The following is a 57,014-nucleotide window of genomic DNA, read 5'->3' as shown; positions in this document are numbered from 1 at the left end:
GCCGCAAGACCGACTATGTCACCTGAGATGAGTGCATCACGATAGTCATCAAACCGCGTGCGAGGGGTGCGCAGGGTCTCTTGATAGGCCGCCAGGATCTTGCCGGTGTTGACGAGAATGGTCTCTGATGGCTCATCAGCTGGGTTGATCTTGGTCGTCTGCTCATAGCGCGCAGCCAGATCTTCCTGATCAGCCATTTGAGCCGCGATGTCAGCGGCCGTTGCCGCCATCTCCAGATCGTTGAGAATGGGGTGTATGCTTTGGCCCCAAAGTGTGTCGGACCGCCCATCCCATCCAAACCAGCGCAAACTTGTCAGATTGGCGATTGCCGGGGCATTCCGATCGACTTCGCCTATACCGGTACTTCTCTTCAGACCATCGGTGAAGCCTAGCTCGGGCACGTGACAGCTTGCGCAGGAGAGGTTTCCGTCGCGCGAAAGTCGAGGGTCCTCAAACAGCTCCTTGCCGAATGCAATCGCGGTTTGATTGCCGGAAAAGCGATTGGAAGGGTCGGGGGACGGCTTGAGTGGCCAGGGGCCATGCGCGCGTATCATCGATCGTTCCTCGGCGGTGAAACGATCATTGGCGTGGGCCGTTATCCCTTCGAAAAAGGGCAAGCTCGCAATGCAGATCAATAGGGCAATGGGTGCTGCCCGGCAGATCATGGCTTCAGGTCAACCGCCGCAGTCAGTCGCTCGCTTTGATCAGGGCTGCGGACATCGACGACAAACTCCCATTCCCCGGGCATATGCAAGAGCATCCCCTCAGCGAGATATCGTCCATCGTCCATATGAGAGAGTTCCGGCACATAGTTCATTCCATGTCCGTGGGCCGGCATGCGGGCGTCCAGCCTGATAACCTCCATGCCAGTGGGGGCATCGCAGATCTCAAGGGCCAGCGCAAAGGGTTCACCGACCTTGAGAGCGGCGGGGGGCGGGGTGAGGTGCAAGACAGCGGTGTCACCCTTGATCAAAAAACCCGACGCATCTCCGCAATCGGCCAGGGCCGGTGCGCTTGCAAGGCAAATCGTCGTCGCGACAAAGCAGATTGCGCTGGTGATATTTCCTGTCATTGGCTGTTCGACGCCGTCAGGAGTGCCTCCGCATTGCGGTGGCCGATGTTTGCCGCAAGCTCCGATGGCAGTGTCGCAAGCCATTCCCGGCTCCAGTCGGCGTGGGCAGCGATATAGGGCCAGCGTTCGGGCGTGTAGGTGTCTGTTCCAAGCATGAAGCGGTCCGGGAAATCTTCAAAGAGTTTTTGCCAGTCGTCGTCTACCGCACTGCCTGACGCGTGATCGGATCTGAATGCAAGGTCCGCCCAGAGGTTGTCATACTGCTCCAGAACAGCGCGGATCTCATCCGGGCTGTCAAACCCCGAGTGAGCCCAAAGAACGCGAGCTCCCGGAAAATGCTTGAAAATCAGGTGGACGGCTTCAGCGTCTGAATGGGCGTGAAGGAAGAGATCATACTGCCGTGCCAGAGCGATGATGCCTTGCATCACGTCGCCGTTGATGTCCTCGCCGTAGGCATGAAACTCACCGATGCCGGCGTATTCATTGACTTCCAGACGGCTGCGGACGTGATCGAGGACAGTAGGATCATGCAGCCAGCTGCGGGTCTCGCCGCGACGCCGATAGGGGCGCAGGACCGGCACAATCAGGTCAGGCGCTTCCTGGTATAGCATCTGAGTGCCATCGTCGCTGGAGCTTGAAACAAAAGCCTTTCGGATGTTGGCGTTCCTGAGAATTTCAACAGCCTTCTCAGGCGGGAAAATGTCCCAGGCGTCGTGACTGTAGTGAATGTGCGCATCCGCGATTGTCAATTCCTGCGCGTGTGTTCCGAGCGGCGAAAGCGATAGCAGACTGATTGCGAAAAAAGTCGATATTTGCCTAATCATGGCCAAAACCCCGATGATCCTGACATAAGGTTATAATGGCCTTGCGCCGAGAGACCAGAGGATCAGTCGCAATAAAATGTATCAACGCCTGGCATTTTTTAGATTGCCTGGGTCTGCGTCGAGTTTTTAGGCATCAACGCGGACGTAGCCTGTGAGACCTGTCTTCTGATGTTCGATCACGTGGCAATGGAATGCCCAGTTGCCTGGGTTGTCGGCCACAAGAGAGACTTCCATGGTTTCTTCGGCCAGGAGCAGAGCTGTATCGGTCACCAGCGGCGGCAAGGACCGCTTGTTCGATCGCAGCAGCTTGAAGGACAGACCGTGCAGGTGGATCGGGTGGGCGTTGGGCGTCTCGTTGCGGAACCGCAGGATATAGGACTTTCCAAGCCGCATGAGCGCAAGCGGCTCGATCGGATTTGGCGTATCACCCTCCCAGGCGACACGGTTGATCGACCAGAATGTGTATCCGAGGCTGCCACAAATGCCGGGTTGGGGTGCAGTACCTTCCGGTGACCAGCCGAAAACGAAGTCAAGCACTTCTGCATTCGCGAGATCTGCTTCTGGCACGGGGTTGGGCGCGAGGGGGCGGAGTTCTGAAAGGCTTCTGCCCGAGCTGGTTCCAATTGCGCGAAAATGGGCGATGACCTTCGGGCCCTTGGCTGAGCGCCGTGTCAAGGTGACGATCTCGCCCTCGGTCTCGGGAACACGCAGGGCGATGTCCGCCCTTTGACCTGGCGACAGCACGATGCCTTCCGGTGCAATCGGGTTCGAAAGCGGATTGGAATCAAGTGCGATGACGACCGCCTCAGCCTTGCTGAGATCATAAGTGCCAACCCGCGTGAGGTCAGTGACGGCGAGCCGCAGTCGTGTGAGGCTGCCGGCAGGCATGTCATAGATCGGTTCGCTCTGCCAGTTTACTGTCGACACGGTGCCGAGCGTACCGCCTCTTGCGGCATTGCGCGGCTTGAAGAAGCTCGTAAATTGTCCGTCACCCGCCAGGCGAAAGTCACGAATGTTCAGCGGCAGATCCTGGTCGAAGCCGGGATCTTCTGCCTCTTCGACAACCATGACGCCGGTCAGGCCCCTGGCCATTTGTTCCAGCGTGTTGCAATGGGGATGGTACCAGAAAGTACCCGCGTCCGGTGCTTTGAGCGTGTAGCGAAACTGCTCGCCTGGCTCAATCGGTTGTTGGGTCAGATAGGGGACACCATCCATGCGGTTGTCGATGCGCAGGCCGTGCCAATGCACGATGGACGCATCATCCAGCTCATTGACGACATCGATGGTGAAAGCTTCGCCTTGTTTGAGCCGAAGCACAGGTGGCGGCCCGTCTGTCCCGAAACCCATCATGTTGTCCGTGACGGTATCGGGCAGAAGGCTGTGGCTCAGCGTTTTGATCGGGAGCGTGAGATCCGCAGCGTTCGCCTGGTTCGCAATCAGACTGCCGCCGGCGAACGCCGACAGGGTTCCTGCGCTGCCAAGGAGAAACTCCCGGCGGGACATGCCAAGCATTTGAGGCCTCGTCGTTTGTTGATGAAAACTATCCTAGCAGGCTCAAGTTTTCCTGCAACGAGTTCAAAAGCGCCCAATCGCCGCATCTGCTGACATATGATTTGCTGGCACGCCGGCAGTTCTCAGTTGGCAGGGTCCTGACAAACATCGACCCAGGCACCTGACGTAATCTCCGCCATGCGGAGGGGGGAGACGCGGACAGCTGCATTGGTTGCACCTGCCGCCGGTATGACCTCGTCAAAGGCCCTGAGGCTCTCGTCCAGGTAGACTTTCAAAGAATTGGCGAGACCAAAGGGGCAGACACCGCCGACAGGGTGACCCGTTATCTCCTCGACCTCTTCACGGCCAAGCATTTTGACCTTACCGCCAAATGCGGCCTTGGCCTTCTTGTTGTCCAGTCGCGCATCGCCGCGCGTAACGACGAGAAAAACCTCGTCCTTCAACCGAAAGGACAGTGTCTTTGCGATCTGCGCCGGCTCAACACCATGGGCTGCAGCCGCGAGCTCAACCGTGGCGCTGCTGGCGTCTGTCTCGAGAACGCGAAGCTCCGGCGCAGCCTCGGCAAGGTGGTCGCGGACACTGTTGAGGCTCATCTGAAGCTTCCTTGATTGCACTTGAGCAGAAGAGAGTAATACCATGGTGGAAGTGAACAAGGACGAAGGGGGCAAAAGCGGTACGCCATTTTTAGGTGGTATTTGATTTTGAAAATTTACAAGAGATTAACCAACCTGTTTTACGCGCTGTTAAACTTGGCCTGGCTAGGGTGACGAAACAGATAACACCCGTACTTCGGAGTTTCCTGGCCATGGCACTCACGGCTGCACACATCGGCGAAACCAGACGGAAATCGCTACCCGCGCCTGCTTTCCTGGTCGTCAAGAATGTTCTGTTCTGGGGCTCAATGGCGTTGACCGGCTATCTTCTGTTTTTCATGGCAAGCTTGGTGATGGGCTGATACCAGCTTCAGTCACGAGTTTGTGCAAGGCGCCCATCGGGCGCCTTATCTATTTTGATCCAGCAATTCAGGAACGGCCTTCGTCAGGGCGAACGGTCTTGGCCGATGTCCGAAAAATGATGCTCAGGCAAGTAGCTCGGCGGGAGCGAAATCTCGGCTTCTTGTCCCATAAGATCTACGACGAGGCATTTTGCGATCAGATGGGCGATGCCGAACGAAATCTTGAAACCGCCCGTGGCTGCAAAGACCCGTGAACTGTTGGGCAATCGCCCGACCAAGGCGTCGCGCTTGTTGCAGCGAGGGCGAATGCCTGCCCAAACCGTTAAAAGCTTGCGCCCCTTGAGGGCTGGGCAGAACGCTGTGGCGCGTCGTATCAGCTCATCAGTGCGTGCAGGGTCAACGGCCGAAGTCGCAAAGTCCCGGTCCGATGTACTGCCGACCGCGATTGTTCCATCATCATGGGGCACCACATAGAGGCCGTCGCAATAGATGGCCGGGTTCTCTTCGAGACCCGCACCTTCCAGAAGGAGCGCTTGGCCCTTTTCACCACGCCCGATCATCTCGCCGGTGAAGGCTGCTATCTGCTCGAAACAGGCAGGGCCGCTCGCCAGAACCAACCTGTCGGCCGCAAGCTGTTGTCCCTTGGTTGTTGTGAGCAATGCGCCAGAGGTTTGATCGTAGCCCTCGAAAGCCGTGTCCTCGAGCAGCAGGCCATGGTCCCGAACATAAGAGGCAAGCACCCCCAGGTAAGCCCTTGGCGAGATCCGGGCCGCAAGGGTCTCATAGACAATTCCGAAAGGCGCAGCATCAGCGCACAGCCAATCAGATCGACTGCCTACATGTTCGACTTCATAGGTGAAGCCGGTGCTTTGGGGGTGCCAGCGGTCCAGCGCTTCCTCTGCGCGCTCAATGTGATGGTCAAGTCTATCCTGAGTGGTCAGGGGAAGGATCCGACCGCAGCGCTTGTAGCCAGTGCCAAGGCCTGTCTCATCCTCCAGCATGCGCGTGTGTGCTTCGAGGCTGGAGAGTGCCTGGAACTGAAATTCCTTTTTGGGGTTCCAGCGCGCCGGCATATGCGGCATGAGTGCTCCGAGAAGTCCGCCGCTCGCACCGGCTCCAACGTGATCTGCTTCCAGCACGACAACGCTCATGCCATAGCGAAGAGCTTCGTAGGCGATCGAGAGCCCGAATATACCTCCGCCGACCACGGCAAGGTCATGGCGTTTGGGCAGGGTCGTGGACATGGCAGGCCTTTCGCCCAGCAAGCTGGGGACGGTGGACAGACAGGCAACGGACTTTATCCGCTGGAGCTGCCCGCATAAAAGGACGGGCGGAAGAACTCAAGAGCTACCGGACGCTGCCTGATGAGTAGAACGACACCAAAGCCGCCTGACGCTGGATCGGCGTTGCATTCAGCACCTGACCTTGAATGGCTTGAGGGGGATGTGCCAAGGGCGTCAGCCTTTCAGGATACCTATTTCTCTCGCGCGGGAGGACTGGAAGAGACACGCCACGTTTTTCTTGGCGGGAATGGCCTTCCGGAGCGCTGGCATGGGCGTGAGACTTTTGCAATCGCAGAGTTCGGCTTTGGAACGGGGCTTAACTTTCTCACCACGCTTCAGGCGCTGCGTCGCGTTGGCACGGCTCCAAAGCTGACATTTCTGTCGTTCGAACTGCTTCCACTGTCCAAAGACCAGTTGGAACGCGCGCTTGGTGCATTTCCGGATCTGGAAGACGAAACACAAGAGCTCCTGCAGACATGGGCTCCGGAACCCGGTTGGTGTCGCTGCGCTTTTAAAGATGCCGAGTTGCTTTTGGCAGTCGGTGATGCGCGTGTGATGGTTGATGACCTTGTGAGCGAAAAGGTCGCCATGCCTGAAATCGATGCCTGGTTTTTCGACGGGTTCAGCCCATCGAAAAACCCGGAGCTTTGGGGCGAGGACTTGCTTAAAGCGGCTTTCAAACTCACTGCCGCTGACGGCACGCTCGCGACCTACACCTCCGCCGGTTGGGTTCGCCGCAATCTTCAGGCTGCCGGTTTCGCCATCGACAAATGCAAGGGTTTCGCCGGCAAGCGGGAGATGGTGGTCGGAAAGAAAGGCTGAGGCTCAGCCGCGTCCAATGAGCGGCATTTTCGTCGCCATGATGGTCATGAACTGCACATTGGCCGACAGAGGGAGATCCGCCATATGGAGCACCGCGTCGGCGATATGGGACACATCCATGACCGGTTCGGGCATGACGCTGCCATTCGCCTGTGGCAGGCCTTGCGAGAAGTTGGCGGTCATCTCAGACGCTGCATTGCCAATATCTATCTGGCCGCATGCAATGTCGAACGGCCGTCCGTCCAGGGATAGGCTCTTGGTCAGTCCGGTGATGGCATGTTTCGTTGCAGTGTAGGGAGCCGAGCCGGGTCGCGGTACATGCGCGGAGATCGAACCGTTGTTGATGATGCGTCCGCCCTGCGGGGACTGGTGACGCATGATCTCGAAGGCCCCGCGTGCGATGAGAAATGCGCCATGCAGATTAACGTCCAGCACGGTCCGCCATTCCGCCACCGTGATCTCGTCGATGGTCTTCGCTGCGACATTGTTTCCCGCGTTGTTGAAGCAGACGTCCAGTCGGCCGAATCGATCCTTGATCGCCTTGAAGAGGTCCCCGATTTGCTCGTCGTTCGCAACGTCGCAGGGCACGCAGAACGCATCGCCCCCGCATTCATCGGCAGCTGCCTGAAGACGCTCCAGGCGCCGCCCGGTGAGGATGACGCTCGCCCCAGCTTTCAGAAACGCCTTGGCTGTTTGCCGTCCGATTCCCGAGCTTGCACCGGTGACGAGAACGGTTTTTCCTGCAAGAGCCATCGCAATTTCCTCCAGATGGATGGTTGAGAGACAAGAGATACCTTGTCAAAAGCCGGAGGGACAAGGGCGGCAAAGGGACTGCAACTTTGTCCTTGAAATCAGCCAACAGCTTTTACGCGAAGTTTCGGTTGTGAGGTCCTGCCAATTTCTTTTCCCGCGCGGAGATTTTCGCCGTTTTCTACGAGTATCACTTGAAATGCCCCTTTGTTTTTCAGGCGAAATTTAATTTTGAACAGCGTGATGAAACACTGTTATTCTTTGATCTGAAAATTTGTTTAGGTCTCATTGCTTGGTGGCGCGACTGCAATAGTCTAAACTTCGATTTGGTTGGCAAGACGCTTGAACGACCACATGAGGGAGGAGAGCCTGCATGTCCGTTTCGCACGAGCCTTGGCTCGTAGCATTGTCCCTAGTGGTGGCTTTTCAAGGAAGTTTTGTTGGCTTGAGCCTTTCTGTTCAGGTGACAGATGCGGTTGATCCGCGCCGACGTTTGCTGCTTGCCGGCGCTGCGTTGACATTGGCCCTGGCGATTTGGTCGATGCATTTCGTCGGCATGCTCGCCGCCCAACTGCCCGTGGCCGTCGATTTTCTTGTGTTGCCGACACTGCTTTCCTTTCTGGTGTGTGTTCTTGTTGTTGGTTTAGCCGTGTTCGCAGCCAGTCATGGCTCTCTCACGGCTATTCGTCTCGGCCTGTCGGCTCTGGTGATGGGAGCGGGCATTTGCATCATGCATTATCTGGGCATGTATGCCCTGCATGCGTCTTCGAACATGAGCCACGATCCGGTCTATATCGTCGCGAGTTTTCTCGTTGCCTTTAACGCCGCCGGCCTGGCGCTCTGGCTCTCCTTCGGCGTTGGTCGGCAGCCACCGATGGTTGTTTCTGCTCTCGTGCTGGCTCTTGCGATTTCGGCGATGCATTATACGGCCATGGCGGGCATGACGCTCACCCCGCACGATGCGGCTGTTGGCTTCAAGTCACCATCGGTTTCGCCCGGCACGTTGGCGATTGTGGTGGCTTGTGTCGCCTTCTTGGTCTCCGGTCTCTTCCTTCTTGCCTTGGTGCCTGCACGTCAGGACGCTGTGTCCGCGTCGCACAACAGAGCCGAAGATTTTGAAGAAACGGCGCAGAACCTTGCTGCAAATGATGTTGATGCGGAGATGCCGGGTGCTACCTCCGACGAGGCGCGCGCGACGCCGGTAGACGTTGATGCAAAACGGCCGCCAGCCGGTTTGCAGGCCGTGTCCGGTCAACGAGGGAACTCCGGTTTCAAAAGGACGCTGCCGGTCGAACGTGATGGTGTGAAATGCCACGTTGGTATTCAGGACGTTGTCTCTGTGCAGGCCGATGCTCACTACACCCGGTTGTTCGATGGAACGCGAACGCTCTTCTGTCCGCTGGCGATCAGTGAAGTTGAGCGGCTTCTGGATCCAAAACTGTTCAGCCGGGTTCATCGCAGCCATATCGTCAACCTTACGCGCGTGGATGGTTACAAGCGCGCAGGCGACAGTGGCGTGCTGACCTTGCGGGGTGAAGAGCCGCACCAGGTTCCCGTCAGCCGTTCCCGTTGGAGCCGGGTAAAGGCCCGTCTCGCCGATCGCGGTGAGCGGGACGATGAGCTTCAGTCAACGGCGGCTGCGCAGTAGCAGATCAGCGTCAGGATTCGTGACTTCATTCCTATCAATGCGCGTATAAGGTGCATGTGCGCTGCATCAGAAATGCCCAAGTGCGGCATTTCGTGCAGGTGAGCTCAAAGCTGCCGGTGCCAGGGGCTCTATCGTTTCCAAATTTTGACGTGGCATTTTAAGTGCCTGAAATATATGTGATTAAAATCAGTGGTGCTTTTAGTTGAGGGCATGAAATGCGTCAATATAGCTGACGCATTTCGTGCGCAAACCGCGCAATCCATGCGTTTTTCACTCCGTCTGTGCAGGCATCGTTGTTTTTGCGGTGCACTGCTTTGCACCCTGTGGTCGGTTGTCGCATTTAGGTCAGTTCGTGCTGTAACGCCTCTGGTTCAATCCGCATACGCGAGCGGATCCGCAGGCCAGCGAACTGGGATCGCGGTGACCGCCTTGGAGAGGTTCAGCTGATCGTCATTGCCTGGCGGTTTGGCGTATGAGGGAGGGAAGCACGTGATCCCCGGAGAGTTTATCTATCACAGGCCGTCGTCTGTTGCGGAAGCCGTTGCGCTTCTCGCCAGCCACGGCGATGAAGCTCGGCCCCTGGCTGGCGGACACAGTCTGATCCCCATGATGAAGCTGCGGATGGCAGCGCCTGAACATCTCATTGATTTGAGCGGCGTTGCGGATCTAAAGGGTATTCAGGAAGTCGGCGACACGATCGTTATCGGCGCCATGACCACCCAGCACGAATTGGTCAACTCGGATCTGCTGATCGCCAAGCTGCCGATCATTCGCGAAACGTCCCTGATGATCGCAGACCCTCAAATCAGGTACATGGGCACAATTGGCGGCAATGTTGCCAACGGCGATCCGGGCAACGACATGCCCGGCCTCATGCAATGTCTGAACGCGGTCTACGTACTCGCTGGTCCGGATGGTGAGCGGGAAGTCGCAGCTCGTGACTTCTACGAGGCGGCCTACTTCACGGCACTTGCTCCTGAAGAGCTGGTGACGGCAGTCAAAATTCCGACCCCGCCAGCAGGGCATGGCTTTGCCTATGAAAAACTGAAACGCAAGGTTGGCGACTATGCCACCGCTGCAGCCGCCGTTTTGGTCACCATGTCCGGCGACACGGTTTCAAGCTGTTCGGTCGCGCTGACGAATGTGGCTGACACACCGCTTTATGCCGCTGAGGCGAGTGAGATCCTCAACGGGTCGGCACTCGATGCAGATACGGTCAAGCGCGCTGTCGCAGCAGCCGAAGCCATCACCATGCCGGCCGCCGATGGCCGTGGACCTGCCGAGTATCGCACGAAAATGGCTGGCGTCATGCTGGAGCGAGCTCTGGCTCGTGCCGCAGAACGCGCTAAAGGCTGAGGGAGAGAGACACCATGAGCGAGATTGAACAGATCCCGGTGACGATGACCGTCAACGGCAAGAAGGTGCAGCGCTTCGTTGAGCCACGTACGCTTCTGATCCATTTTTTGCGCGAGGACCTGAACCTGACCGGCCCGCACATCGGCTGCGAGACGTCCCATTGCGGCGCCTGCACCGTTGATATGAACGGCATGTCGGTCAAGTCCTGCACGCTCTTTGCCGCCCAGGCGAACAACGCGGAGCTGACCACGATCGAGGGTATGGCAAACGCGGACGGCACATTGTCTGCGCTCCAGGAAGGCTTTCGCCAGATGCATGGGCTGCAGTGCGGCTTTTGTACGCCTGGCATGATCACCCGTGCGCATACTTTGCTTCAGGAAAATCCGGATCCGACCGAAGAGGAAATTCGCTTTGGCATTGCGGGCAACCTGTGTCGTTGCACCGGTTATCAGAACATCGTGAAGGCCATCCAATACGCCGCAGCGAAGCTGAACGGCCGTGACTATCAGGAGGCTGCAGAATGAATGACATGACCCCGTCACGGGAACAGCGCGAAGCCGCCCTCGAAGGCATGGGCTGCAAGCGCAAGCGCGTTGAAGACATTCGTTTCACCCAGGGTAAGGGCAAGTATGTCGACGACATCAAGATGCCCGGCATGCTGCATGGCGATTTCGTCCGCTCTCCCTACGCCCACGCCAAGGTCACGAAGATCGATGCGACCGAGGCCCTGAAAATACCTGGCGTGATCGCGGTGCTGACTGCGGAAGACCTGAAGGGTGTGAACCTGGCCTGGATGCCGACATTGGCCGGTGACGTTCAGATGGTTCTGGCCGACGGCAAGGTGCTGTACCAGAACCAGGAAGTCGCCTTCGTCGTCGCCGAAGACCGCTATATCGCCGACGACGCGATCCAGCTGGTCGAGGTCGAGTACGAGGAACTGCCTGTCCTGATCGATCCGTTCAAGTCGATGGACCCCGATGCGCCGGTGCTGCGGCCGGATCTGGAAGGCAAGATGGAAGGTGCGCACGGACCGCGTAAGCATCACAACCACATCTTCAATTGGTCGGTTGGTGATGAAGACGCAACGGACAAGGCCTTTGCCGAGGCCGAGGTCACGGTCAAGGAGATGATCTCCTATCACCGGACACACCCATCTCCGCTGGAGACCTGCCAGTGCCTTGCGGCCATGGACAAGGTGAAAGGTGAGCTGACCCTTTACGGTACCTTCCAGGCGCCTCATGTCATTCGCACGGTCGCCTCTCTGCTTTCGACCATCCCCGAGCACAAGATCCATGTGATTGCGCCCGATGTCGGCGGCGGCTTCGGCAACAAGGTGGGTGCCTATCCGGGGTACATCTGCTCGATCGTCGCTTCTATTGTGACCGGCCAGCCTGTGAAGTGGGTTGAGGACCGCATGGAGAACCTCTCCACCACGTCCTTTGCACGTGACTATCACATGACCACCGAGATCGCGGCCAAGAAGGACGGCACTGTGACCGGCCTCAAGGTTCACGTTCTGGGTGACCATGGTGGCTTCGACGCCTGCGCCGATCCGAGCAAGTGGCCTGCAGGCTTCTTCAACATCGTTACGGGGTCTTATGACTTCCCGGTCGCGCATCTTTCCGTCGATGGTGTTTACACCAACAAGGCGCCGGGCGGTGTGGCCTATCGCTGCTCCTTCCGCGTGACCGAGGCAGCATACTGCATCGAGCGCGGTATGGATGTTCTGGCGCAAAAGCTTGGGATGGATCCTGCCGACCTTCGTCTGAAGAACTTTATCAAGCCGGAGCAGTTTCCCTACAACTCGGCCCTCGGCTGGGAGTATGACAGCGGCGATTATCATACCGCCATGCACAAGGCCATGGATGCCATCGACTACCGCGGGCTTCGCGAGGAACAAAAGGCCAAGCAGGAAGCATTCAAGCGCGGCGAAACCCGGGAAATCATGGGTATCGGCGTCTGCTTCTTCACCGAAATCGTCGGTGCTGGCCCTTCCAAGAACTGCGATATTCTTGGCGTGGCCATGTTCGACAGTGCGGAGATCCGCATTCATCCCACCGGGTCCGTGATTTCTCGCATGGGCAGCAAGTCCCAGGGCCAGGGTCACGAAACCACCTGGGCTCAGATCATTGCAACCGAGATCGGTATTCCGGCAGCGGACATCATGGTCGAGGAAGGTGATACGGACACTGCACCATATGGGCTTGGGACCTACGGCTCGCGTTCGACACCGGTTGCAGGCGCGGCCATAGCCCTTGCCGCCCGCAAGATCCGTGCGAAAGCGCAGATGATCGCAGCGCATATGCTTGAAGTCTCGGAGTTCGATCTCGAATGGGACATCGACGGGTTTCAGGTGAAAGGCAATCCGGAAGCACGCAAGTCGATGAAGGAGATCGCCTGGGCGGCCTATAACGCACCGCCCCCCGGCATGGAACCGGGCCTTGAGGCGGTGTCCTATTACGACCCGCCCAACATGACCTATCCCTTCGGCGCTTATTTCTGTGTCATGGATATTGATGTCGACACTGGCGTTGCCACAACCCGTCGCTTCTATGCTTTGGATGATTGCGGAACACGCATCAATCCGATGATCATTGAAGGGCAGGTCCACGGCGGCCTGACTGAAGCCTTCGCCATCGCGATGGGTCAGGAAATCAGCTACGACGAGATGGGCAATGTCATGGGAGCGTCCTTTATGGACTTCTTCCTGCCAACTGCGGTGGAAACCCCGCATTGGGAGACAGACCACACGGTGACACCAAGCCCGCATCACCCCATTGGTGCAAAGGGCGTTGGCGAAAGCCCCAATGTGGGAGGTGTCCCGGCCTTCTCCAACGCGGTCAACGATGCGTTTGGCTTCCTTGGCTCGATCCACATACAGATGCCGCATGATGCGTGGCGTGTCTGGCAGGTCGCCAAGAACCTGGGCGCACACGGCTGAGTTTGAAGTCACCGGTCGCGGGTTTGACCCGCGGCCGGTTGCTCCGCCCCGATGATCACTCTGTGACGATGAAGTCAGTCCCATGACAACAACCAAGCAGCAACTGGCGACGGCACTGGCCGAAACCGGCTACGTGGCAGATGAAGGTCTCGCGACAGCGCTGGTCCTGACTGAAATGCTGAAGCGGCCATTGCTTCTTGAGGGCGAGGCTGGCGTCGGCAAGACCGAAGTTGCCAAGGCCTTGGCTAAGCTCGAAAACACCGATCTGATCCGCTTGCAGTGCTATGAAGGCCTGGATCGTTCGGATGCGATCTACGAATGGAATTATCAACGCCAGCTCCTTGCGATCAAGGCCCATGAAGGCTCCGGCGAAACCGCCAATGCGATCGAGGAGGCGGTGTTTTCTGAAAAATACCTGCTGGAGCGGCCCTTGTTGGCGGCCATCCGGCAGGACAAGGCCCCGGTTCTGTTGATCGACGAGATTGACCGCGCTGATGAGGAGTTTGAAGCCTTCCTCCTCGAAATCCTGTCGGACTATCAGGTGTCTATCCCGGAGCTCGGGACGGTCGAGGCGAGGAGCATTCCCCGTGTCGTTCTAACCTCCAATGGCACGCGCGAGCTCTCCGATGCTTTGCGTCGCCGTTGTCTATATCACTATGTCGACTATCCGGCTCCTGATCGTGAGGCGCGGATCCTGCTCAGCCGTGTCGAGGGCCTCGATGCCAAGCTGGCGCTGCAAATCGCGGAACTGATGGGCAACCTGCGCAAGGAAGACCTTGCCAAGGTGCCCGGGGTTGCCGAGACCATAGATTGGGCATCGGCGCTGATTGGTCTTGGTGGTCGCAACAATTTGCACGATCAGCGTGAGCTCGTCTTTGAAACGCTGGCTTGCGTGCTGAAGACTAGAGAAGACCAGGCACGTGTCACCAAGGATGTGACCGACCGGCTCCTGGGCAAGGTGGCCTGACATGGCCGCCCTTGTCCTTGAAACCCGCGATGACATCGGCGCCGCATTGCGCATGCGGCTTGCAGGCTTCGTGCGTTCGCTGCGTGACAGCGGGTTCAAGGTCGGCTTGGCAGAAACAAATGATGCGCTTGCGTTGCTCAGATCTCACCTGTCTTCTCGGCCGCACGAGCTGAAGGGTGCCTTCCGGGCACTGTTCTGCGGGCGCCGTTCGGACTGGCAGGCCTTTGACGAGATCTTCGACGCCTACTGGTTTGCCAAGGGCCTCAAGGGGGCGATCAAGAGCGTCGGCGATAGTCCCAAGAAGGGCGTAAAGACGATCCGCGAGTTGACTGATGCGAGCGTTCAAACCACCGACGGTCCCGCTGGGGATGTCGAGCGGACGGCCGGCGAGGAGGAAGACGAAGACAGCGAGGCCGAGACCGATGCGAAGCGCGAGGGCGCAAGCATTGCGGACAATCTTGGTCAGACCGACTTCCGAAAGATCCACGACCCAGAGGCCATGGAACGGGCACATCAGCTCGCCGAACGTCTCGCACACTCCATGCGGGTTCGGCTGACCCGTCGTGATCGGCAAAAACGTAAGGGCCCACGCCTTGATTTGCGCCGGACCATTCGTCATTCGATCTCGCACGGCGGCACACCAATCGAATTGATCCGAAAGGGCCCACGGGAGCGTCAGTTGCGTCTGGTCGTGCTTCTTGATGCCTCCGGGTCGATGAACAATTACACCGGTGTCTTCACTCGGTTTGTTCACGGTATTCTAGACAATTTCCGCGAGGCAGAAGCGTTTCTGTTCCACACGCGTCTCGTGCATGTCTCGTCGGCGTTGAGCGAACGCGATGCGGCAAGAGCGCTCGATCGTATGGGGCTGATGGCGCAGGGCGTCGGCGGAGGCACCAAGATCGGCGAGGCCATCGCCGAGTTCAATCGCTGGCATGCGGCAAGGGTTATTCATTCTCGTACGTGCGTCATGATCCTGTCCGATGGCTATGACACCGGCGATCCGCAGCAGCTTGGTGCTGAAATGGCCGCACTGCGACGGAGGTGCAAGCGCATCGTCTGGCTCAATCCCTTGATCGGATGGCAGGGATACGAGCCGACGGCAGGGGGCATGTCCGCTGCTCTTCCCCACGTTGATCTGTTTGCACCGGCACACAATCTGGACAGCCTGGCCGCTCTCGAACCCTATCTCGCGAAGCTGTGAGGACAATCCGATGACACCTTCCCAAAGCCTCGATTTGCCTCAACGAGAGAACGAGGATCTGCATGATCTCATGAGCCGACTGCGGCGCGCCGGCGAGCCATTCAGCCTCGCGACAGTCGTTCGGACGATTTCCGTCACCGCCGCCAAGGCCGGTGCGAAAGCGGTGATCCGTGCCGATGGCTCGATCGCAGGCGGTTGGATCGGCGGCGGCTGTGCCCGTGGGGCTGTGCTCAAGGCATCACGCGAAGCTCTGGCAGACGGCGAAACGCGTCTGGTTTCCATTCAGCCGGAGGAGCTTCTCAAGGATCGCGGTGTTGCCGCCGGGGAGGAAAAGGACGGCATCCGTTTCGCCAGCAACATGTGTCCGAGCCAGGGAACCATGGATATTTTCGTCGAGCCGGTTCTGCCGCGTCCGTCTCTCGTGATCCTTGGAGCCAGCCCGGTCGCGATTGCCCTTGCCGATCTCGGACCGCGCGTCGGTTTCGATCTCACCGTTTGTGCACCGTCCGAGGATCAGGGCGCTTTTGCCGCCGCCAATGAACGCATTGAAGGCTATGCTCTTCCTGTTGAGACAACCGCGTGTCGCTATCTCGTCGTGGCGACACAGGGGCGCGGCGATCAGGCGGCGCTCAAGGCCGCTGTTTCTGTCGGGGCCGAGCACGTGGCTTTTGTCGGAAGTCACAGGAAGGCTGAAAGTTTAAGGGCCAAGTTGCTGGCCGAGGGCGTCGATCCGGCAGCGCTTGACCGGGTAAAGGCTCCCGCCGGGCTTGACCTTGGTGCGATTACACCTGAGGAGATCGCTCTCTCCATCCTCGCCGAAATTCTTCGCATCCGCCGCAAAGACCAGCGCGGCAATGTGAATGAAACCGCTTACGCCTGACGTTCAAGAAAACTGGAGAAATTTCTCATGAAAATGGAAGACAGCCAACGCATCGAGGCTCCGCGCGAGACCGTTTGGGCGGCACTCAACGATGCGGATGTCTTGAAGGCCTGCATCCCTGGCTGTGAGGAGCTGGTAAAGCACTCCGATACGGAAATGGAAGCCAAGGTTCTGCTGAAGGTCGGCCCGGTCAAGGCCAAGTTCGGCGGCAAGGTCACCCTGGAGGATCTTAATCCGCCAGAGAGCTATCGCATCGTCGGGGAAGGCTCCGGCGGTGTTGCCGGCTTTGCGAAGGGAGGAGCGGTTGTCCGTCTGGAAGAAGATGGTCCGGACGCGACCATTCTTCACTATGATGTCGATGCGCAAATCGGCGGCAAGCTTGCACAGCTCGGTTCCCGGCTTATCGACTCGACCGCAAAGCGTCTCGCCGGGGAGTTCTTCAAGACGTTTGGCGAAACCGTTGCGCCAAATAAGTCTGGAGACGGAGCTGACGAAAAACAGGCCGAGGACAAAAAAGGTTGGTTGTCGGGCATGTTCGGCAAGAAGGACAACACGGCGGAAGAAGACGCCTGACGATCATTTGATCAGGCGCCATGCGCCTGATCTCTTGTCACTGAGTGGAGGGGAATACAATGAGCGCATACGCACAGGCAGCGCTGTCACAGGAACTTGAGGCCGATAATATCCTGGAAGAAATCCGTCAGGATCCCTGGTTGCTTGGCGCACTTGCGACGGGCACGCTTCTTTCTGTCGGTTTTTTCACGCTGCACGCATGTTGCTTCGGCGCTGAGGCGGCCATGCTCAAGTCTCTGTCCGTCATCTGCACCACGGCAGGGTAGGTCTCAGCGGAACAGGACACGTTGGGTTTCTAGGTCGCCGTCGTGTCTGCACCTTCGCCGGCGTCGGCTTCCAGGCCGTTACCAGCATTGATGCTTTGACGCCGTGACGAGAGACTGTCCATATGAGCCTTGATGTCGGGCGCTTGGTCCATGAGCGTCCGGTAGTCCGCAGCCGAAAGCGTCAGCAGCTGGCAATAGCCAAGCGCCTTTACATCCGCGCTTCGCGGCCTGCCCGTAATCAGGGCGATTTCCCCGAACATCTCGCCGCGCCCAAGCCTGAAAGAGCTGTTCGCGGTCCGCACTTCGACAGCACCGGAAGAGATAAAGAAGGCCGTGTCGCCCTTGTCGCCCATCTGGATCAGCTTCTCTCCGGGAATGGCGAATCTGGGCCGCATCAATTTGGCGATAGCTCGCCTCCGGGCGTCGCTCAAGCTCGAGAACAGCACATGTTGCGCAAGAAGGTCTTCGGTCCTCATGCCAAGATCGAGCTTGGGTCGCTGATGGGTCTTCAATCGGGCGTTTGAAAGTTCCCCTGTCAAATCATTGTAAAGTTCGGCTCCGATCAGCGCTTGCGAATGCGCATCGGCGTAGGCCGTCTCCTCCAGCCGCAGGCCGGTGTTGCGGAGGAAAAGCACTTCCTGCGCATCGGCATAGTCCGGATACTGCAATCGAAGGGCCTCAACGGCGCGCAGGATCTCTTCGCGCCGGGCACAGAGCGTGTCATTGAGAATGCCGCCGACGCGATCTCCGACCAGAGGCCGGATCCGCCGCTGGTTGAACGCAATAAGCTCCCCCGCGACGATCCGGCTGACCAGCAGGAATTCGAACCGGTCCGATATCTGGTTCGATAGAAACCACTGGATTTTCAGCCTGCGATGCAGCCACTGAGCGAAGCGCAAGCGAAGACCGAATTGCAGCGGCGCACGGGTCGCCCGATTGTAGCCGGCACGACCTTCGGTTCTAGTGAGGTCGCCAATCCGTCCGGCCGCCGCCAGATGTTTGGAGACGGCGCGATTGGAAATCGTTTTCTCGTGAAAGTGCTTGAGCACCAGCTCGCGTTCCCGGTCGGCCAGCGCAACGAGGCCCAGGATGACGCGCTCCTTGTCCTTGAGGTCCTTCAGCGATACCGAGGATTCCGACGCGTTCTTGGTGCGCTCTTCATAGATGCTTGTCACCCGCTCGGACAGTTCGGGCGCAATATGATAGTCTTCGGCAGCTTCGGTGATACCCTGTCGGACGTCCGAAAGGGCCAGGACGAGGAACTGGTTTCTGAGAGCTTCATCACGCGGCGACAGCCGGTTCAGCTTCAGCAGCTTGATCAAAGGCTTCAGGCTGGAGCCATAGACAAGGAGCGTGAACAGCACGAAGCCCGTGGCCAGTTTGGTGACGAAGGACGAGATCTCGTCGCTCAGGGCAGCATGTTCCGAAACGCTCAAAGCGAGCGTCAGCGTGACGGCGCCGCGCATGCCACCCCAAAGCATCACCGTCTTGAACTTCACGTTGACACGTTCGCCGACCTTGAGGACTGAAAGGATCGGCAAGAGGCCAAAGATCACGACCGCACGGGCTGCAAGGGCGGCAACCACGAGGATGAGCAGGAGAAGAATATCAAGCTCCGTGAAGCCGGCGACCAGCTGCGGGATCATGATCGATGCCAGCACGAAGATCAGTGACGAGGCCCAGAATGCGATTTGCTCCCAAACATCTTGAAGGAAGGTCCAGCTCCTGGGCGCAATACGGGAGGGACCATAGAGGTTGAACACGATGCCGGCGGCGACAACGGCAACCACGGCCGAAACATCAGCGAATTGGTCCGATATGACATAAATGAGATAGGGCAGGGCGAGGCTGAGCGTCACTTGCGCCAGTGGCAGATCGCGCATGATCGGCAGAGCCATGACGCAGGCGCGGGCCATCAATGTGCCGACGATCACCCCGCCGATGAAGGATCTCAAAAAGGCGATTGCCGCCTCGCCGGCATCAGGCGACTGGGTGCCGGTCAGGATGCCGAGCAGGATGACAAAGAGCACGATCGCGGCCGCATCGTTCAGAAGGCTTTCACCCTCGACGATACGTCCAAGACGGGGAGGCGCGCCGATGTCCCGGAAAATGCCGACCACCGCGACCGGGTCCGTGGTCGCGACGATCGAGCCAAGCAAAAGGCAAGTTACCAGCGAGAAACCTGCAAGCGGATAAAGCGCGAACCCGATGAAGAAGGTGGCGACAAAGACTGCCACGATCGCCATTACCAAAATCGGGCCGATGTCCTCAAAGATCCGCCGGACGTCGAGCGTCAAAGTGGTCTGAAACAGCAGGATCGGAAGGAAGATATAGAGGATCTTTTCTGAATCGATCGGTGGATCGACGAAGACGAGGGCAAGGTCGTTGAAGGCGTCAGTGCGCGGCGTGTAGAGAAGATAGGTCGCCGCGATACCGATCAGGGTGCCGACCATAGCCAGAAGCACGCTGGGAGAAAGCCCGAGCTTTCTGGCCAGTGGTTGCAAAAGGGAAATGGTGACAAGCAGGCCGGCAAAGGCCGCAACAATGATCGGTGTTTCCATATCCGCTAATTTGCCAAGCCCTTGCGGTAATGCCAAGGCCGCGGTGGGTCAATTGCGAGGCAAATGGCATTATGATTTGGAATTTATTACTTTTTTTCGCTCTTTCGCTCTGACAGCCAGATGCCGCCCAGCACCATGACAAGGGCAACTGCGTGATAGGCATGAAACGGCTCGCCCAGGATCAAAATGCCGAGGCCTGCTGCGAAGATCGGCACCAGATTGATAAAGACGCCAGCGCGTGCGGGCCCGATCAGCTCGACGCCGCGCATGAAAAAGATCTGGGCAAGGCTCGACGGGAAAAGCGAAATGTAGAGGACCACGAGCCAGCCCTGAAACGTCGGCCATTGAAGAGTGCCAATGGAATGCTCGTAGAACAGTCCGGGAATGGAGGTGAGTGCGGCCACGACGGATAGGACGGCAAAGAAAACCATGCCCGAGACCTGCGGGCGGTTTCGAAGCGAAAGCGTGTAGCCCGCATAGAACAGGCTGGCGATCAGCATGATGCCGTCGCCGGGATTGATCGACAGATGCAGCAGGACGTCCAGGTCTCCTTGAGCTGCGACCATTGCCACACCGGCAAGCGTGATCAGGATGCCGACGACCTGCAAGGGCCGCACCCGGACTCCGAAGGCCAGCACGGCGCCAATCAGGACAAGAACAGGCATTGAGCCCTGAATGATCCCGAGGTTCACGGCCGTCGTGCGATGGGCCGCGATGTAAAAGAGCGAGTTGAAGCCCGTAAAGCCGAAGATGGCCATCAGCGACAGACGGCCCAGATGAGCCTTTATGAGAGGCATTTCCGCCTTGAGCTTTGGCAGGGTCAGACTGATCATGACTACGCTGACGATGATCCAGCGCAGCGCCACGACCGCCAAGGGAGAGACATCGCCGATCGCAAGCCGACCGGCCACGGTGTTGCCGCCCCACATCAAGGTCGTGAGGATCAAAAGCAGCGTGGCATTGCCGAAAATATAGCCTCGAAAGAGCGTGGTGGCGAAGCTCATGGGATTACCGGAAATGGTTGGCGTGAATGTCGGAGCAGCTGGCGGCGGAATACGGCCGCCTGAACGGCTTCGCAGAAATAGCGAAGTGTTGCAAGCGCATTTGATAAGGGTTCCGAACTAAGTTGTTAGGAGAAAATAAAAATTATCTTTTCCAAAATAGAAAAGGTACTTGCAGTCCTCGCTGGATTGACGCAGCAGGCCGTTCCCGCGAAAAAGAAGATATCGATGGGTGGGATCGCGTGCTTGCGAGAACCACCCGTCTCGCTGACCAAAAAAAGATCGAATGATCGAAAAGCCAGAACACGATCGAATGATCGAAAAGACTGAGCGAACAAGGAGACAGGGATATGACGGCGCGCATTGACGCAGACGGCCTTCAGGTTGCACAGGAACTATATGACTTCGTCAATGACAAGGCGTTGCCGGGAACCGGCGTAGAGCAAGCCTCCTTTTGGTCGGCTCTTTCGGCAATCGTTCATGACCTCGCTCCCAAGAACCGTGCCCTGGTTGCCAGGCGCGACGACCTTCAGGCCAAGATCGATGCCTGGCACAAGGCCAATCCTGGGGTGCCGGACATGGCAGCCTACAAGGCATTCCTGACTGAAATCGGTTACCTTGTGCCAGAGGGCGAGGTGTTCTCGGTCACGACGGATAACGTCGATCCTGAAATTTCCACTGTTGCCGGGGCCCAGCTCGTCGTTCCGGTGATGAACGCCCGCTATGCGCTAAACGCCGCCAATGCCCGCTGGGGTTCTCTTTATGACGCGCTCTACGGTACGGACGCCATGGGTTCGAAGCCGCAGGCCGGTGGCTTCGATGCGGCCCGCGGCGCAGAAGTCATAGCCTATGCCCGCAAGGTTCTCGACGAGAGCGCTCCACTGGCCAGCGGTTCCTGGTCCGACATCACCGGTCTGTCAGTAGAGGGCGCCGCCCTGAAAGTTGCGACCTCTTCAGGAGCCGTGGCTCTGAAGGATGCGGCCCAATTTGTCGGTTATGTTGGGGAGGCAGACGCGCCGTCCAAGGTACTGCTATCGAAGAATGGGCTGCATCTGGAAATCGTCATCAAGGCAGAACATCCGATCGGCAAGACAGACAAGGCTCACATTGCCGACGTCATTCTGGAATCTGCCATGTCCACCATCATGGACTGCGAGGATTCAGTCGCGGCTGTCGACGCCGAAGACAAGGTTGTTGTTTACAGCAATTGGCTTGGCCTGCTGAAAGGCGATCTGGAAGAGACCTTCGAGAAGGGCGGCAAGAGCATCACCCGCCGCATGAACGGGGATGGTGTCTACACAGCCCCGGACGGCGGTGAGGTGGCCTTACATGGCCGCTCCCTGTTGCTGGTCCGAAACGTCGGTCACCTGATGACCATCGACGCCGTGCTGGACAAGGACGGCAACGAGGTGCCGGAAGGCATTCTGGACGGTATGATCACGTCGCTGATCGGCCTGCATGACATCGGCCCGAACGGCCGCCACACGAACTCCCGCGCCGGGTCTGTCTATATCGTCAAGCCGAAGATGCACGGCCCGGAAGAAGTCGCCTTCGCGGTTGAACTGTTTGACCGGATCGAGGATGCGCTGGGCATGGCCCGCAACACTCTCAAGATGGGCATCATGGATGAGGAGCGCCGCACGACGGTCAACCTCAAGGAATGCATCCGCGCCGCCAGGGATCGCGTGTTCTTCATCAACACAGGCTTCCTGGATCGCACTGGCGACGAGATGCACACCTCCATGGAAGCTGGTCCGATGATCCGAAAGGGTGACATGAAGGCCGCCACCTGGATCAGCGCCTACGAGAACAACAACGTTGACGTCGGTCTTGCCTGCGGCCTGCCGGGCCACGCCCAGATTGGTAAGGGCATGTGGGCCATGCCGGACCTGATGGAAGCGATGCTGGAGCAGAAGATCGGCCATCCGATGTCAGGCGCGAACACGGCTTGGGTGCCGTCACCGACCGCCGCCACGCTCCACGCCATGCACTACTACAAGGTCAATGTCGCGGAGCGTCAGGCCGAGCTGAAATCCCGCGAGGCTGCGAAGCTCGAGGACATCCTGTCCGTACCGGTCGCAACCCGCCCAAACTGGTCTGCGCAAGATATTCAGGCGGAGCTCGACAATAACGCTCAAGGCATCCTTGGGTATGTGGTGCGCTGGGTCGAGCAGGGTGTCGGCTGTTCCAAGGTGCCTGACATCAACAATGTCGGCCTGATGGAAGACCGCGCAACACTGCGCATCTCGTCGCAGCATATCGCCAATTGGCTGCGCCACGGCGTATGTACCGAAGATCAGGTCATGGAAACCATGAAGCGCATGGCCAAGCTTGTCGATGAGCAAAACGCGGGTGATCCGCTCTACAAGGCGATGTCAGCGGATTTTGACGGTTCCATTGGCTTCCAGGCCGCGTGCGACCTTGTCTTCAAGGGCACTGAACAGCCCAACGGTTACACCGAGCCGGTGCTGCATCGGCGCCGGATCGAGTTCAAGGCGAAGACCGCTGCCTGATCGGGCCTTCCGGTCTGAGCCGATTTTTTGAAACTTTTGCAGCCTTCACGCATTGAGTGTGGAGGCTGTTTTCGTAGCAGCGCTTAACGTCAGCTTTCAGACAAACGAGCAGAAAAATAATTGAAAAGTGCACCAGGTACGCCTTGAAAAAGTGCACAAAGTGCGCATATTATACGGAGTAAGGTCGAACAAAACGAAAAAAAGAAGTTGAAGGAGACCGAAAATGAATGTGCATACCGCCCGAACACTGCTGGTGAACCATCGTCAGGACTTCAATCGTGACCGCCTGCCATGGCTTCCCCAAAAGCTCTATCGCTTCCTTTCGGAAGTGAACAAAAACAAGAACAGCTGACTTCAAGTCAGGATAGAGCGCTCGAATGCCTGGGTCCCATCGGACGCATTCGTTCAAACTCAAGAACCCGGCCTTGTGCCGGGTTTTTTGTATTCTGCAGCTGTTAGCCGTTCAGGAGCGGAAACTGGGCCACCAGGCTCTTTTCGCCAGCGGTGGAAAACTGGACCACGCGGGATGTCTCCAGGCGCTGCGCCCAGCCAAGCTCAAGCAGCCTCACGTAGATTGCATTGCCCGTGGAGCCTGCCAGATGGTAACGCCGTTCGCTCCAGTCGAGACAGGACCGGCATTCAGGTCTGCGGGATCGCGATCGTTGTGCCGGATTGACGCCAAACGACTGCAAAAAGGCATGACCGCTTTCGGTCAGACGAAGACCACCATCATCCGCAGGCGCAACATGGTTGTGCGAGAGCAGGCTGTCATAGATGCGCACGGCCAAATCGCCTGCCAGATGATCGTAGCAGACCCTTGCTTTTCGCAGCGCCGGATCATTGGGGCCTGTGCGCACCCTCAAATGGCCCTTCCTGGCCGCCAGGCCCATCAGGCTTTCGAGTGCCTGGCCAACATCGTCATCGGACAGCACATAGTAACGATGACGCCCCTGTTTGCGCTGGTTGATCAGTCCGGCATTGGCCAGTTTGCCCAGGTGAGAGCTAGCCGTTTGAGCCGTTATGCCTGCTTCCGCAGCAAGCTCGCTGGCCGTTAGTGCCTTGCCGCTCATGAGCGCGGTCAACATGTTCGCGCGGGCAGGGTCGCCAATCAGCGAGCCGATGAGGGCAATATCAGGTCCGTCTCTCATACTTCGATCCTAGTCGAAGCATAGTGCGTCTTCAACATGGCATTGAGATGCGATCTCGAACGCAATGGAGAACCGCCATGATCACCTGTTTCATTCGCTACCACATCGATCCGACCAAACGGGAGGCTTTTGAGACCTATGCCCGTAACTGGGGCGTCGCCATCCCCCGCTGCGGGGCCGACCTCATCGGCTACTATGCGCCGCATGAAGGCTCGAGCACTCTGGCCTACGGCGTTTACAACATCGAGAGCCTTGCCGCCTATGAGGCATATCGCAAGCGCTTGTCGGAGGATCCGCTTGGCCGGGAGAACTATGAATTTGCGCAGCGTGAGAAATTTCTCTTGAGAGAGGACAGGACGTTCCTCAAGCTCGCGTCATCTCCGCAACCAAGCCAAATGGCACCGGAAGAAGGTCAATCATGATTGCCGTGATTTTCGAAGTATACCCACATGAGGAGCACAAGGCACGCTATCTGGACATCGCTGCCAGCTTGCGCCCGGTTCTCGAGGAGATCGACGGCTTCATTTCAGTCGAGCGGTTCGAAAGCCTGACCACACCTGGAAAATTGCTGTCTCTTTCGGTCTTTCGCGACGAGAAGGCCCTTTGTGACTGGCGAAATGTCATGGCCCATCGCAAGGCGCAAACAGCAGGCCGCAATGTCTTGTTCAAGGACTACCGGCTCCGTGTCACCGGCGTTATTCGCGACTACGGCATGACTGAGCGGGACGAGGCCCCAAGCGACAGCTGCGTTGTGCTTTAGGGCCTCGTGGCCATCAGGGAGACGGTTCGACGGGAAGCCGAACCGTTGCTTCCAGGCCGCCGTCCGGATGGTTCCGAAGCGTGATTTCGCCGCCGTGCGCATGAATGATGGAGCGCGTAATGGACAAGCCAAGTCCGATGCCGCCCGTCTCCTCGCTGCGTGACTCCTCCAGGCGAACGAACGGCTCGAACACATCTGCCAGCCGCGCCGCCGGAATACCCGGACCGAAGTCCCGGAACCGGATGACGGCTTTTCTGTCATCGCGTGCGATGGTGACTTCGACCCTTTCGCCATAACGGATGCCGTTTTCAATCAGGTTTCGGATCGCTCTCTTGAGGGAAAGCGGTCGGCAGGACAAGATGATCCTGTCGCCGTCCGAGACCGAAACGGCATGGCCGAGATCTTGTTGGTCAGCGGCAATACTCTCCAAAAGGCTGGTGAGGTCCGTGCGGACCGCATCTTCCTTGTTCGCCTCGTCACGCGCAAATTCTAGCGTCGCTTCCGTCATCTGGCTCATTTCATCGAGCGTTTCGATGATCTTCTCGCGATTTTCCTCGTCATCGATGAATTCGGCGCGCAGGCGGAGCGACGTGATCGGAGTCCGCAGATCATGACTTATCGCCGCCAGCATCCTGGTGCGATCCGACACGAAGCGGGTGAGGCGGTCCTGCATCTCGTTGAACGCCCGGGTCACCGCCCTGACTTCGCTAGGACCTTCGACGGTCAATGCGGGCAGGTCCTCGCCGCGGCCAAGCTTTTCAGCTGCGCCGGCGAGATGGCGCAGGGGCTTGGCCACACGGCGGACCGCCAGGAAAACGATGACAAAGATCGCGCCGATTGTGAGCGCCATCTGCACCAGCAAGGGATACAAGGTCCGGGGCGGCGGCTTGTAGTCGGTCGCCACGTTCAGCCAGCCATGGTCAGCGAGCTGAATCGATAGAACAAGATCGACCTGCCGTTTCGCAAGCCGCTTCAAACGTGCCGGAAAATCGCGTTTGACTTGTGACGGGTCGGCGTTCTGGCGGTTCGGCTGTTTGCCATGGCCAATCGCAAGCAGGTCCAGGTGAACCTCACGGTCCGGCGTCAACCGGCTGCCAAGATAGGTCTCGAGACGCTGTTCGGTCTGGGTATCGGCGTCTTCCTTGACGACTGGTTCTTCACTTGTCCAGAAGGCGGTGAACCGGCTGCTCGAAGCCTTCAGGATCTTCGCATGATATGTGGTCGGCGTGCTTTCCAGAAGCTGGACCATCGAAATTGACCGCATCAGGATATTGTCCCGCGCGACCTCAAGGAGCGCGAGCCTACGTTCGTCATGAAAGAGCCAGATGCTGATGATCTGGGCGGCGACGACCGCGAGCAACAAGAGGCCCACAAGCTGAGTGCCGAGGCTCGTCGCCCTCAGTCGATCTGTGATCCATCTGATCATCCGTGAACTCCGTCCACATCAGATGTGAACATGTAGCCTCCGCCCCAGACCGTTTTGATAAGGGTCGGGTTCTTGGGATCGCTCTCGATCTTCCGGCGAAGTCTTGAAACCTGGTTGTCGATCGACCGGTCGAATACATTTGGCGTGCGGCCGGTGGTCAGGTCCAGCAATTGATCGCGGTTCAGCACCATCTTCGGCCGCTTCAGGAATGCACAAAGCAGCTGGAACTCGCCGCTGGACAGGGAAACGCCGACACCTTCCGGGTCGATCAGCTCCCGCTTGGGGACGTTCAATGTCCAGCCTTCAAATGCCAGTTTCTCTTCTTCAAGCGGGTCACGCTCTTTGGGCACCGCACTGGTTCGGCGCAGAACTGCCCTGATCCGCGCAAGCAGCTCACGCGGGTTGAAGGGCTTGGTGACATAGTCATCAGCGCCGATCTCAAGACCAATGACCCGGTCGGTGTCTTCGGCCATGGCCGTCAAGAGAATGACGGGCAGGGAGCTGCCTTCGACAAGATGGCGGCACAGCGACAGGCCGTCCTCGCCCGGCATCATGATGTCGAGAACGACCAGATCGATGGACGCTGCCTTGAGCGCCTTGCGGGCATGGGCGGCGCTTTCCGCGGTCGTCGCACGCATGCCGTTCTTTACGAGATAGCGCGCGAGGGTCTCGCGAATGTCGCGGTGATCGTCTACGACCAGAATGTGGGGGCTGGGTTCGCTCAAGTGGGTCTCCGGAAGTCTGCCCTGGTCCTCATGGTCCGATGCCGGCATTTGTTTGCCAACGTCGGAAAAGCTCTTGTCATATAGCTAAAGTGAATTCTGCGGTCGGACAGCGCAATCTTGTAACAAGATGTAACCCGCCCGCCAACCGGCACACACCGCGACACTTGTCGCTGTTTTGGCCCGTATTTTTGCGACAAGTCGTTCCTATGTTCTGTTCATCAACGCAGCAACCAAGGAGCTGACAGATCATGAAACCCATGAAGAAAATCGCAATCGCTGCCCTGACCGCTGGCGTCGCCAGCGTTGCAATCACCGCAGTTCAGGCAGAAAGCCCGGCGCCGGTGAAGGGCCAGTATGCCATGAACGGTGGCATGGGCGGTGACGAAATGGGGCGCGGCATGGGGCACGGACGCAAAGGCGGCCGTCACCAGGGCCGGAAGTTCATGGAACGCTTTGACGTCAACACGGACGGCGTCGTGAACCAGGCTGAAGTCGACCAAGTCGTCGCCAAACGGTTCGCAGAAGGCGACACCAATACAAGCGGCGCGATCGACCTGGCTGAATTCAAGACCGGCTTTGAAGAGAAGACCTCCCGCCAGCGCGTTCGTGTTTTCCAGCGTCTCGACAAGGATGGAGACGGCACGGTTACGACCGAAGAATTCAACGGTATGACCGATCGCATGTTCTCGCGACTGGATCGCGACGGCAACGGCGAGCTGGAGCGTATGTCCAGGCCGCGTGGCGGCAAGCCTGAGCAGGGCAAGCGCATGGGCCAGGAAGACGGCGACCGTGGTCCTGACCAGAAGGCCGGTAAGGGCAAAGGCCCGGATGGCGAGGAAAAAGGCAAGGGTCGCGAGGCACATGCACCGCGTCACGAAATGGAAAAGCGCGGTCATGAAGGCCGGCACGGTTCCAAGGGCGGAAAAGGCGGAATGCGAGGCCGCATGATGGAGAACATCTTCACCATGCTCGACACCGACAAGGACGGCAAGGTCACCCGCGCCGAGTTTGAAGATGTCCGCGGCAAGCTCTTCGCATCGGCTGATACCGATGGCTCCGGCGGTTTTGAACTGACCGACTTCAGCACGATCTGGATGACCATGAACGAAGGTCGCGTCGTTCGGATGTTCCAGAAGCTCGACGCCGATGGCGATCTGTCCATCACGGCAGAAGAACACGCCAAGCGCAGCGCCAATCTGGTCGAGCGTATGGACCGCAACGGCGATGACGTTGTGACCAAGGCGGACTTCAAGCGTGGCAAGAAGGCTCGTCATGGCAAAGGCCATCACGACCATGAAGGTCGCAAGCAGCGGGGCTGATGCTCAACCGCTTGCCGTAGCAAGATGAAAGCGGGTCCACCTGATGCCCCCGCAGGTTTCCAGCTTTCATCATGAGAGGGGTCGCGTTTTCGCGGCCCCTTTTTCTTTTGGGCCAGTCTCCCGGCACCATTCAAGGCGTTGCCTTGTCTCTCGGCTTTCGAGCAGAAAAGCTCCACTCAAAAAAATGCGCGCGATGCAAATTTCCCCTTGATCATGACAGGATTTCATCGCATCTACGTCTTGCCCAAATTCGCACGTGCCCGAGGCCGTTCATGGGGTCCCTGAAAAGGAGGCCTCTTAAGGGGTAGCTGCCAAATAACACCGCCAAGGGGCGGGGCAGCAAATCCGGACGGCTTAAAGCAACGACGTAAGAGGGCCTTTTGGTCTCGGCTGGGGTCTCCAACCTCCGGCGTCACTGATGAGGCACTTGTTACATCCTTGCCCGACGTGCGGTTCGGTCTTCCGATCCAATCAACGGCACTCCCGACGCGGGAAAGCTTTGTTGTCTTTCAGGACAGCATCGCCAAACCGTCGCTGCAAGTCGTATTCCGCGCTCCGGTTCCATCCCGGGGCCGCTGCTCTGCACTTTCAGCACCCTGCGACGTGAACCTGAGGCCCGCCGGAAACGAAATGGCGTGGTCTTCATGAATTGGAAGGGGACGACCCCGATGAGCGAACGCATTCTGGACTTTTTGCGACGACGTGATGCCGACGGCCCTTGTGTTGTTGTCGACCTCGATATCGTGCGCGACAACTACGAGACCTTTGCCAAGGCCCTGCCAGACACCTCGGTCTACTATGCCGTGAAGGCAAATCCCGATCCGGCGATCCTCAACTTGCTGGAAAGCCTCGGTTCCTCGTTCGACTGTGCATCTGTTGGCGAAATCGAGATGGTTCTGGCCACTGGCGCCGACGCTGCCCGCATTTCCTATGGAAACACCATCAAGAAGGAGCGTGACATTGCGCGTGCCTATCAGCTCGGCGTCCGCCTCTTCGCGGTCGATTGCGTCGAAGAAGTCGAAAAAATCTCTCGTGTTGCAGCCGGCAGCAAAGTCTTCTGCCGCGTCCTCTGCGACGGCGTCGGAGCAGAATGGCCGCTTTCGCGCAAATTCGGGTGCGACCCTGCCATGGCACCCGATGTGCTCGAACACGCCCATCAAAACGGCCTCACCGCACACGGAGTTTCCTTCCATGTCGGCTCCCAGCAAGCCAACCTCGGCGCGTGGGATCTCGCTCTCGCCATGGCAGCGGGCGTTTTCCAGGAGATGGCGCTCCGCGGCATCGAGCTGAAAATGGTCAATATGGGTGGGGGCTTCCCGACCCGCTATCTCAAGGACGTGCCCGGCGTTCCGAGCTATGGCGAAGCCATTTTCGGCTCTCTGACCAAGCACTTCGGCAACCGTTTGCCCTCCACGATCATCGAACCGGGGCGCGGCATGGTCGGCAACGCTGGTTTGATCGAAGCGGAAGTCGTGCTGATCTCGAAGAAGTCGGCCGAGGACGAGGTCCGCTGGGTCTATCTAGATATCGGCAAATTCCACGGTCTTGCCGAGACCATGGACGAGGCGATCCGCTATCCGATCCGCACACCGCGCGATGGTGATGTGACAGCGCCTTGCGTTCTGGCTGGTCCGACCTGCGACAGCGTTGATGTCATGTACGAAAAGACGCCCTACGAGCTGCCCGTTTCGCTTTCCATTGGCGACAAGGTGCTGATCGAGGCCTGTGGCGCATATACGACCACCTATTCGAGTGTCGGCTTCAACGGCTTTGCGCCGTTGGCATCACACGTCATCTAGGAACCTGCCACCAGAATCGACATCGCGCTGACTGCTCACGAGTCCGGTTGTCAGGGGGTTAGCCTGATGACATCCACGAGTGCGTCCTTGCCCTTGACCTTGTGAGCTCCCAGGCGATCATAAGTGATCGATGAGGGAAGGTGCGCTCCGATATCGCCGGACGCCAGGATGATTGCCTCCGCGTCCGGATCCACCTCCCGTCCAAGGGATTCGAGGCGGGACGCCACATTCACGGTATCTCCGATCACCGTGTAATTAACCCGGCCTATGGCGCCGATATCTCCGACCACAAGCGGTCCCCTGTGTAGCCCGATGCGGATGCGGACAGGTGGCAAACCGTTTTTACGACGTTCCTTGTTGTCAGCCATGATCGCTCTTGCAATGCCGATTGCGGCCTCGGCTGCAGGAATATCGGGTGCATCCATGCGCTGCGGGGCGCCCCAGAAGGCCATGACGCTGTCACCAATATACTTGTCGATGGTGCCATGATGTGCGTCGATCTCGGCCCCGATCAGCGAAAGGTGCTGGTTGACGAACGTCGCGATTTCGCCGGTGCTCATGGTCTCCGACAAGGTCGTGAAGCCGACGATATCGGTAAAGAGCACCGCCAGCTCCCGCTCTTCGGGTGGAGCGTCGGCTCGTCCTTCCCCTATCAGCTGATTGACGAGGGATTTTGGCACGTAGCGCATGAAGGCGGACAGTCCCCCAAGCATTGCGTTGAAGCCGTTTGCAAGATCTTCCAATTCGCGAACGGCACTTCCTGGCAAAGGTTTGACAGCGTCGAAATCAAGCCGCGCGACCGAGCGGGCGCCATCTGCTGCGCGCTTGATCGGACGCGCGATGTAGTGGGCGAGAAAACCTGTTGCGACAAGTGAAAGGCCCAGGAGCAAAAGTCCGATGAGAATGGAGCGCGTGAGCAGATGAAGCGGCTGTTCAAGGACGTTGGCGGAAAAATGGGCGCCAATCTTGATCGGCAGCGTTCCAAATTTCTCGCCACTGTCTTCATAAACAACAAACCGGCGGGTACCGTAGGCATCAAAACCGGCTAGGAGTTCGATCTCGCCGGTAAAATGATAGCCTTCAGTATCTTGTGGCTCATGATCCTCGAAGTTCGCCAGGAAGGTATCGGGGATGGACGTCATTTCGATCAGCGGAGTGTTGGGCGAAAGCTGATCCTCGACCTCGTCCAGGCGAGGGTGCGCCAATAGTTGGCCTGCGCCATACGTCAGAAACACAGTGAGATCGTCCGTCGAGATCTGCTTGGTAATCTCGGAGAGACGTTCAAGAGAAACGCCCACGAACACGGCTCCCAGAAACATGTCACCATCTCGAATGGGGGTGACATAGGCGACATAGCTGTGGCCGCGCCCCGGGATGAACTGAACGGGTGTCCAGAAACCCGCGGTCGCGTCTCTCGCTTTCTGCATCTGGGGGGCAAGGTTCGGCAGTTTCGCGGCAGGAGCCCTGAACGGCACGATCACGCCATCGCCGGCGCCCCTGTCAACTTGAACTGCGTCGCCGTCACTCGAGGCAACAATCAGAAGCGATGCCTGCGGTGTCCCGGCAAGAGCACCGTAGGTGAAGGTGGAAAGCTCCTCCACGTCATCGATGAGAACCGACCCGGCGATAACGGCTCTGGCCGTAAACGCCGCCTGTTCCTCGATTGCATCAAGCTGTGAGGCGAAGTCGCTCTGAAGCGCGTCCATGCCGATGTCGACGAGGGTGCCGCCAAGCGTTCGGACGATTTTTTCCGACGTGATGACCTGGACCACGAGCACAAGTGCTGCCGTCACGAGAACGAAGGCGCCTATGACGATCGTCAAGGTTGGTGTGAGCTTGATGCGTCTGCGCAATTTCACGTCGCCGAATCCGTCCGGTGTTTGAGCCGGGGCGAGTATCGTCCGAAGAACCCTTGCAGGTAAAGGTGTCTGGTGCCTTTGCCACTGGGCGCCAAAGAACAAAGGCGGGCCGTGCAAGGCCCGCCTTTCAAAGAGTCAGCTGGATTTCTGTGGTGTCTCGAACTTGTCGCCATAGTCGACGGCAACCTCATAGTCCGGATCTTCGAGAACCGAAACCTCGATCAGGTTGCCGGCTTTTTCGAGCAGCTTTTGGCAATCGCGCGAAAGGTGACGAAGGTGAAGGCGCTTTCCGGCTGCCACATACTTGGAGGCGAGCGCGTCAATGGCCTCGAGACCCGAGTGATCGACAACACGGCTGTCCATGAAATCAACGACAACGTCGTCTGGATCAGTGTTGATGTCGAAGAGGTCCTGAAAGCCTGTCACGGAGCCAAAGAAGAGCGGACCTGACAGCCGGTAGACCTTCCAGCCTTCCTTGGAAACACCGGTGCGCGCATCAATCCGACTGGCAGCGTTCCAGGCATAGGCGAGCGCGGAGATGATGACGCCGACGACCACCGCCATGGCCAGATCCGCATACACCGTCACGCACGTCACAATCACGATCACCAGAGCGTCGGTCATCGGGATCTTGTGCATGATCTTCAAGCTGGTCCAGGCGAAGGTGCCGATCACGACCATGAACATCACGCCGACGAGCGCTGCGACCGGGATCTGCTCGATCAAGGGGGCTGCAAAGAGGATGAAAGACAACAGGAAGAGGGCTGCAGCGATGCCCGAAATACGGGTCCGCGCGCCGGACTTCACATTGATCATCGACTGGCCGATCATGGCACAGCCACCCATGCCACCGAAGAAGCCGGTCACCACGTTTGAGGCACCCTGCGCCACGCATTCGCGAGATGCGCCGCCCTTGGTGTTTGTCATGTCTGCCACAAGGTTCAGTGTCAGAAGCGATTCAATCAGGCCAATGGCAGCCAGAATCACCGAATAGGGCAGAATGATTTCAAGCGTTTCCCAGGTGAGGGGAACCATCGGGATGTGGAACTCCGGCAAACCGCCGGCGATCGAGGCGAGATCGCCCACCGAGCGCGTGTCGAGGCCGAAGCCGAGAACCAGTGCCGACACCACCAGAATGCCGGCAAGTGGCGCCGGAAACGCGCCTGTGAGCCGGGGCAGGAACCAGATGACAGCCATCGTGAGGGCCACAAGGCCGAGCATCAGATAGAGATCGGAACCGGTCATCCAGCTCAGGCCACCCGCGCCGTCGTCGACCTTGAACTGGCCAAGCTGGGCAAGGAAGATGACGATCGCCAGACCGTTCACGAAGCCAAGCATTACGGGATGCGGCACCATTCGGATGAACTTGCCCCACTTCAAAAGACCAACGGCGATCTGGATGAACCCCATGAGCACGACCGTTGCAAAGAGATACTCAACTCCATGCCGGGCGACCAGGGAAACCATCACCACGGCGAGCGCCCCGGTCGCGCCGGAGATCATGCCCGGACGGCCGCCAAAGCAGGCTGTGATCAGGCCGACGAAAAAGGCGGCATAGAGACCCACCAACGGATTGACACCGGCAACGAAGGCAAAGGCAACGGCTTCGGGAACCAATGCGAGCGCGACCGTCAGGCCTGCGAGAAGCTCGATCTTGATGCGGTTCGGGGTCAGTTTGGTCGATGTGACGGGGACAGGTGCCTCGGCGCGTGCGGACAAGGACAACTCCAATCTGTTTTTGGCAACCGCTACTCGGTTGCGTTCAATTTGTTCGGCAGAGTTTGGAAATGGCGCCGATCTGGCCTGGGTGCCATGTTCTGATCCAAATCAATTTGCCCGACTTTTAGCCAATGTTTCGCATCGCAGCAAGAGAAGTAACTCTACATGATTTATTAAGGATTGGTGACAGTCCGGTTACATTGTGCTTTCGTGACTTCGTTAAAGTTGTCAGGAAGGGGCAAATTATGAGCGTTAAATATGTTGTCGGCTACGATGGCAGCCAGGCATCCGAGGGTGCAATTCGCTTTGCCATAGCCCTGGCCAAGAGCTGTGATGCAGTTCTGGTTGTGGCGCATGTACTTGAATGGTCTCCCTATTCTTTTTTGACCCCCACCGAAATTGAAGAGCGACACAAACGGCGCAACGAGGAACTCAAGCGTGCCGAACAGGCATTGATTGGCCCCTTGATTGCGAAGATCAAATCTGAACATGCCGCAGTCGAAAGCGTGATCCGCTATGGCAACATCGTCGATACTTTGATGTCCATTTCGACCGATTGTGGTGCAGACCAGATCTTCATTGGTCGTACGGGCCACAGCAGCCTGTCGACCCGCGTGTTTGGTTCGGTTGCCGGCAGTCTTGCCCAGCATGCCGACGTGCCTGTGACCATCGTTCCATAAGAAAAATCCAGAGGGTGTCATGCAAACAATCAGAAAAGTAGCACTCGGCGCTGCGGCCCTTGTGCTTTCAGCAGGTCCAACGGTCGCGCAATCCATTGATGAGCAGGTCAATGCGTTGTTTTCTGCGTCAACAGGCTGGTTTGTCAGCCTGATCTTTAGTCCCTTTCCAGGAACCAGCTTTCCCTGGATCGTTGCCTGGCTGGTCATCGCCGCCACCATCTTCACTGTTTATTTCGGCGTCATTCAGTTCCGCGCCTTCGGTCATGCGATTTCGCTCGTGAAGGGCGACTACTCGGATCCAAATGATGCAGGGGAGGTTAGCCACTTTCAGGCTCTGGCCACGGCCCTTTCGGGAACCGTCGGGCTCGGGAACATCGCCGGCGTTGCGGTTGCGGTCGGCATTGGCGGACCGGGCGCGACGTTCTGGATGATCCTTGCGGGCTTGATGGGAATGGCCTCCAAGTTCACCGAGTGTACGCTTGGCGTGAAGTACCGCAATGAATATGCGGACGGTACGGTCTCCGGCGGTCCGATGTATTACATCACCAAAGGCTTTGCCGAACGCGGCGTTCCGGGCGGGAAAATCCTCGCTGTCTTCTTCGCGGTTTTCTGTATCCTTGGCTCGCTTGGCGGCGGCAACATGTTCCAGGCCAACCAGGCGCACCAGCAGATCGCTGGCATCGTTGGTGATTACCCGGGCTGGATCACTGGAGTCATTTTCGCTGGTGTGGTCTTTGCCGTGATCATCGGCGGCCTGAAGTCGATCGCAAGCGTGACTGAAAAGGTCGTGCCCTTCATGGGCATTCTCTATGTGCTGGCCGCATTGGTCATCATCCTGATGAACCTGGACAAGGTCGGTTGGGCATTTGGCCAGATCTTCGAAGGTGCCTTTACCGGTCTGGGCATCGCGGGCGGTTTCGTCGGGGCCCTGATCCAGGGTTTCAAACGCGCAGCCTTCTCCAACGAAGCAGGCGTTGGTTCTGCGGCCATCGCGCATTCGGCGGTCCGTACCAAGGAACCCATCACCGAGGGCGTTGTCTCGCTGCTTGAACCCTTCATCGACACGGTTGTCATCTGTACAATGACCGCGTTGGTGATCATCATCACGCAGCAGTTGGTCATTGATCCGGCGACCGGAAACTACATGGTCGAGAATGGCAACATTGTAACGGCTTCCGGTGCATCTGGTGTTGGTCTGACCTCGGCGGCCTTCGGCAGCGCCTTCAGCTGGTTCCCCTATGTCCTGGCTGTCGCCGTGATCCTCTTCGCCTTCTCGACGATGATCTCCTGGTCCTACTACGGTCTGAAAGCCTGGACCTATCTGTTCGGCGAAGGCAAGTCCAAGGAGCTGGTCTTCAAGGTGATGTTCTGCATCTTCGTCGTCATCGGTGCCGCGGCCAATCTCGGCCCGGTCATTGATTTCTCCGATGCGGCCATCTTCGCCATGGCCGTCGTCAACATCATTGGTCTCTATGTCCTGATGCCGGTGGTGAAGCGAGAGATGGTTAGCTACATGGGACGCTTGAAATCAGGCGAGATCCGCAAGTTCAAGAGCCGTTGAGCCCTGGGAAACAGCACGGATAAACAAGAAGCCCGGGGCAAATTGCTCCGGGCTTTTTGCATGCAAGATCGGCTTTTATTGCCGGGCCGCCGCCGAATGCGTTTGCGTAAGAGAACTTCCAAAGCACGTCGCCGTGAAGACGGGGTGTTGCTGTAAACGCTGCATTTATCCACTGGAGGAAGCGGTTTCCCATTATGCAAAAACCGACTGGTTGTCGCTGGTGCTTTGGCTCGTCAAAGGCTCGGCGTCAGATGGTCTTGAGACGCGAAATAAAACCCACTCGACGTGGTTCATCTTCAAGGCTACAACGCGAAATTCGATACTAGAAATCGCGTGAAAACCGCGATCGGCCGGGAGGTCCCAAGATGAAATCCACCAATCCCGTTTTCACAGGACTGGAAACCACGATTTTCGAAACCATGTCGCGGCTGGCAATGGCGCATGAAGCCGTGAATCTGGGCCAGGGGTTTCCGGATGTCGACGGCCCCTTGGACATTCGCGAGACCGCGGCGAGGGCGCTGGTTGATGGGCCCAACCAATATCCGCCGATGCTGGGCCTGCCGGAATTGCGCCAGGCGGTTGCCGCCGCCAACAAACGATTCTATGGCCTGGACATTGATTGGCAGAGCCAGGTTGTCGTGACCTCTGGTGCGACCGAAGCCTTGAATGATTGTATCCTTGCGCTCGTCGAACCCGGTGACGAGGTCATCCTGATCGAGCCGCTTTATGATTGCTATCTGCCGCTGGTCAAGCGCGCTGGCGGCGCCCCTGTGCGTCTAAGGGTTACGCCGCCAAGCTGGTCTCTGGATCTTGCCGCGCTGGAGGCCTCCTTCACGGAAAAAACCAAGGCTATCTTGATCAACAATCCGATGAACCCGGCTGCCAAGGTTTTCTCTGAAGAAGAACTCAAGGCCATCGCAGAGCTCTGTGTTCGGCACGACGTCTATGCGATCTGCGACGAAGTCTACGAGCATCTGGTCTTTAACGGTGCGCGCCACCATCCGCTTATGAGCTTTGACGGCATGGCAGAGCGAACTCTGCGTATTGGGTCCGCCGGCAAGACCTTCTCACTGACCGGCTGGAAGGTCGGTTACATCACGGGCGCGGCACAGCTGATCGACCCGATCGCCAAGGCCCATCAATATGTCACCTTCACCACGCCGCCGAACCTCCAAAAGGCAGTCGCGACGGGGCTGGCGAAGGATGATGCCTACTATGAAGGCCTTGCCTCGGAACTCGCCGCCAAACGCGATCGCATGGCCGCGGCGCTTGAAAAACTGGGTTTTGGCGTTTTGCCCTGCGCAGCGACCTATTTCCTGACCTGCGATATCACGGGTCTCGGCATAGGCGACACAGATGTCGATGCCTGCCAGCGCATGGTCAAGGAGGCCGGTGTCGCAGCTGTACCAGTGTCCGCCTTCTATGGTGGTGATGCGCCGACCAACTTCATCCGCTTCTGTTTCTGCAAACAGGATCACGTGATTGATGAAGCCATGAGCCGCTTGGTAGGCTGGATGACAGCTGATCTTCAGGAAGCAGCAGCCCACTAGGCCGCCTAGCCATTCAAATTTTGACCAAGGAGTGTCGTTCATGACCAATCCAGTCACCGTTGAAGTCACGCGCGGCAAGTTGGTGGAGAGCCGCCATCGCGGGTCTGTGGCGATTGTCGACGACAGTGGCAAGCTTGTCTGCGCGATTGGAGATGCAGAGGCTCGGGTTTTTCCGCGCTCTGCCATCAAGGTGCTTCAGGCCTTGCCGCTGGTCGAGAGTGGGGCCGCCGACGCTCTGGATTTCGATGACGCGGAACTGGCGCTTTGCTGTGCATCTCACAACGGCGAAAGTGTGCACGTCAAATCTGCCCGCGTCATGCTGATCAAGGCGGGTCTGAGCGAGGATGATCTGGAGTGCGGCTCTCAGTGGCCGAAACGGCTCGAGGATATCGCCGATCTCGTTCGGGCCGACGAGGAGCCGGGCGCGCTCTACAACAATTGTTCGGGCAAACATGCCGGGTTTCTTGGTCTGGCCAAGGTTCTGGGGGCTGCCACCAAGGGCTATGTGCTGCCGGACCATCCGGTGCAGCAGGAAATCAAGTCCACAGTCGAAGAATTCACGGGGGAGGAATTGACGGCAGATGTCTGCGGGACAGACGGCTGCTCGATCCCGACCTATGCCAGCCCGTTGAAGGGTATTGCGCGCGCCTTTGCCGTCTTCGGCACAGGAAATGACCTGGAACCCAACCGGGCGCAGGCTTGCGAGCGTCTGTATGAAGCCTGTGTCAATGAGCCCTTTATGGTGGCAGGCACGGAGCGCTTCTGTTCCGACATCATGGCGGCTTTCAAGGGGCGCGTTTTCGTCAAGTTCGGCGCTGAAGGCGTCTTCTGCGCGTCGGTCCCTGAAAAGGGGCTTGGCATTGCGCTGAAGTGCGACGACGGCGGTACACGCGGCGCGGAAGTCATGATGGGCGCTGTCCTTGAAGTTCTGCTCGACAAGAGCGAAGAGGAGGCCAAGGCATTGGATGCTTATGTCAATCCGGCGATCCGCACTCGCGCCGGTTTCGAAGCTGGGGAAGTTCGTCCGTCCGAAACCTTCCTCTCCGCCCTCAAGGCTGCGCTCGTCTGAGCTCAGTCTGGAAACTCAAGGTTTAGCCCAATGCCGCATCGTGAAGGTCTTTCCTGGCATTTCACCCACGCAATCACGCGCGTTCCTGCCGACAGTGTTGCCGATGGCCTGAGAGCCGTCGATACGGGCAACCCCAGTGGCGAAGCCTTTCGCGCTGAGCACACCGCTTATATCGATGCACTGAAATCGGCCGGATTGACGGTAGATGTTCTGCCACGACTGGAAGGTTTCCCTGACAGCTGCTTTGTGGAAGATCCGGCATTTTGCCTGCCCGAAGGTGCAATTCTCCTGCGTCCCGGTGCTGCCAGCCGAAAGAGCGAAGCGGCTGAAATTCGCGCCGCGCTTGAGGCGCGTTTCGACAATGTTGTCGAGATTCCTGGAGACGGCCACGTTGACGGCGGTGACGTCCTGACGCTGGATGATGAAATTCTGATTGGCTTGTCCGCCCGTACAGACCGGCTTGGTGCGGACGCTTTCGCAGCGCTTTTACAAGAATGGGGCTACAATGCCCGCGTAGCGGAAACGCCCGATGGGGTGCTGCATTTCAAGACCGCCTGTTCGACCCTTGGCGAGGGTGTCATCCTCGCGACCAAGGTCATGATCGACAGCGAATTTTTCGGTGATCGCAAGACCGTCCAGGTGCCGGAAGATGAAGAGTATGCGGCAAACGTCATCCGGGTGAACGACGTTGTGCTGGTGCCAGAGGGTTATCCGAAGACGCGAGATGCCGTTGAGGCAGCCGGCTTCAAGACTGTCGTTTTGCCGACCCACGAAGCCCGCAAGGTCGACGGTGGCCTGTCCTGCCTGTCCTTGCGTTTCAGTCTCGATTGATTTCAGCCTTAGGCAGCGATCTGGTTGCCCATCACTGCTAGATGCGACCAGTCCTGTGTGTTGTTGAGTTCACGGGTGGCTTTGTCGAGCCAGCGGTAGCCGACGATTGCATCTTTGTCGGATCCCTGAATCACATTGTTGCTGATCACGGCTGAACCGGCCCCGTCCACCACGGTAACAGCGATGCCGGTGCCGCAAGAGCGCAGAACATTCTGCGAGGCTACGATGTTGCGCATGTAGGGGCCCCAGCCAAGCAACAGACCAAACCGCGGAGCGCCTTCGATCACATTGCCCGTGATGGTGGTGTCCGCCTCAGCAGCGATGCCGATGCCGAAACCTGCAACTTCTGGCGGATAGGGGCCCGTCGCAGACAGATTACGGATCAGATTTCCTGAGCAGACAGCCAGCCGACCGCCATCCATAAAGTTGGCGATCGAAATGCCGGTTGTGCCGCCGTCTATCAGGTTGTTGGAAATCAGCGCGCCCTGAAAGGCGAATTCCGAGTAGATCGCGACTTCGCCGGAGCGCAGGCAGGAGTTGCCGATGATCTGAACGTTTGAGCCTGTGTTGGACCGGATCGCGGAGAAAGCACAGTCAGCGATACGATTGCCGGAGACGACTACGCCGTCTGCGCGGAATACATTAATGCCGTTGCCCCACTGGCCTGTCCCGCCGTGTTTCGCGCCGATGCGTTCAATCCGGTTGCCGGAGACCAGGGTGCCATCTTCGCCCTGCTTCCAGCGGTGCACCCAGATGCCACCATTGGCACAATCGGTAATGACGTTGTCAGTAATCTGAAGCCCGGTGGCTTCGTTCGAGCGGATGGCCGCTTCTGCGGCGCCTGTGATGATGCAACCCGAAATCCGGCCCGAACACCTGTCGGCCACAACACCGCTCTGAGCTGATCCGACAATGGAGCTGTCCGTCAAAGACAGTTCGCGAACGCCAACGAAATGCAGGAGGCCTTCGGTGTGACCGCCAATGCTACGGTTAGCTCCGTCAAATGTGAGGCCAGACAGCGAGACATTGGAAACACCTTCTGCTGTGGCAAGCAGTCCGCCGCCGCCCTGGTAGATCAGGCGGGTGCGCCCAGGAACACCAACAATAAGGGTGCCTGAGGGAAAACGCAGATTGGCAACCGGATAGTTGCCGGCCGGCAGAAACAGCGCACGGCCTTTCTCGACCGCCCGGTTGATCGCATTTTGGAAGAGCGCCGTCTGATCGTCCGAGGCATTTGGAACCAGTCCCAGCTCGCCGGCGTCCATGGAACCGCGCAGGTCTGCGATCTGGATGGCCGCGCTCGAGGCCGTCCCGGATAGGCACAAGGCTGTGCCACCCAATGTGCCAGCAAGAAACGTGCGACGGCTCAAGTCGGCAGGCGAGGGGACTTGCGTCCCGGATCTGGAAAAAAATCGGCTCATGCGGAGATCATTGCAACGCCTGTGCCGGATGGAGTTGCGGTTCGGAAACTGCTCGCCTTAGATCCGCCGCGCGACTTCATACAGAATCTGAACCGCGGATGCTTCGATGTCTTGCAGGGAAGGCCTCGTGTCAAACCTTCCACGCGGCAGTGGCGGCACGTGGATGAAGACGCTCGGAATGCCGCTCGAGATGCTGTCCCAGAGCGTGGCGTTGCAAAGATAGGTGCCGGCGTCACGTGACAGGGAAACGGGCACTCCGCTGCGTGCTGCGGCATCTTTCAATGCCCGCACCGGCAAGGTCGATGTCTTGGCCGCAGGCCCGTCCTGTTCCAGAGGGCCGGGGGCGGCGTGATAGCCTTTGGCGTCTGGCTTGACCTGTGTCGCACGGTTGACGGCGCGGGTCTCGATGTTGATGCAACGCCGTGTTCCGTCAACGCCGAAGTGGATGATTGCAGAGGGCTTCAGATCTTTGCGCAACTGGTCGGTGACTGCCTGACGTCCTGCCCAGGTGGTCGGCAGACGAACGAACTCGAACCGGACCCCGGTTCTTGGGGCCAGGCGTCTTGGTAGACGAGCAATCAGTTGCGCTGTTGGGTTGATCGGCATGCCGGGGAAGGGCTCAAAGCCGGTGACGAGAATGGTTTTGCTCATAAGGCTTCTCTTCAAACGCCGATCAGGTCGGATATTTCCTCAACGGCGACGGAGACGGCGGTTTGCCCGTCGCGCACTTCACCTTCGAGGCGCTTGAGCCGTTCGGCTATCTGCGCATTGCCCGTCAGAGCTTCCATCATGCGTTGTTGCAACAGGTCCCACATCCAGGCGACTTGCTGGTCCGCGCGGCGCTTTTGAAATTCACCGGTCGCGCTCATCTTGTCACGGTGGTGAGTTACCTGCTCCCACATGGCGCCCAGCCCCTCATTCGCGAGGCCTGAAATGGTCACCACGGGCGGGCTCCAGGTTGGCGAGCGCGGTGCGAGGATATGAAGGGCTGCGCGATAGTCCGACGCAGCGCTTTGGGCGCGAAGCGCGCCTTCGCCATCTGCCTTGTTCACCGCGATCATGTCGGCGATCTCAAGCACGCCCTTCTTGATGCCCTGAAGTTCGTCGCCAGCCCCTGGCAGCATCAGCACAAGAAAGAAATCCACCATGTCGGCGACAGTGGTCTCCGACTGTCCGATGCCAACCGTTTCCACCAGGATGATGTCAAAGCCTGCAGCTTCGCACAGCAGCATGGTTTCGCGCGTCTTGGCGGCAACGCCTCCCAGCGTGCCGGCTGAGGGGGAGGGCCGGATAAAAGCATTCTGGTCCACCGCCAACTGGGCCATTCGGGTCTTGTCGCCCAAAATGGAACCTCCAGTGCGCGTCGAGGACGGATCCACGGCCAAAACGGCTACCTTGTGCCCCTGGGCCGTCAGATTGGAACCGAGCATATCAATCGTGGTCGACTTTCCAACGCCGGGAACGCCAGTAATCCCAACGCGCTGTGCCTTGCCCGTAAGTGGCAGCAAGTCCTGGATCAGACCACGGGCGATGGCGCGATGCTCTGCCTTGCGCGACTCAACGAGCGTTATCGCGCGTGCAAGGCTTGCCCGGTTTCCCGCGCGTATGCCGGTAGCCAAAGCCTTGGGGTCGAGAGATTTGCGAGGTGCTGTCTCGGTCATCCTCAAGGCTTATCCGAGGAATCAGCTGCCGTCACGGTGGAAGTTGGTCTTTCGAAGTTGAGGTTTGAAAGGCTGTTGAAAGCGAAGGCCGGATGGTAACTTCGACCATTGTTGGTTTGAGTCTTTGTCGAGGAATTCAATGAAACCCCTTTCCTATCTGAACGCACCCTTCTGGTTGATGGGTGTTGTCGGAGCCGAAAAATCCTTGAAGAAAAACCCGATTCTGGGCAGCGAGACCCTCAACCGTTGGGGCCTGCATAAAAAGCGGGTTCAGATCGCGGCCGATCTTGCAGCTGCACGGCGCAAGAGGCTGGCTACGACACTGAATTCCGAAGATCGCGCGTTTTTCGATGAAAATGGCTATTTTGTTACGCGTAATTTCCTGCCCGACGCGGACTTCGAAGCCCTGAAACAGGAGATCTTCGGACAGCCGTTTGAGGCTCGTGAGATGCGCCAGGGTGCGGCCGTCACGCGGATGACGCCCTTGCCCCCGGCCGTGTTGAACGTCAATCCAGCAATTGCTCGCGCACTTCGAGATCCAAGAGCGGTGGCCCAGATCCGCTATGCTGCTTCTCAGAGCGGACAGCCCATGGGTTTTCTGCAGACTGTCATCGCCCAGCCTTCTGGCAAGAAAGATCCGCAGACAAATGTCCACGCGGACACCTTTCATGCCACATCAAAAGCCTGGCTCTTTTTGCAGGATGTTGGCGAGGACGATGGGCCCTTCTGCTTCGTTCCAGGCTCGCATAAATTGACTGAAAAACGCCTCGAGTGGCAGCATCAGTGTTCCATGTCGGCAAGTCGAGGGCAGGATTCCCATCATGCCAGCGGGTCATTCCGGATCAGCGCAGAGGAACTGGAGCAACTCGGTTTGCCGCAGCCAAAGCGCATGGCCGTCCCCGCCAACACGCTGGTTGTGGCAGATACCTTTGCTTTTCATGGGCGAACGCCTTCAGACAAGCCGACCGTGCGCTGCGAAGTGCATTGGCACATGCGCCGGAACCCCTTCCTGCCGTGGACAGGGCTTGATCCCAAGTCCTTGCCTGGCATCCGTGAGCGGGAGTTGCAGCTTTTCATGCCCGTTGCAGATGCGATGGAGAAATACGCCAAGAAGCGTAACGTCTGGCGACCGGTCGGTGCGGTGCCGGTGAACTCGGAGCCGCACGTCTAGTCAACTCGAGGGACCGTGACCTCTGGATCAGGTACGGGGCGTCCAGACAATCCGCTGCAATTGGGCGTCGAAAAGTTCTTTGGACGGCGGAAGCTGGTCGAAGGGTCCTTGGTATCCGGGGATCGCGTAGACGAGTTCAACGTTCTCGTGTCCCTTGGATCTACAGATCGCCATTCCGCGCCACAAGTTGCGTCCGACGCGGCAGTCCGCACGGGCGGAGCCGATCTCGGAGAAGGTCATGCCGATCCGCTCGCCATTTGGTCCCTGCAGGTGGTGAGTGACGCCATGGACGGTGCGCACTTTGCCGCCTTTTCCTTTAAAAACCTGAAGAACCTGAAAACCGTCCGAATTGAATGCTGCGATCGCCCATTCAGTGGTGTCTTCCACGGCGGTCTGAACGCCCTCGGTGGTGAAGCCGGGCAGGGCTGCCGCGATCGACTTTTCGCCATAGGTCGTTTCTGCTGTGATGCCGCCAACGGTGTCGTCGTTGATCTGCACCAGCGTCACATTTGATGTTCTGGCGATCTGGACGGGGCCGTCGTAGTCGACGGTCGGAGAACACGCAGCGGCAAGAAGACCGAAAAGACAGGCAAAACCGAGGAGCGGTGAACGCATGAAACAGGAAACTCCGGAAAGGAACTGACTGGAGGAACTATTCCAGCGAAGCCAGCTCTTAACACCCGGCCATGCATCATGCAAAGACGGGTTTTAAGATTGTCGACAGATGGATTGTGTGACACCTCGGTGGTGGAAAAGGAGACGTCAGGTTTCGTCGGTTTTAATCCACTTTGGTGTGGCGGGCGGCTGATAGGCCCGAAACATCTTGAGGAGATCAGCCGGATTGTCGGCCGCCTGGACCATGTCGCGCATCACAGGTTTCATGAAGCCTTCTTGAGACTGAAAGTCCAGGAAACTGAGAAGCTTGTCATAAAAGCCCTGGGTGTTGAGAAAACCGCATGGCTTATTGTGCAGCCCGAGCTGGCCCCACGTCCAGACTTCAAACAGTTCTTCCATGGTTCCGGCCCCACCGGGCAGTGTCAGGAAAGCGTCGGACAGCTCCGCCATCAGGGCCTTTCGCTCGTGCATAGAACTTACGATGTGGAGTTCGGACAGCCCATCGTGAGCGAGCTCTTTTTCCTGCAGCGAGGTAGGCAAGACGCCAATGACTTGGCCTCCAGCGGCGAGTGCCGCATCGGCGACGGTGCCCATAAGCCCGACTTTTGCGCCGCCATAGACCAGAGTAAGGCCCTGCTTCGCGATCAGCGTACCGGTTTCATTGGCGGCCTGAGTATAGACCGGGTTCGATCCGTAGCTGGAACCACAGAAGACGCAAACAGATTTCATGTGAGGTCTCACTATTGCTGAGATATCGCGTTCAAAAGAAAACGGGCCGCGCCAGCGGCCCGCTCAAAGTCGTCAGTCCTTTGCCAACTCGTCAAGCACACGAGCCCAGGACCGTATGCCCTTGTGAAAGCTCTTGAGGTTGTATTTCTCGTTTGGCGAATGGATCTGATCATCTTCCAAGCCAAAACCGATCAACAGGGAATCCATGTCGAGCATGCGCTTGAAGTCACCCACGATCGGGATGGACCCACCCATGCCGATGAGGGCCGCGTCTTTGCCCCATTCGGCCTTGAGCGCCGCCTGTCCCTTGGCAAGAGCCGGCATGTCGAAGTCGAGACGCAGGGCCGGGCTGCCGTCCTTCGCAATGAAATCGACAGTGCAATCTGCCGGGATCTTGGACTGCACATACGCACGGAAGGCGTCGCGGATCTTGTCCGGATCCTGATCCCCAACAAGGCGGAATGTGAACTTGGCGTGAGCTTCTGCCGGGATCACCGTCTTGGACCCTGCGCCTTGATAACCGCCCCACATGCCGTTCACTTCGGCTGTCGGACGTGTCCAGATATGCTCCAGGGCCTGACGACCTTTTTCGCCGCGCATGTATTTCAGCCCTATGTCGCCGAGAAAGTCTTCGGCGGAGAAACCGAGCTTGTCCCACATGGCAGTGACCTCTTCGGGCATGTCGATGACGCCGTCATAGAAGCCCGGCAGGGTGATCCTGCCGTTTTCGTCGTGAAGCCCGGCAATGATGCTGGCGACGATGTGGTTCGGGTTCTGGGCTGCGCCACCATAATGACCGGAGTGCAGATCGCGGGAGGCCGCCTTTACGATCACCTCATCGCCGACCATGCCGCGCAGCATGATCGATATGGCTGGAGTGTCGGCGTCCCACATGCCCGTGTCGCAAACAAGAGCCAGGTCGCAGGACAACTCGTCCTTGTTGGCGGTCAGGAAAGGATGCAAGGACGGCGATCCGGATTCTTCCTCGCCCTCGAACAGAACCGAGACGTCGATGGGAAGGTCGCCCGTCTCGGCAATGAACGCACGGGCCGCCTCGACGAAGGTCATCAGCTGGCCCTTGTCATCTGCCGAACCGCGGGCAACGATGATTTTCGTGCCGTCCTCGCGGGTCGCGATCCGTGGTTCGAAGGGGGCGGTGTCCCACAGTTCCAGCGGGTCGACCGGCTGAACGTCATAGTGGCCGTAGAACAGAACATGTGGTCCGGGCTTGCCGGACTTGCGGTGACCGACCACCATTGGGTGGCCTTCGGTGCTGCGGACTGTGGCGTCGATGCCAATGCTGGTCAGTTCCTTCGCCAGCCATTCCGCCGCCGTACGACATTCGTCCTTATAGGCTGGGTCGGTCGAGATGCTCTTGATTTTGAGCAGATCGAACAGGCGCGAAAGGGAGTTGTCCAGATCGGCGTCGATCCGTGTGAGGACCTTCTCGATGGTGCTCATCGGTCATCCTTGGAGTTGTCTTAAGATTTGAGATTCGGATTGCGCTCCGAAGAGGAAGCCTAATTGGCCACATCTTCGAGCGCGGTGCAAATCGAAAGCAGGTGATTTGAATGTTTGCCGCCGAAACACAGAGCGCTGTGCGCTAACGGCGTTCAGGAGGAGGGCTGTTTTTTCTTGCAGTGACAATGATCTCGGTTCTGGTGGGCCCAAGGATATCAGCCAAACAGGCATTCAGCTTCTCCTCAAAAGCGTCCACTTCTGCGGCGTCGACCGGCCGCGCCGGGTCGAGATACACCGCTGCAAAATGGTAGCGCCCGGCATTCAGCACGGAGGCGCGATGGAACACAAAGCCGTCAGCTTTTGCCAACTTGCGGGCTGCCCTGGTCACAAGCAACACGGTTTTTCGCGGTGCGCTGACACCTGCGAGCTCGGAAAGTGTCCGACGGAAGGTCGCCAACGGCTGCCAAATGACAATGCCAACAAGAAGAAGGGCAACGACAGCGTCACCAATTGGCAAGTAGGGTTCGAGCGCTGTTCCATCGAGGAAGGGAATGCTGAGAAGTGCTGCACCAGCACCAATGCTAAGCGCCCCGTCGATGATGGCCGCACGGCTCTCGGTGTTCAAAATCGAGCTGCGGCGTCCGCTCTTCACATATGCACGACGATAGATGATCGCCAGAGCAACACATATAAGCACTATGATGGCAGAGTAGATCGCGATTGGTCCGAAAATGAGAGGTGTGACGACACCCCCGGTCGCGAAATTAAAGATCTTGGAGCCGCTAACGAACGCGGCGAAGGTGAGAATGCCGATCAGCACCAGGCTTCTGAACGTCACAAACAGAGTTTCGTCGTAATCCTGTCCCCAGGGCCGTGACGCTGTCGCAGGTCGGCCAACGTTTTGGCCGATACGCGCAGCGACAAGAGCCGAAAGGAAATTCACACCTGAAAAGAGGCCGTCGACAAGCAGTGCATTGGAGTTGGAGGCCCAGGATGCCGCAATGCCAGCGAACGCCATAAAGAGATTGGCCCATTTCCCGATAGCAAGAGCCTTTTGTTCCAGTTCTTGAGCCTCCGTAGCAGAAGATTTTCTGTTCATCACAGGGCTGGCCTTCTAAAATCCTCGCTTGAGGGAGCCCAGAAGGCCGCGTACCAAAGCGCGGCCAAGGGACGACCCGAGGCTGCGCGCAGCCGACTTCATGCCGGCCTCCAGAACACTGTCGCGATTGCTGCGTCGGCTGCTGGTCTTCCGTCTGCTTTCCTGACGTGGGCGGTCGTCGCGGCCAAAGTCCGGCAGTTCGAAGCCTGAACGTGTTCGCCGGGGTTCGCCATGCTTTTGGGCGTGGCGTTCCTCCTTGCTCCGCTGCTTTTCTTCTTGCCGCAACTCGTCCTGAGCGCGCTGTTCCAGCATTTCATAGGCCGAGTGCCTGTCCTTGAGCCGCTCGTAAAGCCCGAACACCGCGCTCGACTGGATCAACTCGCGCCGTTCCGCCTTGGTCACCGGCCCAAGTCGGGAAGAGGGCGGGCGCACCAGCGTCCGTTCGACAATTGACGGGATGCCTTTGCCTTCGAGCGTGGAGACGAGCGCTTCGCCGACGCCAAGTTCGGTGATCACGCGTTCGGTGTCGAGCTTGGGATTTGGCCGGAAGGTTTCCGCGGCTGCGCGAACGGCCTTTTGATCACGAGGGGTGAAAGCGCGCAGCGCATGCTGAACACGGTTGCCCAATTGCGCCAGGATGGTATCGGGAACGTCCAGCGGGTTTTGGGTGACGAAGTAGACGCCCACGCCCTTTGAGCGGATCAGGCGCACGACCTGTTCCACTTTTTCAATCAGGGCCTTTGGTGCGTCGTTGAAGAGAAGGTGCGCTTCATCGAAAAAGAAGACGAGCTTCGGCTTTTCCGGATCTCCGACCTCGGGCAGTTCTTCAAAAAGTTCCGACAGCAACCAGAGTAGAAACACAGCGTAGAGCTTTGGCGAATTCATCAACTTGTCGGCGGCAAGAATGTTGATCATGCCGCGTCCGTCATGGGCCGTGCGCATGAAGTCGCGTATATCAAGCGCGGGCTCGCCAAACAGATTGTCGCCGCCCTGACGCTCAAGAACCAGAAGACGCCGCTGAATGGCGCCGATCGACGACTTCGACACATTGCCATAAAGCCGCGAAAGCTCGGATGCCCGGTCGGAGACATGCGCGAGCATCGCTCGAAGGTCCTTCAGGTCGAGCAGCAGCAGGCCTTCATCGTCGGCAAGCTCGAAAAGGATGTTCAGCACACCTTCCTGGGTGTCGTTTAGTTCCAGCAACCGTGCCAGCAGCAGCGGGCCAACCTCGCTGACGGTTGTGCGAACCGGATGGCCCTGCTCGCCGTAAAGGTCCCAAAAGGCGGTGGGAAAGGCCTCGTAGGTGTATCGATCTGAGAAGCCGATGTCGGCGGCCCGTTTCTCCAGAAAGTCCTTTTCAGTGCCTGCTGTCGACAGGCCGGAAAGGTCTCCCTTGATGTCAGCGCAGAAGACGGGGACGCCAGCTGAGGAAAAGCCTTCTGCCAGGATCTGGAGCGAGACCGTCTTGCCGGTTCCGGTGGCACCGGTAATCAACCCATGCCGGTTTGCAAGCTTGAGCAGAAGTTTTTCGTCTTTGGTGCTGCCACCAATATAAATGCTGTCCATTCCGCTCCAGTCTCCCCGGTGCCTGCCCAAGTCTCGCACGATACAAAACGAGACGAAAAAGCCTTCCCAATACGTCACGTTCCCGTCGACGTCGGGCTGTTACTCAGTGTATAGCCCTTGTCATCATCTTGGCCGAACGTTCCCGTCTGGCCCGCCTTCATTGGGAGACCGAAATGGAAGAACTCATCACTCGTATCGTATCCGCTACTGGGATCAGTGAGGATGTCGCACGCAACGCCGTGGCAATTATCCTCAAGTTTCTCAATAAGGATGGTCCTGCCGAACAGATGCAACAGATTTTTGACGCTCTGCCGGGTGCCGCTGAACTTGTTGCAGAACGTGAGGCAGGCTCCAAGGGCGGCGGCCTGCTCGGCGGTTTGGGCGGCATGGTCCCTGGAATGGGCGCCATGGGCGCATTGAACGAACTGACCTCTGAAGGCCTGGGCATGAGCGAAGTACAATCTGTTGTGCGCCAGCTCGTGGGCTATGCTAAGGAAAAAGCAGGGGATGACGCAGTAGACGAAGTGATTTCGAAGATCCCGGGATTGAGCCAGATCGTTTAGTTGTCCCAAATGGAGTTCGGGGAAATTAGGGAGTAACTTTGAAAATGTCGTATTCCATCTCTGAAATCGAGGGAATTGGTCCGGTATACGCTGAAAAGCTTGGCGCCGTTGGGATCAAGACCACGGAAGCCTATCTTGAGCGGGCAAAGGACCCAAAGGGCCGGAAGGCGCTCGCTGACGAAACCGGCATCGAGGCAAGCCGTATTCTCAAGTGGGCCAACATGGCCGACCTGATGCGCATCAGCGGCGTAGGTGAGGAGTATTCCGAGCTTCTGGAAGCTGCAGGCGTGGACACGGTCAAGGAACTTAAGCATCGCAATGCGGAAAACCTTGCGGACAAGATGTCTGAAGTGAACTCTGAAAAGAAGCTTGTGCGTCAGGTGCCAGGCACGGCACAGGTGACCAAGTGGGTCGAGCAGGCCAAGGAATTGCCTGCGATGATGACCTACTGACCGCTTTTGATATGGAACAATTCAGAAAGGCGAGGCGGAAACGTCTCGCCTTTTTTGTGCGCCAGCGTGGAAAATTGACGCCAGCTATCTCCGCAGTTTGGAAGCGCACGCATGACAATGAGGAACAGAAGGCCTCGCGAGTGAATGCAAGTAGACGAGCGCAGGGCAAACTTCGCTCAGGTTGCTGAATGTCGCGAAAATTTCTCGGGGTTTGATTCCGACCCGGCCTTGGCCAGAAAGAGGCCTCGCGAATGAGGTCTTTGATATCTCGCGTCGGCAAAAACTCGTCGACGCGTATCGTTTCCTCCCAAAAGGTGGCCAGAGCTTATTTGCTCAGGCTCTTTGGAAGCCAGCGCGCAATCAAATGAAGCTGCTGGCAGTCACCGTTTTCGGATCAGACCCGAATTTGACCGTAGCGCAGCGCTTCGACAACGGTGTGTGTCTTGTTCGAGGCATTCAGCTTTACGCTTGCGTTCTGCAGATGCGCATGCACGGTCCGCTGTGAGATCTCGAGAACATCCGCGATTTCACCAGCGGTCTTGCCGAATGCAGTCAGCTCGAGAACGCGGCGTTCGCGGGTCGAAAGTGCCCCTGGACGCTGGCCAGAGACGACACCCAGATCGCGAAGACGGGCGAGAGCCGCGCCGGACAGAAGTTCAAGAGCATTCAGCTCCCACTTGGTCGCCTGGATCGATGGGCCTGCTGCGAAGACAAACGCCTGGAAAGGATGCAGCTCGGTCACCGGAACGATGACAACCTGATTGCCTTCACCTGCGGCGGCCAGAAGATCGGAGTGCTCCATGTCGCCAGCCGAAATGTCCCAGACCTTTGCTCTGTTGGACGCAAGACCCAGCATCAACGCGCTGTCGTTGGCGGACAGGGAGGTGCTTTCGATGCCGTCGTTGCGCTGATCGGGCCAGCGGAAGCGATGAACGAGACTGTCGATTGGTCTGTTGGGCATCGGGAGGCCGGTGACGAGAACGTGGGTCGCTCCCATGCGGCGCAGATTGGATTCGAGAATATCGAGTACATGATGAGCGGCGTTGGCTTCCGCAATTGCGCGTAGTTTATTCTTGAGTTCAATTTGATCAAGCATTGTGCACATCCGTTGTTGTGGCGATCTATTCTCGCCTTGTGCAGTTCATTGCCAGTCGTATTTTTACGATTGCTTAGCAAGTTGCTGCAGATGGGATTTGTTGGAAGTTTTTTGTTGGCTCCTTTCCTCACCTTTAAAGATGTTTCCGGTTTATGGGTTGCATAGGTTGTTACCTTCCCGTGCGGCAATATGTAGAAGTTACATTAGAAATATCCGGCATGCCATCACTTAAAGCGCTCAAACTTGGCCTGTCACGCCAGTTTTTTGTCTATTTGTTTCTGATGGAATACCACTGGCAAAAATAGCGCTGCCCCAGGGGTAGTTTTGAAAGGGTTCGTTTACCAAATCGAGGCGCAGAAAATCCTCAGCACGGTGCATTCGCGTAGGCGGGCGTTCTGGTGATTCTTCCGAGGTGCAATCCGCAGAAGCCGTCGTAGGCGTGTTTCGGGCGATCTGGCGCCGTCCGCAATCTTAACCGATCTACTGAGTTGCCTTGCCTTCCCGTCAGGGACTAAAACGGATGGCGTTGGGAGATCGAGATGACGTTGAACATACCCCAGAACTTTTTGTCTCAGTCGGAAGACGCTTGGCTGGCCGCAGTCGATAAAGCTCTAAAAGGCGCGCCGAGGACAAAACTTCATGGCAAAACCGATGAGGGGATCGATATTTCCCCTCTTTATAACAGGCGTGCTGATGTCCTGCCTGGACAGGCACGTCCGGCGCAGCAGCCATGGACTGTTTTTCAACGGATCGACATCCCCGACGCTGCAAGCGCAAACCGCCAGATCCACGAGGACCTGGAAGGTGGTGCAGATGGTCTGGAGCTGATTTTCGAAACGGCCGAGACCACCGAGGGCATCTCAGGCGTTAGGGTCAACAGTCTCGCCGACATGGAAGTCTTGCTCGATGGGGTCTATCTCGATCTGATCAAGCTGCGCATCTCTGCCGGGTATGCCGGAAACGGCTTCCTGGCCATGTTGATCGCATATCTCGAGAAAAAAGCGATTGATCCGGCGCGTGTCGAAATCAATCTTGGCAATGATCCGCTAACACGACTGGCGTCATGCGGTCGTTTGAATCTGCCGCTTGAGGAGCATTGGGCGCGTTTTGGAGATGCGATCAACGCGCTTGAGCAGATGGGAGCCAATACCTGTTGCTTCGGCGCAGACGGGCGGGTCTGGCATATCGGGGGTGCTGGAGCTGCCGAGGAACTGGCGTGCACCATGGCGACCAACATCACCTATATGCGCGCGCTCTCGAGCCGCGAGGTGCCAGTTGCCAATTGGCAAAATCATTTGTCCGTCGTGCTGGTTGCTGACGCCGATCAGATCGGCACGATAGCGAAGGCGAGGGCGGCCCGTCGCATCTGGGCCTCTATCCTGGATGCTTGCGGTCTTCCGCAGACGCCGCTGAAGCTTCACATGCAGACCTCCTTCCGCATGCTTACCAATGTGGACCCCTGGGTGAACCTTCTTCGCAACACCGTGGCCACGTTCGCCGCCGGCATCGGTGGTGCAGACGGCATAACCGTGCTTCCCCATACACGTTCCATCGGCCTGCCCGACGGTTTTGCCCGGCGTCTTGCGCGCAACACCCAGTCAATTCTTCTCGAAGAAAGCCAGCTGCATATGGTGGCGGATCCTGCCGCGGGATCGGGCGCAATCGAGGCACGAACGGAGGCGCTGGTCGCAAGCGCCTGGGCGCGGCTGCAGGAAATCGAGGCCGAAGGAGGGATCTTCGAAGCATTGACCAGCGGGACACTGATCGAAAAGATCGGTTCGGCTGCCAGCCAGCGCAATCTTGATGTGGCAAGACGCAAACGCCCGATTACCGGCGTGAGTGAGTTTCCTTCACTGGACGAAAAGCCCGTCGCGGTTCTTGAGGATCAAGCGGTAGAGCTTGAGGCACTTGGCGCAGCGGTCGAGGTTTCCGACTCGTCCACCGGCAAGCGTTTTCGGTCCCTGTGCGATGCCTTTGCCAATGGGGCGACGATTGCCGATCTTCTGCCGCTGGCCATGTCTGACACACCTGCGATTTCGATTACGCCGCTATGCCGCATGCGTCTGGCAGAGCCGTTTGAGCAGCTTCGCGATCGGGCAGATACCAATTCGGGCGGCCCTCCCCAGATTTTCCTCGCCTGCCTCGGGCCGCTAGCCCAGTTCACTGCAAGGGCAACCTGGGTGTCCAACGCGTTTGCAGCTGGAGGTATCCACAGCCTGGGAGGCGATGTGACGGACAGCCTGGAAGAGCTGTTAGCGGCCTTCAAGGCCTGTGATGCGCGCATTGCCTGCCTCGTCTCGTCCGACAGCGTTTATCAGGAACAGGCTGTCGAAGCGGCAAAAGCGTTCAAGGCCGCTGGCGCAGAGTATATTTATCTGGCCGGAAAGCCCGGTGAACTGGAGGCGGAGCTGAAAACGGCCGGGGTCGATACATATATATATGCAGGCGGCAATCTTCTGGAACTGCTGCAGGAGCTCCATGCCCGTTTGGGAATGGCGACAGGTGAGGAGACTTTGGCATGACCACGATCCCCGATTTCTCCAAGGTCGCTTTCAAGGATGTTCTTGGGCATGCAGAGCCGGGAAAGGCTGAGCCCTGGCGCACGCCTGAAGATATCGACGTGCCAGGCGTCTATACATCCAAGGACACGTCAGAGCTGGCTCATCTGGACACCTGGCCGGGACTGCCACCGTTCATGCGTGGACCCTATCCAACCATGTACGTCCAGCAGCCCTGGACGGTCCGTCAGTATGCGGGGTTCTCGACCGCAGAAGCCTCCAACGCCTTTTACAGGCGCAACCTTGCCGCCGGTCAGAAAGGCCTCTCGGTCGCTTTCGATCTGGCGACACACCGTGGCTATGACAGCGACCATCCGCGTGTTGCGGGCGATGTCGGCATGGCAGGCGTTGCGATCGACTCCATCTATGACATGCGCACTCTCTTCTCGGGTATCCCGCTCGACAAGATGAGTGTGTCCATGACCATGAACGGTGCGGTCCTGCCGGTTTTGGGGCTGTATATCGTTGCGGCGGAGGAGCAGGGCGTTGCCCAGGCCGATTTGTCGGGAACCATTCAGAACGACATCCTGAAGGAGTTCATGGTCCGCAACACCTACATCTATCCGCCAAAGGATTCGATGAGGATCATCTCCGACATCTTCGCCTACACCAGCGCGAACATGCCACGCTACAATTCGATCTCGATTTCCGGCTACCATATGCAGGAAGCCGGGGCGACGGCGGATCTGGAGCTGGCCTACACGATTGCTGACGGCATCGAATATGCCCGCGCCGGCGTGGCTGCCGGCATGGACATCGACAAATTCGCGCCCCGTCTGTCGTTCTTCTGGGCCATCGGCATGAACTTCTTCATGGAAGTCGCCAAGCTGCGTGCGGCGCGCCTGATCTGGGCGACCCTGATGCAGGAAAACTTCCAGCCGAAAAATCCGAAGTCCTTGTCGCTGCGAACCCATTCCCAGACTTCGGGCTGGTCGCTGACGGCGCAGGATGTCTTCAACAACGTCATTCGTACCTGTGTGGAGGCCATGGCGGCAACACAAGGGCACACGCAATCCCTGCACACTAACGCTCTGGACGAGGCGTTGGCTCTGCCGACGGACTTCTCCGCGCGTATTGCCCGCAACACCCAGCTGTTCCTGCAGCAGGAAAGCGGCACCACATCGGTCATCGACCCCTGGGGCGGCTCGTTCTACGTGGAGAAGCTGACCAACGATCTGGCGGAAAAGGCCATGGCCCATATCCGCGAAGTGGAAGAGCTCGGCGGCATGGCCAAGGCCATCGAGAAGGGCATTCCGAAGCTGCGGATCGAGGAAGCGGCTGCCAAGACCCAGGCGAGGATCGACAGCGGCGCGCAGACCGTTGTTGGCGTCAACAAGTACAAGCCGACCAGCGAGCAGCCCATCGACGTCCTGAAGGTCGACAATGCAGACGTTCGGGCGCAGCAGCTTGCGAAGCTCGAGCGCCTGCGCGCCGAGCGCAATGAAACCGAGACGCAGGCAGCGCTTGAGGCCTTGACCGAAGGTGCGAAGACCGGGCAGGGCAATCTGCTTGATCTATCGGTGAAGGCTGCGAGAGCCATGGCGACTGTTGGCGAAATCAGCCTGGCGATGGAAAAGGTCTTCGGCCGCCACAAGGCCGAGATCAAGTCGATCTCGGGCGTCTATAAACGGGAGGCAGGCGCCATGTCCGATACCATCGACAAGGTTTTGAAGCTCGTCGAGGCCTTTGAGGAAGACGACGGCCGCAGGCCGCGTATTCTCGTCGCCAAGATGGGACAGGACGGCCATGATCGCGGACAGAAGGTGATTGCATCTGCCTTTGCCGATCTCGGCTTCGATGTCGATATCGGCCCGTTGTTCCAGACCCCGGGGGAAGCGGCACGCCAGGCGGTGGAGAACGACGTCCACGTGGTTGGTGTGTCGTCGCTCGCAGCCGGCCATCTGACGCTTGTTCCGGCGCTGAAGAAGGCGCTGGCGGACGAGGGCCGCGAAGACATCATGATCGTGGTTGGTGGCGTCGTGCCGCCGCAGGACTATGACGAGCTGTATGCCTCAGGCGCGACCGCGATTTTCCCACCGGGAACCGTGATTGCCGAGGCTGCGGTCGATCTGATTGCCAAGCTCAACGCGGCACTTGGCTATAAGCCAGCGGAGGCAGCTGAATAGCCGTGAAATCTCCATCTCGTTGAGCTTAGACAAGGCGGATGGCTCTCCGGCGCTGAAAGCTTGCGGGCGGATCGTTCGGCTCCCTGGCCGAAAGTCCTTAAGAAGATTGATGTCCGAACCGCCTGATGGCGACAATCATGATGATGAGGTTGAACCTCATCATCATGCAGCGCTCCAGGCGATTTTGAAGCACAAGATCAGCACTAAGCGATGGTTTTCTGCGGATTACCGTCAGCCTGAGTGTCTTCATTGAACTTGGCTTCGTCGTCGCTTACAGCATATCGGCTGAATTGAAGGGCTTGCAGCTTTTGTGCCTTGAAGAGCGTCACGGAGGCAGGCGGCACTTCATAGGCGATGCCGATCTGCTTGCCATTTCGCCAGCAGATCCTTGCCAATGCCAGGGTCTTGTCGCGATCGTCGTATAGCAGCACTTCGAGGGGCAGGATCACGTCTTCGGGCACGAGAAGGCCCACGCCTCCCTCTGACACATCAAACAGCGTGCAGTCGGTCAGAAATTTGTCCTTGAGATCTGCGAGTTTACCGCCCCGCAAGCGCGCGCGACGGCGCGGATGGTGTCTTTCTTCCTTGAAACGATGCTTGATGTCCATGGGTCCTGCCTGGTTTGTCGCCATGCAGCCGCCGTTGGGCGGGCGGGGAACCGGTCAACAGACGGCTGCGGTTGCCGGTCTAACCCTTGTAAATTGTGCGAAGCTTGCAGCTCGAAAAAATAGGCTCCACATCTGCAGTGAAATGCAGGCTTGAGATTGCAGTCTGTTGAACGTCTGAACCGCCCCGGGTTTGCCGGAGGCTGTTTGGTTTAAGTTATGCTGCCACCGCCGGTTGATCCTGCGTGGCGTAGTATCGTTCCTCCGCTTCAGCCGGAGGGATGTTTCCTATGGTCTCCAGAAGACGCCGGTGATTG

General features: G+C 58.2%; 51 protein-coding genes (1 of these 51 running past the window's edge). 27 read left to right on the top strand and 24 right to left on the bottom strand.

The features are described from left to right. The 5 genes from ABJZ52_RS15155 to ABJZ52_RS15135 all read right to left on the bottom strand — a co-directional run. Positions 1-554: the 5' portion of a cytochrome c peroxidase gene (locus tag ABJZ52_RS15155; protein WP_348187731.1), read on the bottom strand. The gene continues 517 nt to the left of window position 1, outside the view; 554 of the gene's 1,071 nt are visible here — the first part of the coding sequence; it begins with the start codon at positions 552-554; the stop codon falls past the left edge of the window. A 107-nt stretch (positions 555-661) separates the two neighbouring features. Further along, on the bottom strand, positions 662-1,072 hold the full coding sequence (locus ABJZ52_RS15150; protein WP_348187728.1) for a hypothetical protein: 411 nt from the start codon (positions 1,070-1,072) through the stop codon (positions 662-664). Next, positions 1,069-1,896: an amidohydrolase family protein gene (locus ABJZ52_RS15145; RefSeq protein WP_348187725.1), complete on the bottom strand. Its 828-nt coding sequence runs from the start codon at positions 1,894-1,896 to the stop codon at positions 1,069-1,071. Before ABJZ52_RS15145 ends, ABJZ52_RS15150 begins: the two co-directional genes overlap by 4 nt. 126 nt (positions 1,897-2,022) lie before the next feature. Continuing rightward, a complete protein-coding gene (locus ABJZ52_RS15140; protein WP_348187722.1) occupies positions 2,023-3,408 on the bottom strand; it encodes a multicopper oxidase family protein in 1,386 nt (461 codons plus the stop codon). Between the two features lie 122 nt (positions 3,409-3,530). Beyond that, the gene (locus tag ABJZ52_RS15135; RefSeq protein WP_348187720.1) at positions 3,531-4,001 is read right to left on the bottom strand and encodes a YbaK/EbsC family protein; all 471 of its coding nucleotides are present in this window, start codon (positions 3,999-4,001) and stop codon (positions 3,531-3,533) included. A 212-nt stretch (positions 4,002-4,213) separates the two neighbouring features. Here ABJZ52_RS15135 and ABJZ52_RS15130 point away from each other — a divergent pair, with 212 nt between their 5' ends. After that, the gene (locus tag ABJZ52_RS15130; RefSeq protein WP_348187717.1) at positions 4,214-4,363 is read left to right on the top strand and encodes a hypothetical protein; all 150 of its coding nucleotides are present in this window, start codon (positions 4,214-4,216) and stop codon (positions 4,361-4,363) included. An 83-nt stretch (positions 4,364-4,446) separates the two neighbouring features. Here the strand turns inward: ABJZ52_RS15130 and ABJZ52_RS15125 are convergent, their stop codons facing one another. After that, the gene (locus tag ABJZ52_RS15125) at positions 4,447-5,607 is read right to left on the bottom strand and encodes an FAD-binding oxidoreductase (protein ID WP_348187715.1); all 1,161 of its coding nucleotides are present in this window, start codon (positions 5,605-5,607) and stop codon (positions 4,447-4,449) included. 120 nt (positions 5,608-5,727) lie between these two features. Between ABJZ52_RS15125 and mnmD the strand changes: the two genes are divergently transcribed. Further along, positions 5,728-6,468 (top strand): tRNA (5-methylaminomethyl-2-thiouridine)(34)-methyltransferase MnmD, encoded by a 741-nt coding sequence (mnmD, locus tag ABJZ52_RS15120; RefSeq protein WP_348187712.1) that lies wholly within the window; start codon positions 5,728-5,730, stop codon positions 6,466-6,468. 3 nt (positions 6,469-6,471) lie between these two features. Here mnmD and ABJZ52_RS15115 read toward each other — a convergent pair whose 3' ends face one another. Further along, positions 6,472-7,221 (bottom strand): SDR family oxidoreductase, encoded by a 750-nt coding sequence (locus tag ABJZ52_RS15115; RefSeq protein WP_348187710.1) that lies wholly within the window; start codon positions 7,219-7,221, stop codon positions 6,472-6,474. Positions 7,222-7,591: 370 nt separating this feature from the next. Here ABJZ52_RS15115 and ABJZ52_RS15110 point away from each other — a divergent pair, with 370 nt between their 5' ends. The 9 genes from ABJZ52_RS15110 (at position 7,592) to ABJZ52_RS15070 (ending at position 17,053) form a co-directional block, all read left to right on the top strand. Next, positions 7,592-8,866 (top strand): MHYT domain-containing protein, encoded by a 1,275-nt coding sequence (locus tag ABJZ52_RS15110; RefSeq protein WP_348187707.1) that lies wholly within the window; start codon positions 7,592-7,594, stop codon positions 8,864-8,866. 489 nt (positions 8,867-9,355) lie between these two features. After that, entirely contained in the window at positions 9,356-10,222 is an 867-nt protein-coding gene (locus ABJZ52_RS15105; RefSeq protein ID WP_348187705.1) for a xanthine dehydrogenase family protein subunit M, read from the top strand. 23 nt (positions 10,223-10,245) lie between these two features. After that, positions 10,246-10,746: a (2Fe-2S)-binding protein gene (locus ABJZ52_RS15100; RefSeq protein ID WP_162858371.1), complete on the top strand. Its 501-nt coding sequence runs from the start codon at positions 10,246-10,248 to the stop codon at positions 10,744-10,746. Then, the gene (locus ABJZ52_RS15095; RefSeq protein WP_348187703.1) at positions 10,743-13,163 is read left to right on the top strand and encodes an aerobic carbon-monoxide dehydrogenase large subunit; all 2,421 of its coding nucleotides are present in this window, start codon (positions 10,743-10,745) and stop codon (positions 13,161-13,163) included. Before ABJZ52_RS15100 ends, ABJZ52_RS15095 begins: the two co-directional genes overlap by 4 nt. A gap of 82 nt (positions 13,164-13,245) precedes the next feature. Then, positions 13,246-14,130 (top strand): MoxR family ATPase, encoded by an 885-nt coding sequence (locus ABJZ52_RS15090; RefSeq protein WP_348187700.1) that lies wholly within the window; start codon positions 13,246-13,248, stop codon positions 14,128-14,130. 1 nt (position 14,131) lies between these two features. Beyond that, complete coding sequence (locus ABJZ52_RS15085; protein ID WP_348187698.1) at positions 14,132-15,334, top strand: VWA domain-containing protein; 1,203 nt, start codon at positions 14,132-14,134, stop codon at positions 15,332-15,334. A 10-nt stretch (positions 15,335-15,344) separates the two neighbouring features. Next, positions 15,345-16,214: an XdhC/CoxI family protein gene (locus tag ABJZ52_RS15080; protein ID WP_348187696.1), complete on the top strand. Its 870-nt coding sequence runs from the start codon at positions 15,345-15,347 to the stop codon at positions 16,212-16,214. Between the two features lie 27 nt (positions 16,215-16,241). Beyond that, positions 16,242-16,787 (top strand): carbon monoxide dehydrogenase subunit G, encoded by a 546-nt coding sequence (locus ABJZ52_RS15075; protein WP_348187695.1) that lies wholly within the window; start codon positions 16,242-16,244, stop codon positions 16,785-16,787. A 59-nt stretch (positions 16,788-16,846) separates the two neighbouring features. Beyond that, the gene (locus ABJZ52_RS15070) at positions 16,847-17,053 is read left to right on the top strand and encodes a hypothetical protein (protein ID WP_348187692.1); all 207 of its coding nucleotides are present in this window, start codon (positions 16,847-16,849) and stop codon (positions 17,051-17,053) included. A 29-nt stretch (positions 17,054-17,082) separates the two neighbouring features. On the opposite strand, the gene ABJZ52_RS15065 is transcribed toward ABJZ52_RS15070, so the two are convergent. Together ABJZ52_RS15065 and ABJZ52_RS15060 are read right to left on the bottom strand one after the other, a co-directional pair. Further along, on the bottom strand, positions 17,083-19,614 hold the full coding sequence (locus tag ABJZ52_RS15065) for a cation:proton antiporter (RefSeq protein WP_348187690.1): 2,532 nt from the start codon (positions 19,612-19,614) through the stop codon (positions 17,083-17,085). An 86-nt stretch (positions 19,615-19,700) separates the two neighbouring features. After that, the gene (locus tag ABJZ52_RS15060; RefSeq protein WP_348187688.1) at positions 19,701-20,618 is read right to left on the bottom strand and encodes a DMT family transporter; all 918 of its coding nucleotides are present in this window, start codon (positions 20,616-20,618) and stop codon (positions 19,701-19,703) included. Positions 20,619-20,965: 347 nt separating this feature from the next. On the opposite strand from ABJZ52_RS15060, the gene ABJZ52_RS15055 reads away from it, so the two are divergent. Next, positions 20,966-23,128 carry a malate synthase G gene (locus ABJZ52_RS15055; RefSeq protein ID WP_348187686.1) on the top strand — a complete coding sequence of 721 codons (2,163 nt, stop codon included), beginning with the start codon at positions 20,966-20,968 and terminating at the stop codon, positions 23,126-23,128. A gap of 223 nt (positions 23,129-23,351) precedes the next feature. Then, on the top strand, positions 23,352-23,480 hold the full coding sequence (locus tag ABJZ52_RS15050; protein WP_348187684.1) for a hypothetical protein: 129 nt from the start codon (positions 23,352-23,354) through the stop codon (positions 23,478-23,480). Positions 23,481-23,583: 103 nt separating this feature from the next. On the opposite strand, the gene ABJZ52_RS15045 is transcribed toward ABJZ52_RS15050, so the two are convergent. After that, complete coding sequence (locus tag ABJZ52_RS15045) at positions 23,584-24,276, bottom strand: winged helix-turn-helix domain-containing protein (protein WP_348187681.1); 693 nt, start codon at positions 24,274-24,276, stop codon at positions 23,584-23,586. A gap of 77 nt (positions 24,277-24,353) precedes the next feature. Between ABJZ52_RS15045 and ABJZ52_RS15040 the strand changes: the two genes are divergently transcribed. After that, positions 24,354-24,698, top strand: coding sequence for an NIPSNAP family protein (locus ABJZ52_RS15040; RefSeq protein WP_348187678.1), 345 nt, complete (start codon positions 24,354-24,356; stop codon positions 24,696-24,698). Beyond that, positions 24,695-25,036, top strand: coding sequence for an antibiotic biosynthesis monooxygenase (locus ABJZ52_RS15035; protein ID WP_348187675.1), 342 nt, complete (start codon positions 24,695-24,697; stop codon positions 25,034-25,036). Before ABJZ52_RS15040 ends, ABJZ52_RS15035 begins: the two co-directional genes overlap by 4 nt. Positions 25,037-25,049: 13 nt before the next feature. On the opposite strand, the gene ABJZ52_RS15030 is transcribed toward ABJZ52_RS15035, so the two are convergent. Together ABJZ52_RS15030 and ABJZ52_RS15025 are read right to left on the bottom strand one after the other, a co-directional pair. Next, positions 25,050-26,462 carry an ATP-binding protein gene (locus ABJZ52_RS15030; protein ID WP_348187673.1) on the bottom strand — a complete coding sequence of 471 codons (1,413 nt, stop codon included), beginning with the start codon at positions 26,460-26,462 and terminating at the stop codon, positions 25,050-25,052. After that, positions 26,459-27,187 (bottom strand): response regulator, encoded by a 729-nt coding sequence (locus ABJZ52_RS15025; protein ID WP_348187672.1) that lies wholly within the window; start codon positions 27,185-27,187, stop codon positions 26,459-26,461. The genes ABJZ52_RS15030 and ABJZ52_RS15025 overlap by 4 nt, the downstream gene beginning before the upstream one ends. A 248-nt stretch (positions 27,188-27,435) precedes the next feature. Here ABJZ52_RS15025 and ABJZ52_RS15020 point away from each other — a divergent pair, with 248 nt between their 5' ends. Further along, on the top strand, positions 27,436-28,506 hold the full coding sequence (locus ABJZ52_RS15020; protein ID WP_348187670.1) for an EF-hand domain-containing protein: 1,071 nt from the start codon (positions 27,436-27,438) through the stop codon (positions 28,504-28,506). Positions 28,507-29,174: 668 nt separating this feature from the next. Continuing rightward, positions 29,175-30,305, top strand: a complete 1,131-nt coding sequence (locus tag ABJZ52_RS15015) for a type III PLP-dependent enzyme (RefSeq protein ID WP_348187668.1) — start codon at positions 29,175-29,177, stop codon at positions 30,303-30,305. 50 nt (positions 30,306-30,355) lie between these two features. On the opposite strand, the gene ABJZ52_RS15010 is transcribed toward ABJZ52_RS15015, so the two are convergent. Then, positions 30,356-32,164, bottom strand: coding sequence for an adenylate/guanylate cyclase domain-containing protein (locus ABJZ52_RS15010; RefSeq protein ID WP_348187665.1), 1,809 nt, complete (start codon positions 32,162-32,164; stop codon positions 30,356-30,358). Positions 32,165-32,299: 135 nt separating this feature from the next. Next, the gene (locus ABJZ52_RS15005) at positions 32,300-33,883 is read right to left on the bottom strand and encodes a SulP family inorganic anion transporter (protein WP_348187662.1); all 1,584 of its coding nucleotides are present in this window, start codon (positions 33,881-33,883) and stop codon (positions 32,300-32,302) included. Between the two features lie 245 nt (positions 33,884-34,128). Between ABJZ52_RS15005 and ABJZ52_RS15000 the strand changes: the two genes are divergently transcribed. The 5 genes from ABJZ52_RS15000 to ABJZ52_RS14980 all read left to right on the top strand — a co-directional run bounded on the left by ABJZ52_RS15000 (position 34,129) and on the right by ABJZ52_RS14980 (position 39,574). Continuing rightward, entirely contained in the window at positions 34,129-34,563 is a 435-nt protein-coding gene (locus ABJZ52_RS15000) for a universal stress protein (protein WP_348187659.1), read from the top strand. A 19-nt stretch (positions 34,564-34,582) separates the two neighbouring features. After that, on the top strand, positions 34,583-36,124 hold the full coding sequence (locus tag ABJZ52_RS14995; RefSeq protein ID WP_348187657.1) for an alanine/glycine:cation symporter family protein: 1,542 nt from the start codon (positions 34,583-34,585) through the stop codon (positions 36,122-36,124). 365 nt (positions 36,125-36,489) lie between these two features. Beyond that, on the top strand, positions 36,490-37,674 hold the full coding sequence (locus ABJZ52_RS14990; RefSeq protein ID WP_348187653.1) for an aminotransferase: 1,185 nt from the start codon (positions 36,490-36,492) through the stop codon (positions 37,672-37,674). Between the two features lie 40 nt (positions 37,675-37,714). Next, positions 37,715-38,743 (top strand): asparaginase, encoded by a 1,029-nt coding sequence (locus tag ABJZ52_RS14985; RefSeq protein ID WP_348187650.1) that lies wholly within the window; start codon positions 37,715-37,717, stop codon positions 38,741-38,743. A gap of 30 nt (positions 38,744-38,773) precedes the next feature. Continuing rightward, positions 38,774-39,574, top strand: a complete 801-nt coding sequence (locus ABJZ52_RS14980) for an arginine deiminase family protein (protein ID WP_348187647.1) — start codon at positions 38,774-38,776, stop codon at positions 39,572-39,574. 8 nt (positions 39,575-39,582) lie between these two features. Here ABJZ52_RS14980 and ABJZ52_RS14975 read toward each other — a convergent pair whose 3' ends face one another. From ABJZ52_RS14975 to meaB, 3 genes are read right to left on the bottom strand one after another with little or no spacing between them, the layout of a single operon-like run. Further along, positions 39,583-40,995 (bottom strand): TIGR03808 family TAT-translocated repetitive protein, encoded by a 1,413-nt coding sequence (locus ABJZ52_RS14975; RefSeq protein WP_348187645.1) that lies wholly within the window; start codon positions 40,993-40,995, stop codon positions 39,583-39,585. Positions 40,996-41,052: 57 nt separating this feature from the next. Then, positions 41,053-41,646 (bottom strand): pyroglutamyl-peptidase I, encoded by a 594-nt coding sequence (locus ABJZ52_RS14970; RefSeq protein ID WP_348187643.1) that lies wholly within the window; start codon positions 41,644-41,646, stop codon positions 41,053-41,055. A gap of 11 nt (positions 41,647-41,657) precedes the next feature. Then, positions 41,658-42,656 (bottom strand): methylmalonyl Co-A mutase-associated GTPase MeaB, encoded by a 999-nt coding sequence (gene meaB, locus ABJZ52_RS14965; protein WP_348187640.1) that lies wholly within the window; start codon positions 42,654-42,656, stop codon positions 41,658-41,660. Positions 42,657-42,795: 139 nt separating this feature from the next. Between meaB and ABJZ52_RS14960 the strand changes: the two genes are divergently transcribed. Beyond that, positions 42,796-43,827, top strand: coding sequence for a phytanoyl-CoA dioxygenase family protein (locus ABJZ52_RS14960; protein WP_348187637.1), 1,032 nt, complete (start codon positions 42,796-42,798; stop codon positions 43,825-43,827). A gap of 27 nt (positions 43,828-43,854) precedes the next feature. On the opposite strand, the gene ABJZ52_RS14955 is transcribed toward ABJZ52_RS14960, so the two are convergent. From ABJZ52_RS14955 to ABJZ52_RS14935, 5 genes are all read right to left on the bottom strand, one after another. Then, positions 43,855-44,442: a DUF1131 family protein gene (locus ABJZ52_RS14955; protein ID WP_348187635.1), complete on the bottom strand. Its 588-nt coding sequence runs from the start codon at positions 44,440-44,442 to the stop codon at positions 43,855-43,857. Between the two features lie 147 nt (positions 44,443-44,589). Beyond that, complete coding sequence (locus ABJZ52_RS14950; RefSeq protein ID WP_348187632.1) at positions 44,590-45,171, bottom strand: TIGR00730 family Rossman fold protein; 582 nt, start codon at positions 45,169-45,171, stop codon at positions 44,590-44,592. Between the two features lie 72 nt (positions 45,172-45,243). Further along, positions 45,244-46,632 (bottom strand): dipeptidase, encoded by a 1,389-nt coding sequence (locus tag ABJZ52_RS14945; protein WP_348187629.1) that lies wholly within the window; start codon positions 46,630-46,632, stop codon positions 45,244-45,246. Between the two features lie 142 nt (positions 46,633-46,774). After that, positions 46,775-47,731: a cation transporter gene (locus ABJZ52_RS14940; RefSeq protein ID WP_348187626.1), complete on the bottom strand. Its 957-nt coding sequence runs from the start codon at positions 47,729-47,731 to the stop codon at positions 46,775-46,777. 15 nt (positions 47,732-47,746) lie between these two features. Beyond that, positions 47,747-49,297: a helicase HerA-like domain-containing protein gene (locus tag ABJZ52_RS14935; protein ID WP_348185971.1), complete on the bottom strand. Its 1,551-nt coding sequence runs from the start codon at positions 49,295-49,297 to the stop codon at positions 47,747-47,749. A gap of 173 nt (positions 49,298-49,470) precedes the next feature. On the opposite strand from ABJZ52_RS14935, the gene ABJZ52_RS14930 reads away from it, so the two are divergent. Then, positions 49,471-49,860 carry a DUF2780 domain-containing protein gene (locus ABJZ52_RS14930; protein ID WP_348185968.1) on the top strand — a complete coding sequence of 130 codons (390 nt, stop codon included), beginning with the start codon at positions 49,471-49,473 and terminating at the stop codon, positions 49,858-49,860. A 44-nt stretch (positions 49,861-49,904) separates the two neighbouring features. Next, a complete protein-coding gene (locus tag ABJZ52_RS14925; RefSeq protein ID WP_348187622.1) occupies positions 49,905-50,312 on the top strand; it encodes a DUF4332 domain-containing protein in 408 nt (135 codons plus the stop codon). Positions 50,313-50,706: 394 nt separating this feature from the next. Here ABJZ52_RS14925 and ABJZ52_RS14920 read toward each other — a convergent pair whose 3' ends face one another. Then, positions 50,707-51,408 (bottom strand): LuxR C-terminal-related transcriptional regulator, encoded by a 702-nt coding sequence (locus ABJZ52_RS14920; RefSeq protein ID WP_348185964.1) that lies wholly within the window; start codon positions 51,406-51,408, stop codon positions 50,707-50,709. A 539-nt stretch (positions 51,409-51,947) separates the two neighbouring features. On the opposite strand from ABJZ52_RS14920, the gene ABJZ52_RS14915 reads away from it, so the two are divergent. Both ABJZ52_RS14915 and scpA read left to right on the top strand, forming a co-directional pair. Further along, positions 51,948-53,930, top strand: a complete 1,983-nt coding sequence (locus ABJZ52_RS14915; RefSeq protein ID WP_348187620.1) for a methylmalonyl-CoA mutase family protein — start codon at positions 51,948-51,950, stop codon at positions 53,928-53,930. Beyond that, entirely contained in the window at positions 53,927-56,092 is a 2,166-nt protein-coding gene (gene scpA, locus ABJZ52_RS14910; RefSeq protein ID WP_348187618.1) for a methylmalonyl-CoA mutase, read from the top strand. The genes ABJZ52_RS14915 and scpA overlap by 4 nt, the downstream gene beginning before the upstream one ends. Positions 56,093-56,295: 203 nt before the next feature. Here scpA and ABJZ52_RS14905 read toward each other — a convergent pair whose 3' ends face one another. Further along, positions 56,296-56,700, bottom strand: a complete 405-nt coding sequence (locus ABJZ52_RS14905; protein ID WP_348399272.1) for a PilZ domain-containing protein — start codon at positions 56,698-56,700, stop codon at positions 56,296-56,298. Positions 56,701-57,014 lie beyond the last annotated feature (314 nt).

Source organism: Roseibium sp., from assembly GCF_039982295.1.
Taxonomy (GTDB): domain Bacteria; phylum Pseudomonadota; class Alphaproteobacteria; order Rhizobiales; family Stappiaceae; genus Roseibium.
The sequence above is the reverse complement of the archived record's forward strand: the minus strand, read 5'-3'. Positions and strand labels throughout refer to the sequence as shown.

Coding starts and splice junctions, on each gene's coding strand:
- ABJZ52_RS15150 (WP_348187728.1), bottom strand. CDS start 1,072: ATGACAGGAAATATCACCAGCGCAATCTGCTTTGTCGCGACGACGATT.
- ABJZ52_RS15145 (WP_348187725.1), bottom strand. CDS start 1,896: ATGATTAGGCAAATATCGACTTTTTTCGCAATCAGTCTGCTATCGCTT.
- ABJZ52_RS15140 (WP_348187722.1), bottom strand. CDS start 3,408: ATGCTTGGCATGTCCCGCCGGGAGTTTCTCCTTGGCAGCGCAGGAACC.
- ABJZ52_RS15135 (WP_348187720.1), bottom strand. CDS start 4,001: ATGAGCCTCAACAGTGTCCGCGACCACCTTGCCGAGGCTGCGCCGGAG.
- ABJZ52_RS15130 (WP_348187717.1), top strand. CDS start 4,214: ATGGCACTCACGGCTGCACACATCGGCGAAACCAGACGGAAATCGCTA.
- ABJZ52_RS15125 (WP_348187715.1), bottom strand. CDS start 5,607: ATGTCCACGACCCTGCCCAAACGCCATGACCTTGCCGTGGTCGGCGGA.
- mnmD (WP_348187712.1), top strand. CDS start 5,728: ATGAGTAGAACGACACCAAAGCCGCCTGACGCTGGATCGGCGTTGCAT.
- ABJZ52_RS15115 (WP_348187710.1), bottom strand. CDS start 7,221: ATGGCTCTTGCAGGAAAAACCGTTCTCGTCACCGGTGCAAGCTCGGGA.
- ABJZ52_RS15110 (WP_348187707.1), top strand. CDS start 7,592: ATGTCCGTTTCGCACGAGCCTTGGCTCGTAGCATTGTCCCTAGTGGTG.
- ABJZ52_RS15095 (WP_348187703.1), top strand. CDS start 10,743: ATGAATGACATGACCCCGTCACGGGAACAGCGCGAAGCCGCCCTCGAA.
- ABJZ52_RS15090 (WP_348187700.1), top strand. CDS start 13,246: ATGACAACAACCAAGCAGCAACTGGCGACGGCACTGGCCGAAACCGGC.
- ABJZ52_RS15085 (WP_348187698.1), top strand. CDS start 14,132: ATGGCCGCCCTTGTCCTTGAAACCCGCGATGACATCGGCGCCGCATTG.
- ABJZ52_RS15080 (WP_348187696.1), top strand. CDS start 15,345: ATGACACCTTCCCAAAGCCTCGATTTGCCTCAACGAGAGAACGAGGAT.
- ABJZ52_RS15075 (WP_348187695.1), top strand. CDS start 16,242: ATGAAAATGGAAGACAGCCAACGCATCGAGGCTCCGCGCGAGACCGTT.
- ABJZ52_RS15070 (WP_348187692.1), top strand. CDS start 16,847: ATGAGCGCATACGCACAGGCAGCGCTGTCACAGGAACTTGAGGCCGAT.
- ABJZ52_RS15065 (WP_348187690.1), bottom strand. CDS start 19,614: ATGGAAACACCGATCATTGTTGCGGCCTTTGCCGGCCTGCTTGTCACC.
- ABJZ52_RS15060 (WP_348187688.1), bottom strand. CDS start 20,618: ATGAGCTTCGCCACCACGCTCTTTCGAGGCTATATTTTCGGCAATGCC.
- ABJZ52_RS15055 (WP_348187686.1), top strand. CDS start 20,966: ATGACGGCGCGCATTGACGCAGACGGCCTTCAGGTTGCACAGGAACTA.
- ABJZ52_RS15050 (WP_348187684.1), top strand. CDS start 23,352: ATGAATGTGCATACCGCCCGAACACTGCTGGTGAACCATCGTCAGGAC.
- ABJZ52_RS15045 (WP_348187681.1), bottom strand. CDS start 24,276: ATGAGAGACGGACCTGATATTGCCCTCATCGGCTCGCTGATTGGCGAC.
- ABJZ52_RS15040 (WP_348187678.1), top strand. CDS start 24,354: ATGATCACCTGTTTCATTCGCTACCACATCGATCCGACCAAACGGGAG.
- ABJZ52_RS15035 (WP_348187675.1), top strand. CDS start 24,695: ATGATTGCCGTGATTTTCGAAGTATACCCACATGAGGAGCACAAGGCA.
- ABJZ52_RS15030 (WP_348187673.1), bottom strand. CDS start 26,462: ATGATCAGATGGATCACAGATCGACTGAGGGCGACGAGCCTCGGCACT.
- ABJZ52_RS15020 (WP_348187670.1), top strand. CDS start 27,436: ATGAAACCCATGAAGAAAATCGCAATCGCTGCCCTGACCGCTGGCGTC.
- ABJZ52_RS15015 (WP_348187668.1), top strand. CDS start 29,175: ATGAGCGAACGCATTCTGGACTTTTTGCGACGACGTGATGCCGACGGC.
- ABJZ52_RS15000 (WP_348187659.1), top strand. CDS start 34,129: ATGAGCGTTAAATATGTTGTCGGCTACGATGGCAGCCAGGCATCCGAG.
- ABJZ52_RS14995 (WP_348187657.1), top strand. CDS start 34,583: ATGCAAACAATCAGAAAAGTAGCACTCGGCGCTGCGGCCCTTGTGCTT.
- ABJZ52_RS14990 (WP_348187653.1), top strand. CDS start 36,490: ATGAAATCCACCAATCCCGTTTTCACAGGACTGGAAACCACGATTTTC.
- ABJZ52_RS14985 (WP_348187650.1), top strand. CDS start 37,715: ATGACCAATCCAGTCACCGTTGAAGTCACGCGCGGCAAGTTGGTGGAG.
- ABJZ52_RS14980 (WP_348187647.1), top strand. CDS start 38,774: ATGCCGCATCGTGAAGGTCTTTCCTGGCATTTCACCCACGCAATCACG.
- ABJZ52_RS14975 (WP_348187645.1), bottom strand. CDS start 40,995: ATGAGCCGATTTTTTTCCAGATCCGGGACGCAAGTCCCCTCGCCTGCC.
- ABJZ52_RS14970 (WP_348187643.1), bottom strand. CDS start 41,646: ATGAGCAAAACCATTCTCGTCACCGGCTTTGAGCCCTTCCCCGGCATG.
- meaB (WP_348187640.1), bottom strand. CDS start 42,656: ATGACCGAGACAGCACCTCGCAAATCTCTCGACCCCAAGGCTTTGGCT.
- ABJZ52_RS14960 (WP_348187637.1), top strand. CDS start 42,796: ATGAAACCCCTTTCCTATCTGAACGCACCCTTCTGGTTGATGGGTGTT.
- ABJZ52_RS14955 (WP_348187635.1), bottom strand. CDS start 44,442: ATGCGTTCACCGCTCCTCGGTTTTGCCTGTCTTTTCGGTCTTCTTGCC.
- ABJZ52_RS14950 (WP_348187632.1), bottom strand. CDS start 45,171: ATGAAATCTGTTTGCGTCTTCTGTGGTTCCAGCTACGGATCGAACCCG.
- ABJZ52_RS14945 (WP_348187629.1), bottom strand. CDS start 46,632: ATGAGCACCATCGAGAAGGTCCTCACACGGATCGACGCCGATCTGGAC.
- ABJZ52_RS14940 (WP_348187626.1), bottom strand. CDS start 47,731: ATGAACAGAAAATCTTCTGCTACGGAGGCTCAAGAACTGGAACAAAAG.
- ABJZ52_RS14935 (WP_348185971.1), bottom strand. CDS start 49,297: ATGGACAGCATTTATATTGGTGGCAGCACCAAAGACGAAAAACTTCTG.
- ABJZ52_RS14930 (WP_348185968.1), top strand. CDS start 49,471: ATGGAAGAACTCATCACTCGTATCGTATCCGCTACTGGGATCAGTGAG.
- ABJZ52_RS14925 (WP_348187622.1), top strand. CDS start 49,905: ATGTCGTATTCCATCTCTGAAATCGAGGGAATTGGTCCGGTATACGCT.
- ABJZ52_RS14920 (WP_348185964.1), bottom strand. CDS start 51,408: ATGCTTGATCAAATTGAACTCAAGAATAAACTACGCGCAATTGCGGAA.
- ABJZ52_RS14915 (WP_348187620.1), top strand. CDS start 51,948: ATGACGTTGAACATACCCCAGAACTTTTTGTCTCAGTCGGAAGACGCT.
- scpA (WP_348187618.1), top strand. CDS start 53,927: ATGACCACGATCCCCGATTTCTCCAAGGTCGCTTTCAAGGATGTTCTT.
- ABJZ52_RS14905 (WP_348399272.1), bottom strand. CDS start 56,700: ATGGACATCAAGCATCGTTTCAAGGAAGAAAGACACCATCCGCGCCGT.